At 70.2% G+C, this 57,170-nt stretch carries 49 protein-coding genes and 3 pseudogenes (2 of these 52 only partly in view); 17 read left to right on the plus strand and 35 right to left on the minus strand.

Going from position 1 to position 57,170, the window contains the following annotated elements:
* Window positions 1-621 carry the 3' portion of an MGH1-like glycoside hydrolase domain-containing protein gene (locus tag ACM26Y_RS13610; protein WP_416061169.1) on the plus strand. The gene continues 2,124 nt to the left of window position 1, outside the view, so 621 of the gene's 2,745 nt are visible here — the last part of the coding sequence; its start codon lies off the left edge, out of view; it ends in the stop codon at window positions 619-621.
* 195 nt (window positions 622-816) lie between these two features.
* Here ACM26Y_RS13610 and ACM26Y_RS13615 read toward each other — a convergent pair.
* The 5 genes and pseudogenes from ACM26Y_RS13615 to ACM26Y_RS13635 form a co-directional block, all read right to left on the minus strand.
* Window positions 817-1,578 (minus strand): annotated as a pseudogene (locus ACM26Y_RS13615) (SulP family inorganic anion transporter); the annotation flags it as partial.
* 95 nt (window positions 1,579-1,673) lie between these two features.
* On the minus strand, window positions 1,674-2,282 hold the full coding sequence (locus ACM26Y_RS13620) for a hypothetical protein (RefSeq protein ID WP_416061170.1): 609 nt from the start codon (window positions 2,280-2,282) through the stop codon (window positions 1,674-1,676).
* 100 nt (window positions 2,283-2,382) lie between these two features.
* On the minus strand, window positions 2,383-2,799 hold the full coding sequence (locus ACM26Y_RS13625) for a PLDc N-terminal domain-containing protein (RefSeq protein WP_416061171.1): 417 nt from the start codon (window positions 2,797-2,799) through the stop codon (window positions 2,383-2,385).
* Window positions 2,800-4,320: 1,521 nt separating this feature from the next.
* Window positions 4,321-4,599, minus strand: coding sequence for an SHOCT domain-containing protein (locus ACM26Y_RS13630; protein ID WP_416061172.1), 279 nt, complete (start codon window positions 4,597-4,599; stop codon window positions 4,321-4,323).
* Between the two features lie 55 nt (window positions 4,600-4,654).
* Window positions 4,655-5,105 (minus strand): annotated as a pseudogene (locus ACM26Y_RS13635) (DUF6325 family protein).
* Between the two features lie 344 nt (window positions 5,106-5,449).
* Between ACM26Y_RS13635 and ACM26Y_RS13640 the strand changes: the two are divergent.
* The 3 genes from ACM26Y_RS13640 to ACM26Y_RS13650 all read left to right on the plus strand — a co-directional run bounded on the left by ACM26Y_RS13640 (window position 5,450) and on the right by ACM26Y_RS13650 (window position 7,671).
* A complete protein-coding gene (locus ACM26Y_RS13640) occupies window positions 5,450-5,842 on the plus strand; it encodes a hypothetical protein (protein WP_416063671.1) in 393 nt (130 codons plus the stop codon).
* 87 nt (window positions 5,843-5,929) lie between these two features.
* Window positions 5,930-7,402: a hypothetical protein gene (locus ACM26Y_RS13645; RefSeq protein WP_416061173.1), complete on the plus strand. Its 1,473-nt coding sequence runs from the start codon at window positions 5,930-5,932 to the stop codon at window positions 7,400-7,402.
* Window positions 7,403-7,407: 5 nt separating this feature from the next.
* Window positions 7,408-7,671 carry a three-helix bundle dimerization domain-containing protein gene (locus ACM26Y_RS13650; protein WP_416061174.1) on the plus strand — a complete coding sequence of 88 codons (264 nt, stop codon included), beginning with the start codon at window positions 7,408-7,410 and terminating at the stop codon, window positions 7,669-7,671.
* A 120-nt stretch (window positions 7,672-7,791) separates the two neighbouring features.
* Here ACM26Y_RS13650 and ACM26Y_RS13655 read toward each other — a convergent pair.
* Window positions 7,792-7,854, minus strand: a pseudogene (locus ACM26Y_RS13655) (ATP-binding protein); the annotation flags it as partial.
* 678 nt (window positions 7,855-8,532) lie between these two features.
* Between ACM26Y_RS13655 and ACM26Y_RS13660 the strand changes: the two are divergent.
* Window positions 8,533-9,441 carry a hypothetical protein gene (locus ACM26Y_RS13660; RefSeq protein ID WP_416061175.1) on the plus strand — a complete coding sequence of 303 codons (909 nt, stop codon included), beginning with the start codon at window positions 8,533-8,535 and terminating at the stop codon, window positions 9,439-9,441.
* A 706-nt stretch (window positions 9,442-10,147) separates the two neighbouring features.
* Here the strand turns inward: ACM26Y_RS13660 and nuoN are convergent.
* The 18 genes from nuoN to ACM26Y_RS13750 all read right to left on the minus strand — a co-directional run bounded on the left by nuoN (window position 10,148) and on the right by ACM26Y_RS13750 (window position 30,149).
* Window positions 10,148-11,719 (minus strand): NADH-quinone oxidoreductase subunit NuoN, encoded by a 1,572-nt coding sequence (gene nuoN / locus ACM26Y_RS13665; RefSeq protein ID WP_416063672.1) that lies wholly within the window; start codon window positions 11,717-11,719, stop codon window positions 10,148-10,150.
* A 74-nt stretch (window positions 11,720-11,793) separates the two neighbouring features.
* The gene (locus tag ACM26Y_RS13670; protein WP_416061176.1) at window positions 11,794-13,425 is read right to left on the minus strand and encodes an NADH-quinone oxidoreductase subunit M; all 1,632 of its coding nucleotides are present in this window, start codon (window positions 13,423-13,425) and stop codon (window positions 11,794-11,796) included.
* Complete coding sequence (gene nuoL / locus ACM26Y_RS13675) at window positions 13,425-15,446, minus strand: NADH-quinone oxidoreductase subunit L (RefSeq protein WP_416061177.1); 2,022 nt, start codon at window positions 15,444-15,446, stop codon at window positions 13,425-13,427. Before nuoL ends, ACM26Y_RS13670 begins: the two co-directional genes overlap by 1 nt.
* A 115-nt stretch (window positions 15,447-15,561) precedes the next feature.
* A complete protein-coding gene (gene nuoK / locus ACM26Y_RS13680; RefSeq protein ID WP_003937937.1) occupies window positions 15,562-15,861 on the minus strand; it encodes an NADH-quinone oxidoreductase subunit NuoK in 300 nt (99 codons plus the stop codon).
* Window positions 15,858-16,664 carry an NADH-quinone oxidoreductase subunit J gene (locus ACM26Y_RS13685; RefSeq protein ID WP_152975438.1) on the minus strand — a complete coding sequence of 269 codons (807 nt, stop codon included), beginning with the start codon at window positions 16,662-16,664 and terminating at the stop codon, window positions 15,858-15,860. Before ACM26Y_RS13685 ends, nuoK begins: the two co-directional genes overlap by 4 nt.
* Window positions 16,665-16,712: 48 nt before the next feature.
* Complete coding sequence (gene nuoI / locus ACM26Y_RS13690) at window positions 16,713-17,318, minus strand: NADH-quinone oxidoreductase subunit NuoI (RefSeq protein WP_003937935.1); 606 nt, start codon at window positions 17,316-17,318, stop codon at window positions 16,713-16,715.
* A complete protein-coding gene (gene nuoH / locus ACM26Y_RS13695) occupies window positions 17,311-18,714 on the minus strand; it encodes an NADH-quinone oxidoreductase subunit NuoH (RefSeq protein WP_416061178.1) in 1,404 nt (467 codons plus the stop codon). Before nuoH ends, nuoI begins: the two co-directional genes overlap by 8 nt.
* Window positions 18,707-21,178, minus strand: coding sequence for an NADH-quinone oxidoreductase subunit G (locus tag ACM26Y_RS13700; protein ID WP_416061179.1), 2,472 nt, complete (start codon window positions 21,176-21,178; stop codon window positions 18,707-18,709). The genes nuoH and ACM26Y_RS13700 overlap by 8 nt, the downstream gene beginning before the upstream one ends.
* Entirely contained in the window at window positions 21,175-22,500 is a 1,326-nt protein-coding gene (nuoF, locus tag ACM26Y_RS13705; protein WP_003937932.1) for an NADH-quinone oxidoreductase subunit NuoF, read from the minus strand. The genes ACM26Y_RS13700 and nuoF overlap by 4 nt, the downstream gene beginning before the upstream one ends.
* Window position 22,501: 1 nt before the next feature.
* Window positions 22,502-23,374 carry an NADH-quinone oxidoreductase subunit NuoE gene (nuoE, locus tag ACM26Y_RS13710; RefSeq protein ID WP_416061180.1) on the minus strand — a complete coding sequence of 291 codons (873 nt, stop codon included), beginning with the start codon at window positions 23,372-23,374 and terminating at the stop codon, window positions 22,502-22,504.
* Window positions 23,371-24,684, minus strand: coding sequence for an NADH dehydrogenase (quinone) subunit D (gene nuoD / locus ACM26Y_RS13715; protein ID WP_003937930.1), 1,314 nt, complete (start codon window positions 24,682-24,684; stop codon window positions 23,371-23,373). The genes nuoE and nuoD overlap by 4 nt, the downstream gene beginning before the upstream one ends.
* Window positions 24,684-25,442: an NADH-quinone oxidoreductase subunit C gene (locus ACM26Y_RS13720; RefSeq protein WP_371382593.1), complete on the minus strand. Its 759-nt coding sequence runs from the start codon at window positions 25,440-25,442 to the stop codon at window positions 24,684-24,686. Before ACM26Y_RS13720 ends, nuoD begins: the two co-directional genes overlap by 1 nt.
* The gene (locus ACM26Y_RS13725) at window positions 25,439-25,999 is read right to left on the minus strand and encodes a NuoB/complex I 20 kDa subunit family protein (RefSeq protein WP_054374544.1); all 561 of its coding nucleotides are present in this window, start codon (window positions 25,997-25,999) and stop codon (window positions 25,439-25,441) included. Before ACM26Y_RS13725 ends, ACM26Y_RS13720 begins: the two co-directional genes overlap by 4 nt.
* Before the next feature lie 67 nt (window positions 26,000-26,066).
* Window positions 26,067-26,426, minus strand: coding sequence for an NADH-quinone oxidoreductase subunit A (locus tag ACM26Y_RS13730; RefSeq protein WP_003937927.1), 360 nt, complete (start codon window positions 26,424-26,426; stop codon window positions 26,067-26,069).
* A gap of 283 nt (window positions 26,427-26,709) precedes the next feature.
* Window positions 26,710-27,132 carry a hypothetical protein gene (locus ACM26Y_RS13735; protein ID WP_416061181.1) on the minus strand — a complete coding sequence of 141 codons (423 nt, stop codon included), beginning with the start codon at window positions 27,130-27,132 and terminating at the stop codon, window positions 26,710-26,712.
* A 177-nt stretch (window positions 27,133-27,309) separates the two neighbouring features.
* Window positions 27,310-29,109: a SulP family inorganic anion transporter gene (locus tag ACM26Y_RS13740; protein WP_416061182.1), complete on the minus strand. Its 1,800-nt coding sequence runs from the start codon at window positions 29,107-29,109 to the stop codon at window positions 27,310-27,312.
* A gap of 85 nt (window positions 29,110-29,194) precedes the next feature.
* Window positions 29,195-29,557 (minus strand): ArsR/SmtB family transcription factor, encoded by a 363-nt coding sequence (locus tag ACM26Y_RS13745; RefSeq protein WP_003937924.1) that lies wholly within the window; start codon window positions 29,555-29,557, stop codon window positions 29,195-29,197.
* A 148-nt stretch (window positions 29,558-29,705) separates the two neighbouring features.
* Window positions 29,706-30,149, minus strand: a complete 444-nt coding sequence (locus ACM26Y_RS13750) for a hypothetical protein (protein ID WP_416061183.1) — start codon at window positions 30,147-30,149, stop codon at window positions 29,706-29,708.
* Window positions 30,150-30,378: 229 nt separating this feature from the next.
* On the opposite strand from ACM26Y_RS13750, the gene ACM26Y_RS13755 reads away from it, so the two are divergent.
* The 3 genes from ACM26Y_RS13755 to ACM26Y_RS13765 all read left to right on the plus strand — a co-directional run bounded on the left by ACM26Y_RS13755 (window position 30,379) and on the right by ACM26Y_RS13765 (window position 34,358).
* Window positions 30,379-31,425, plus strand: coding sequence for a DoxX family membrane protein (locus ACM26Y_RS13755; protein ID WP_416061184.1), 1,047 nt, complete (start codon window positions 30,379-30,381; stop codon window positions 31,423-31,425).
* Window positions 31,426-31,597: 172 nt separating this feature from the next.
* The gene (locus tag ACM26Y_RS13760; protein ID WP_416063673.1) at window positions 31,598-33,835 is read left to right on the plus strand and encodes a HelD family protein; all 2,238 of its coding nucleotides are present in this window, start codon (window positions 31,598-31,600) and stop codon (window positions 33,833-33,835) included.
* A gap of 229 nt (window positions 33,836-34,064) precedes the next feature.
* Window positions 34,065-34,358, plus strand: a complete 294-nt coding sequence (locus ACM26Y_RS13765) for a DUF732 domain-containing protein (RefSeq protein ID WP_289378895.1) — start codon at window positions 34,065-34,067, stop codon at window positions 34,356-34,358.
* 8 nt (window positions 34,359-34,366) lie between these two features.
* On the opposite strand, the gene ACM26Y_RS13770 is transcribed toward ACM26Y_RS13765, so the two are convergent.
* From ACM26Y_RS13770 to uvrB, 3 genes are all read right to left on the minus strand, one after another.
* Window positions 34,367-34,819, minus strand: a complete 453-nt coding sequence (locus ACM26Y_RS13770) for a universal stress protein (RefSeq protein WP_003937919.1) — start codon at window positions 34,817-34,819, stop codon at window positions 34,367-34,369.
* Window positions 34,820-34,987: 168 nt separating this feature from the next.
* Entirely contained in the window at window positions 34,988-35,860 is an 873-nt protein-coding gene (locus tag ACM26Y_RS13775) for an SCO6745 family protein (RefSeq protein WP_416061185.1), read from the minus strand.
* Window positions 35,861-35,870: 10 nt separating this feature from the next.
* Window positions 35,871-38,024 (minus strand): excinuclease ABC subunit UvrB, encoded by a 2,154-nt coding sequence (gene uvrB, locus ACM26Y_RS13780; protein WP_003937917.1) that lies wholly within the window; start codon window positions 38,022-38,024, stop codon window positions 35,871-35,873.
* Between the two features lie 131 nt (window positions 38,025-38,155).
* Between uvrB and ACM26Y_RS13785 the strand changes: the two genes are divergently transcribed.
* Window positions 38,156-38,668, plus strand: a complete 513-nt coding sequence (locus ACM26Y_RS13785; RefSeq protein WP_040783295.1) for a DUF402 domain-containing protein — start codon at window positions 38,156-38,158, stop codon at window positions 38,666-38,668.
* Window positions 38,669-38,698: 30 nt separating this feature from the next.
* On the opposite strand, the gene coaE is transcribed toward ACM26Y_RS13785, so the two are convergent.
* Complete coding sequence (coaE, locus tag ACM26Y_RS13790) at window positions 38,699-39,916, minus strand: dephospho-CoA kinase (RefSeq protein ID WP_416061186.1); 1,218 nt, start codon at window positions 39,914-39,916, stop codon at window positions 38,699-38,701.
* A 216-nt stretch (window positions 39,917-40,132) separates the two neighbouring features.
* Between coaE and ACM26Y_RS13795 the strand changes: the two genes are divergently transcribed.
* Window positions 40,133-40,348 carry a hypothetical protein gene (locus ACM26Y_RS13795; protein WP_003937914.1) on the plus strand — a complete coding sequence of 72 codons (216 nt, stop codon included), beginning with the start codon at window positions 40,133-40,135 and terminating at the stop codon, window positions 40,346-40,348.
* 166 nt (window positions 40,349-40,514) lie between these two features.
* Here the strand turns inward: ACM26Y_RS13795 and rpsA are convergent, their stop codons facing one another.
* Complete coding sequence (rpsA, locus tag ACM26Y_RS13800) at window positions 40,515-41,978, minus strand: 30S ribosomal protein S1 (RefSeq protein WP_003937913.1); 1,464 nt, start codon at window positions 41,976-41,978, stop codon at window positions 40,515-40,517.
* Between the two features lie 221 nt (window positions 41,979-42,199).
* Here rpsA and ACM26Y_RS13805 point away from each other — a divergent pair, with 221 nt between their 5' ends.
* From ACM26Y_RS13805 to ACM26Y_RS13815, 3 genes are all read left to right on the plus strand, one after another.
* A complete protein-coding gene (locus ACM26Y_RS13805; RefSeq protein ID WP_003937912.1) occupies window positions 42,200-43,048 on the plus strand; it encodes a class I SAM-dependent methyltransferase in 849 nt (282 codons plus the stop codon).
* A 67-nt stretch (window positions 43,049-43,115) separates the two neighbouring features.
* Window positions 43,116-43,799, plus strand: a complete 684-nt coding sequence (locus ACM26Y_RS13810; protein WP_416061187.1) for a TMEM175 family protein — start codon at window positions 43,116-43,118, stop codon at window positions 43,797-43,799.
* Window positions 43,800-43,898: 99 nt separating this feature from the next.
* Window positions 43,899-46,694 (plus strand): AMP-binding protein, encoded by a 2,796-nt coding sequence (locus ACM26Y_RS13815; protein WP_416061188.1) that lies wholly within the window; start codon window positions 43,899-43,901, stop codon window positions 46,692-46,694.
* 14 nt (window positions 46,695-46,708) lie between these two features.
* Here the strand turns inward: ACM26Y_RS13815 and ACM26Y_RS13820 are convergent, their stop codons facing one another.
* The 4 genes from ACM26Y_RS13820 to ACM26Y_RS13835 all read right to left on the minus strand — a co-directional run bounded on the left by ACM26Y_RS13820 (window position 46,709) and on the right by ACM26Y_RS13835 (window position 50,614).
* Window positions 46,709-47,470, minus strand: a complete 762-nt coding sequence (locus ACM26Y_RS13820; protein ID WP_003937909.1) for an amino acid ABC transporter ATP-binding protein — start codon at window positions 47,468-47,470, stop codon at window positions 46,709-46,711.
* Window positions 47,467-48,453 carry an amino acid ABC transporter permease gene (locus tag ACM26Y_RS13825; protein ID WP_003937908.1) on the minus strand — a complete coding sequence of 329 codons (987 nt, stop codon included), beginning with the start codon at window positions 48,451-48,453 and terminating at the stop codon, window positions 47,467-47,469. The genes ACM26Y_RS13820 and ACM26Y_RS13825 overlap by 4 nt, the downstream gene beginning before the upstream one ends.
* 14 nt (window positions 48,454-48,467) lie before the next feature.
* Window positions 48,468-49,331 carry an ABC transporter substrate-binding protein gene (locus tag ACM26Y_RS13830; protein WP_040783291.1) on the minus strand — a complete coding sequence of 288 codons (864 nt, stop codon included), beginning with the start codon at window positions 49,329-49,331 and terminating at the stop codon, window positions 48,468-48,470.
* A 188-nt stretch (window positions 49,332-49,519) separates the two neighbouring features.
* The gene (locus tag ACM26Y_RS13835; protein ID WP_416061189.1) at window positions 49,520-50,614 is read right to left on the minus strand and encodes an isocitrate/isopropylmalate dehydrogenase family protein; all 1,095 of its coding nucleotides are present in this window, start codon (window positions 50,612-50,614) and stop codon (window positions 49,520-49,522) included.
* Between the two features lie 19 nt (window positions 50,615-50,633).
* Between ACM26Y_RS13835 and ACM26Y_RS13840 the strand changes: the two genes are divergently transcribed.
* Window positions 50,634-51,152 (plus strand): 2'-5' RNA ligase family protein, encoded by a 519-nt coding sequence (locus ACM26Y_RS13840; RefSeq protein WP_003937905.1) that lies wholly within the window; start codon window positions 50,634-50,636, stop codon window positions 51,150-51,152.
* Window positions 51,153-51,180: 28 nt separating this feature from the next.
* On the opposite strand, the gene ACM26Y_RS13845 is transcribed toward ACM26Y_RS13840, so the two are convergent.
* Window positions 51,181-51,348 (minus strand): hypothetical protein, encoded by a 168-nt coding sequence (locus ACM26Y_RS13845; RefSeq protein ID WP_416061190.1) that lies wholly within the window; start codon window positions 51,346-51,348, stop codon window positions 51,181-51,183.
* A gap of 42 nt (window positions 51,349-51,390) precedes the next feature.
* Here ACM26Y_RS13845 and ACM26Y_RS13850 point away from each other — a divergent pair, with 42 nt between their 5' ends.
* Both ACM26Y_RS13850 and trxA read left to right on the plus strand, forming a co-directional pair.
* On the plus strand, window positions 51,391-52,398 hold the full coding sequence (locus tag ACM26Y_RS13850) for a GlxA family transcriptional regulator (RefSeq protein ID WP_289379682.1): 1,008 nt from the start codon (window positions 51,391-51,393) through the stop codon (window positions 52,396-52,398).
* 111 nt (window positions 52,399-52,509) lie between these two features.
* A complete protein-coding gene (trxA, locus tag ACM26Y_RS13855; protein WP_054374837.1) occupies window positions 52,510-52,887 on the plus strand; it encodes a thioredoxin in 378 nt (125 codons plus the stop codon).
* A 64-nt stretch (window positions 52,888-52,951) separates the two neighbouring features.
* On the opposite strand, the gene polA is transcribed toward trxA, so the two are convergent.
* A complete protein-coding gene (polA, locus tag ACM26Y_RS13860; RefSeq protein ID WP_416061191.1) occupies window positions 52,952-55,675 on the minus strand; it encodes a DNA polymerase I in 2,724 nt (907 codons plus the stop codon).
* 271 nt (window positions 55,676-55,946) lie between these two features.
* Here polA and ACM26Y_RS13865 point away from each other — a divergent pair, with 271 nt between their 5' ends.
* On the plus strand, window positions 55,947-57,170 hold the 5' portion of the coding sequence (locus tag ACM26Y_RS13865) for a branched-chain amino acid ABC transporter permease (RefSeq protein WP_289379720.1). The gene runs 114 nt beyond the window's last position; only the first 1,224 of its 1,338 coding nucleotides appear in the window; the start codon lies at window positions 55,947-55,949; its stop codon lies off the right edge, out of view.

Genomic DNA, 57,170 nt, shown 5'->3' on the forward strand with positions numbered 1-57,170 from the left:
ACCAAGAATCAGCTCCGGACCGTGCTCTCCACCCTCTTCGACGAGAACGCCTTCCTCTCACCGCACGGACTGCGCTCGCTGTCCAAACGGTTCACCTCCCCGTACACCCTGCCGGGCATACCCGGCGCCGTGATCGACTACGCACCGGCCGAGTCCCGCACCGCAATGTACGGTGGCAACTCGAACTGGCGGGGGCCCGTCTGGTTTCCGGTGAATTACCTCGTGATCCGAGCGTTGCTGCAGTACGCCCAGTTCTTCGGTGACGACTTCACCATCGACTATCCCACCGACTCCGGTCGGCAGCGCACCCTCCGGGACATCGCCGATGACCTCGCCGACCGCCTCGTCGGCATCTGGCTACCGAACGACGAGGGAAACCGGCCGGTCAACGGCGGCGCAAAACTGCTCCAGACCGATCCGGCCTGGAAGGACAACCTGTTGTTCTACGAGCACTTCCACGGCGACAACGGAGCCGGCCTCGGCGCCTCCCACCAAACCGGTTGGACGGCGCTGGTGGCTGATCTCATCCTCGACCCCCCAGCTGTAGCGCAGGAACCTTCGGCTACCAGCCCCCCTTCCGCTAGCGACATGCCTGCGAGTGATCGGTTCCGCTCCGAATAAGGTCGCTGTCAACGGCTCCGCCGGACCCGCACCCCGGTGCTCCCCGGCAACTCGCCGAGACCTTCCTTCCCTTCGACACGCCTTTCGGTCGAGTGGACAGCTCGGGGTGTCACAGGCCCGCACCCTCTTCCTGCGATCGGGTCCGGTCGCACGGCCGGTCGCGGCGCTCGAATGCGTCCACTGCGGCCTCGAGCGTGGGAGGGAAAGGGACGCGTCGAAGCGGTCTCTCACCCCGAACCGCTCCAACCGGTCCTTGATCGGCCCCTTCATCTCCGCGAACACCAGCCGGACGCCGCAGCTCTCCAAATAGCGGTCGAGATCGACCAGTTCGTCGACCGCGGTGGTGTCCAATCCGATGATGGGCTCGGGCTCGAGCACGACCCATTCGATCGGACGATGACCAATCCCGGGATGCGCCGGCCCCCGGGCGAGGTCGTGGAAGCCCTCCCGATCGGGCACGGCCACCAATTCGGCCCGGTAGGGCTGTCACCCCCGTACGACCACCGCAAGGAACGACAGTCCGATCGCGACCAGGATGCCCTGCAGGACTCCCACCAGCGCGACGCCGACGAATGCCGCGGCCGCCAGCAACGCCTCCGTCCGGCTCATACGCCACATCTGCACCAGCCCCCGCACGTCGACCAGCGCGGTCGCCGCCACGGTCGGTCACAGCCACCGGCACCACCGTCGCCGCGATCAACGGCGCCAGCGACGAATCGGGGCCCCAGGACGACGATCTTGGACGGCCCCACGATCGCGTAGGCCAGCAGCGGAACGATCGTCGCGTACAGACCGGCGTACGCGGGCAGCCCCGCCGCTTCGGCGTAGCCCATGCCGGCAGGGATCAACAGCTGTCAGGACAAGACCGGCAACGACATCCGAACGCAGCCACTCCCGACGGTAGCCGCGTACCGTCTCGACTCCGGGCAGTCGAGCCAGAGCTCGCTTCCGGGACACCTCGCGATTATGGCACTGCGCACAGCTGTCGCAGCGCGCGCTGCCGGCCGGGAGGCCGGGACCCGAGCCACATCTGCTGACCTCCGGCCCTGCGCTCAGTCCACGGACCAACCCGGCGTGGTGCCGACGGTGCGCCACTCGTCTTCCCACTGCGTGAGTCGGCGATGCTCGTTCCGTCGATGGAATCCGTACAGCCCGACGCACGCCACCGCGGTTGGCGCCGTCCACACCGCCACGGCCGCGAGAACGGCAGTCACGGCGATATCCGATCCGCTGTGAGGCGCCGCGACCGGGGTACCGTTTTCGTCGACCCACAGTTCGAGCATCTCACCCGGGCGCATGTCGATTGCCGGTGCCCATCTTCCGATCTGCAGCCCGCCGTCCGTGCTCCACTGCACCCAATCCGGCTCGTCCCCGGCACGGCTCGACCCTTCGGCTCCCGGCCGGAGCACCTGCAGCGGTGCCAGCCCGAGTACCGTCGCCTCGACGTGGCGGTTGGTCTGCCGCTGCTGCTGCGCCTGGGCCGCCAGCGTGCCGTAGGTGACCGACCCGTATGCCGCAGCGAAGGGCACTATCGTCAGCACGAACGCCACCACCAGCATGGTCAGACCGGCCTCGATCCGGTCGCACCCGCGCAGCAACCGGTTGCGTCCCCACGGGGCTCGGCGCCACAGACGAACCAACAACGGCGGTTCCGGTCTCATCACCGTCTCCCGGTCACGTACGCCCTACCCACGCCCCGGCCCGCCCCGGAATCGAGCCAGCGGCCGGGGCGTGGCACTAGGCACTAGCCTGGGCGTCGGCTCAGCCGACGGGCACACCGTCACGCCCAGCGGTAGCCGGCCCGAGCGCCTGGGCTTTGAGGTGTCCGAATTCTGCGGCAGTGATCGCTCCCGAGTCGAGCAACGCCTTCGCGTCGGCGATCTGTTCGGCCGGGGACTTTCCGACCGCCACCGTCCGGATGTACTCGTCGGTGGCCTGCTTGGCTTCCGTCTGCGCCTGCTGCGCCCGCAACGCCATACCGCGACCGCGGACGATCAGATACACCAGCGCGCTGATATACGGGAAGAGCACCAGCACGACCACCCACACCGCCTTGATCCAGCCCGAGACGGTGTGATCCCGAAACAGATCGACCAGGATCTGGAACAGCACGATCAGATACGCCACGAAGGCGAACACGACGATCGTGTACCACACGTAATCCCAGAAGGAATCCATCAGTTGTACCTCCTCGACTGGACCGGCGGCGACGAAGACGATCGTCGGGGAACCGGTCGGCTATGGAAAACTCGAATCCTGCTACGGCGATGCCGCCGCGCTGCGGCGCCGCTCCTTGCCCGCGACTCGACCGAGGCCAGGACACTTCGACGGGCGAGTCGTTCTCCGAGTCCCGGCAGATCCGACCCGGAACCCACTCGAATGACCGACGTTCACCTCCAGCGCGGCCTCGACGACCGCGTGAAGTACATCCATCCCACCGAAATCGGTGGTAAGCCGATCGACCATGACGGCGTCGGCACCAGCATCCGGCATGTTCATCTCGCATCCATGTGGCCCCATGCCAGCAGAACCGTGCATATCGTATGCCGCTCATCTGCGCGGAGTCCCCGAAACCGTCAACGTGGTGTAGGCGCTCGATCGGTGGACCGGGAAGAAGCAGTACCGCACCAACCCACTACCTTTTCGATCTTGTCGTGCGGTTCCATCCTTGCCAGGCTTGTCCTGCGCCGGAAACTCAAATTCAGGGCCGACCGTTCCGGTGCTCAGCGCGACCGAAAACCTGTCCGTCCCCGTTGTTGTCACGGCGCTCGCCGTCTACCGGCTTGCTGCAGGAAATGTTGATGCCTACGTCGCTGACCGAAAACCAGTGGCTCGCATGCCTGGCTTCCCGTCCCCCAACACTCGACCGGAATGCCATCGGTGGGCTGCGATCGTCGACGCTCTGGTCGGGAACCTGCGCGAAGTCCGTCACCATCTGGCTCCCTCGAGCAGGCCACCGACCGGGACGAACAGATCCTGGCGCTGATCGAATCGCTCGCCTGGCTCAACCGACTACTCGACATACCGGCATCCCACGGACTCGAGACCGCAACCGGATAAACCTCACCCGAGTTTCCACTGTCACCGCTACTCGCTGCGGCGTCGAGGTTCCTGCTGCGGCAGGACCGGTGTGTCTGGGCGGAGGCCCCCGTCCAAGAGGAGGGTGATTCGCGTCCTGGATGTTTGTCCGATCCATGGAGAAACCGCCGGGGCTTCCGCCCCTCCATGAGGCCCCCGATCTCGCGTGCGTGGCTCGCGCTCCGCGTTGCACAGGTCGAAGAAAGGATTTCTCGTCGCATGCGAACACCCCGGCGGTGCGGGGATCGACCCTCGACTGGTGTGCAGGAGCGTTCCTCCCGCTCGATGGGTGCGGTCGCATGGTCGCGTCCCAGCCTCTGGTGTGTGCGCTGGTCCACTCCGGACGCAGCGTAGGTCGGAAGAACCTCGGGACAGGGGTCGGGCCCCACAAGTCCACGGGTGGATCCTCCCCGCGGGCGAGTCAAATCCTGAAGTCTCACCCGGCTCGTCGAAACCCCCTTGACGACAAGCCATCGCGCAAGGATTGTCGAAAATGGGCGCGGCAGTCCAGCGGTTCCCTCGCCCCGATCTCCGGAAAGTGAAGGGGGGCGGCATTGGCGAGAACCCATCTCCCTCTCCACGGCCTCCCACAGTCGAATCGACGTACACCTAGGGTTGATCTCAGGATGAGAGGATCCGTGCCTTCTCGGCCTCGAATTCGGCCTCGGTGAGTACGCCCTGCGCCTTCAACGCGGCGAGGTCTTTCAGAGCGGCGATCCGGTCCGTTCCACCCGGCGTCGCCTGGGCCGGTTGTGGTGGATGCTGCGCGTATTGGTCGTACTGTGCCTGTTCCTGTGCCATCCAGCGTTGGCCCTGTCGCCGGGAGACACGGTTGGACACGGCGGTGGCGGTACCGGCCACCACGGCGGTGCGGGCAACGCCGCGAAGCAGTCCGGGCATGGCAGACTCCTCGTGTACTCGACCTGTGTGTCGATTCCGATTTTGCTGTGTTATTTCAGTTTTCCGTTTCGGCGGCGTCCAGGGACGCCAGGATGCTCTGCACCGGGATGCGGCCCGAGGCGACGAGCTGGGCGCCGGTCACGGCGCAACGCCCGCGCAAACGGGGCGACCCAGGTGTTCTCGTATACGAGCACGGCCGCTGAGCAGCCCGGTTCCAGCGCAGCCCCGGCTTCAACGAAGTCCGTCTCGTCGAGCAGACCCGAGGCGGCCTCCGCGAAGAGAGTCACGTCGATCTCACCTTCGAGTCCGACGTCGGCGATGTCGATGCCGGCGACGGAGCCGCCCGGGGCCTTGCGGACGAACGCCAGGTCCAGTACACGGATGAGGCCGCGCTCGACGAGGTCACGCAGCAGCGGGAGCGCCGACCCGTCGGGCGGACGGTCGGCAGGGGATTCGATGACGAGATAGTCGACCGGACCCATCTCGTCGATGTCGGAATCGGTCACCAGTGGCCTCGTTTCAGTGACAGGAACTGTTTTCGGTGGCAGTGCGAGCAGATCGCACGGCGCTGCGTCCCAAGTGGTAGTGACGCCGACTGCGAAAACGACGCAGCCGTCCACCGCAGGCCGACGATAACTCCCCCACCCCTGCGCGCATCCCTTTTTCGGGCAGCCGGATTGCTGCCACCTCGTTGTCGGACGAGGACAACGGAGGCGTGATCGCTCCGATACCGAGAACGAGCCGAAAGTCCCTGCGATAAGGACGCGACCGAGCGCACACTTGCCCCAGTCAGGTCCGTTGACAAAGGGAGACGACCGTGTCACAGAATGTACGTACCGACCACGAAGACATGTCCGTCAAACAGGGCATCGCCGCGGGAACCTCGATCGGGGCCGCAATCATCATGGCCACCATCGGGATTCTCCAGTTCTTCCAGGGTATTGCGGCCGTCGCCGAGGACGAGCTGTTCGTGCAAGGCCAGGAGTACACGTTCAAGTTCGACTTCACCACATGGGGATGGATCCACATCGTCTTCGGGGTGGTGATGGTTGTGGTGGGCATCGCCTTGATCACCGGCGCGACGTGGGCGCGGGTGGCGGCGATCGTCATCGCGGCGCTGTCGATCCTGGCGAACTTCATGTGGCTGCCGTACTACCCGTGGTGGTCGATCCTGATCATCGCGCTCGACGTGGTGGTCATCTGGGCGGTCTCGACCTGGAATCCCAAGGCCGAGTACTACTGACCCGCGCGACGCCGCCGGACCGCCCACCGCGGTGGTCCGGCGACAGTCCCTGTTGTATTCATCAGTTGCGGAAGGGACGACGCCGAGATGACGGCAGAGACCAGCCCGGGCGGCGCAGACACGAACGGCCGGCTCGACAGCGACGAGCGCGCCGAGCTGGAACGACTGCGTGCCGAGGTCGCCGCGCTGCGGGAACGGACGACGGCCGAGGCGACGGCACCTGCACCGACTCCGCCGCGCCCACCACGTCCACCGCGGCACGGGTGGCGGTGGGCCGCGGTCGCGCTGCTGACCTTCCTGGTCGCCGTGCTGGCGATCACCTCGGTGGTCTCGCGATTCGTGCGCAGCGAGATCCTCGACACCGACCGCTACGTGACCACGGTCGCGCCGCTGGCCTCCGACGCGGCGCTGCAAACCCAGATCGCGAACTCCATCACCGACGAGATCTTCGCTCGCGTCGACGTCGAAGGGCTGACCACCGACGCCCTGACCGCCCTGACCGACGCGGTCCCGGCCACCGCGAACGCTCCTCGCGTCGACCGCGCGGTCGAAGGTCTGGCTCCGGTCATCACCGGTCAGGCCCGCAGCTTCGTCAACCAGACGGTGCTCTCCCTCGTGCGCAGCGACCAGTTCGAGGACCTGTGGATTCAGGCCAACCGCGCCGCACACACCGCGCTGGTGGCGGTGGTGACCGGCAACGTCGGCCCGTCCTCGGTCACCGTCGACGAGTCCGGCACGGTCAGTATCTCGCTCGGCACCGTGATCGACAACGTCAAGGCCCGGTTGCTCGACCGCGGCTTCACCTTCGCCGAGAAAATCCCCTCCGTCGACAAGCAGTTCGTGCTGTTCCGGTCCCCGGATCTGGTCCGGGCCCAACGCGCGGTGAACACCCTCGACAACGCCGCGGACGTGCTGCCGTGGCTCACCATCGCCGCCGCGGCCGCCGCGGTCGCCGTCGCGCCCCCGGGCCGGCGCCGCCGCGCGCTGGCCTTCGTCGGCGTTGCGCTGGCGGTGGGCATGCTGGTGCTGGCGATCGCGCTCCTTGTCGCTCGGGCACAGTATCTCAATCAGGTGCCCCCGGAGGTGTTGTCCCCGGATGCGGCCACCGCGATCGTCGACACGGTGCTGGTGCCGCTGCGGGCCGCGCTGCGCGCGGTGGCTGTGCTCGGGGTGGTCGTCGCGCTCGGGGCCTATCTGACCGGCGGTTCGGCCTCGGCCGTGGCGGTGCGCCGCGGCTTCGGCCGGGGCCTCGACGCGGTACAACGTGCACGCCACCCCCGGGCGCCGAATCAGCTTGAGGAGTGGGCCTTCCACGCCCGCACCGTGCTGCGGGCGACGATCATCGGGATCGCCGCGCTGCTGTTGATGTTCTGGCGCTACCCCACCGGCCTGGTCGTGGTGTGGATCGTGCTCGGCGCGCTGTTGGCCCTGCTCGTCCTGGAACTGGTGATCCGGCCCGCCCGCACCCACCCCGAGTCACCGCCCCCGCCAGAGCCGGAAGCGAGCCTGCCCGAGAACACGACAACCGGTCCCCCGGCACCCCGTTCGGAGGGGAGGTAAACGCCGTGACCGACCGCACCCACCCCGTAGCCCGAGACCCTCGTCCCCTGCCGGGCGAGGACGAGATGCTGCAGATCGAATCGGTCGTCGCCCGACTCGTCGCCCGCTTCCCCACTGTGCCACCCCTCGACATCGATCTCGCCGTGCGGACCGCCGAAAAACGGTTCGCCGACGCGACGATCCGCGCCTTCGTTCCCCTGCTGATCGAAAAAGCGGTCCGCCGCACCCTCGGTGACAGCTCCCGCGAACCCGGAACCGAACCAGGGTAGCTGGGCAGTACGGCGCACACCGTCGGTCCGCAGCGTAGGTGGCACTACAGGCCGCTTTCGGTGGATATCCAGGACATGCGGCCGGGGGTCGTAGGTCGCGTCCACGACCACCACCCCGGAGGTGCGGTCGTTGCAGGCATGCTCGACCGCGTTGGCCAGAGCCTCGTACACCGCCACGAGCACATCGGCGCGACCGTCCTCGTCGAGCCGACCCCAGCGCAGCCAACTACTCGAGGCGTGCCGCAGCTACCGTCAGCTCCGAGGCCAGAGCCGGCAGCTGCTGATGCCAGCACACGGTGGAGTTCAGGGACGGATCGAGTGGAGGTCGGTGCATGAGCCGTTTCCGAGCCAGGCCTTCGCGACCTTCGTGCGCTCGGTGCACACCGGACCCGACGAGGGGGAACAACGATCCGCCAGGCTACTGGCAGGAGACCCGGGCCCGCGCCCCGGTGCCGACGAGCGCCACGGTACCGGGGCGGGACGCTCCGACTGGCCCGCCCCCTTCCCGCCCCCGGGGACGGACCGAACCGACGGGCACCGGCGTCCCTTTCTCGTCCCCGTTCCCGTCCTTGTCTCGGGGATAGTTCTGCGACGAATTCCGGAACAGGTGTTCGAATAACTCAAAATTTCCGTCTGGTGCGGATTTTGAAGGCCTACGCAGCGAACCCCCACCAGCCGCCCGTCGCCGCCCGGCGGCATACCCACGCGGAACCGTCGAAGGGCACGACCGAAACGTCGACACCGGTCACCCGCCGAGTCGGCGATCCCCTGCGCCTGAACCGAGGGTAGGGGCATCCCTCTGGTCAGCGTGGCTCGGCCGGGCCCGACGCTGGGGACGCGGCGCGAAGTTCGCGTTGTTCGGTGCGCAGTTCGTCGGCGCGTTCGCGGGGGGGGGGGGGCGTCGACCTGGGCGCGGGCCGCGGCGGTCTCGGCGTAGGCGGCCGCGAGGTCGGCGCGCACGGCCTCGGTGCGCTCGCGCTCGGCGGCGGTGTCGGCGCGGGCGGCGGCCAGGTCGGCGTCGAGCCGGCCCACGGTGGCGGTGGCCTGGTCGGCGGTGGCGCGGAGCCGGGCGAGCTCATCTCGCTGCTCCCCGACGAGGTCCTCGAGGTCGGCGGTCCGCCGACGGTGCGCCGCCTCCGACTCCTCGAACCGGGTCGTCCACGCGTCAAGCGCGGCTGCGTGGTCGGCGCGCACGCGGTCGAGCTCCTCCTGGTGCTCGCGGCGGGCCGCGACGAGTTGTGCGGTGGCGCCGTCGGCCTGCGCGAGCGCGGCAGCCGCGGCCGCGTCGGCGTCCGCGCGCTCGTCCAGTGCGGCGTCGTGTTGCTCACGCAGCCGGGCGATCTCGGCTCCGGCGTCGGCGCGGACCTTGTCGGCGTCGGGCCGCACCCGACGGAGGTGCGCATCGAGCGCGGCGGGTCGGACAGCAGCGCGGTGGCCGCGGTGATCGACGCGGCCACCGCGCTCAGCCGCTCGAGGGCGGCCTGGGTTTCTGCCGCAGCAGCGGGACCTCCTCGGCCAGGGTGGATACGGCCGCCGCCGGATCGGTGGGGTTGCCGCCTCGAGCCGCTCGGCGCGGGCCGCCTCCTTCTGTCGTTGCCGCCACGCCCGGACCAAGTCCGCGTCCGAGGCGTACTCCGGCGCCGCCCTCCCCTGGTGCCCTCGGTCATCGCTCCGCCCTCCCGATCGCCTCCTGAGCCGTCGCCGGTCTTCGAGCACCTGGTGCAGATCGATATCGTGCGCGGTGGTCATCGCGTGGTCTTCCTCGAGTGACTTTGGACGGTCTCTCCGAGAATCACGCGATGGCCGCTTCCGTTCGCTTTACGACACGCCGGCCGTATCGTCCAGGTCCGGTTCGTACATATAGATGATGGATACAACCACCGAAGGACGGGGAGGCACCCGACCAGGTCGCGATCGAGCAGAACGCCCGGATACACAGGTGACCGGCCGCGAACACCGAAAGTCGAGGTAAGCAAGGTGCCGGCTCCGCTGGTGACCCTCGGTATCGGCGCTGTGGTGGCGTACGCCAAGGCCCGGCGGCATCTCACCCTGGTCGTGGATCCCGATCGTGCGGATCCCTCGCGTCACTTCTGGGTGTTCAAGGTCGCCATACTACTGGTGCTCGTAGCGATCACGTGGTGGTCGATCACGGCTGCTGCGCCGCAGCTCGGCTCCCTGCTACCGGGCCTTGTCATAGTGCCCCACCATGGCCCCTCCCCGGGGGAGCTGCTCGCCGGACGGGCGGTGGCGGGTGAGGTGGCCCGTAAGCGAGTTCGACAGGTACACCGACCATTCGCGTCAGGATTCGGCTTTCTTGAAATTCCGTCCGGTTCGTATTCAGTCGGGTAGGGCCACTTCCCTGCCGTATGTCAGCGGCGATCGCCCAAGAACTCGGCCCGGCCGGCGAGAAAGCCGCGCTTGTTTTCCGCGGCTGCGTCCTCGTCCGCCCGGGTCCCCGCGCTCGTCGGCGGAACCGTCAGCCGAGGAACACCGCGACCTGGTCCACCAGATCGAGCAACGGCTGCGGGAAGACGCCGAGCGCGACGGTCACCACCGCTCCGCCGGCAATCGTGACGGTCGTCAACACGCTGGGCGCCACGACCGTGGGGGCGTCGCGGTCCGGCTCGTCGAAGAACATCAGCACGATGACGCGCACGTAGAAGTACGCCGCGACGGCGCTGCTGACCACGCCGACGATCACGAGCGGAACGGCGCCGCCACCCGCCGCCGCCCCGAACACGGCGAACTTGCTGACGAACCCGCTGGTGAGCGGGATGCCGGCGAACGCGAGCAGGAACAGGGCGAACACCGCGCCGACGAGCGGAGAGCGCCGGCCGAGACCCGCCCAGCGGGACAGATGGGTCGCCTCCCCGAGGTCGTCGCGGACCAGGGTCACGACGGCGAATGCACCGAGGGTGCTGAACCCGTAAGCGAACAGGTAGAACATCGTCGACGCCAGCCCGGCCCGGTCGGCGGCGATCAGCCCGGTGAGGATGAAGCCGGCGTGGGCGACCGACGAGTAGGCCAGCATCCGTTTGACGTCGTTCTGCGTCACCGCCAGCACCGAACCCACCACCATCGTCAGGATCGCCACACCCCACAGCAGGGGACGCCAGTCGTCGCGCAGTCCGGGTAGCGCCACGTAGAACACGCGCAGCATCGCGCCGAACGCCGCGATCTTGGTGGCCGCCGCCATGAAGGCGGTGATCGGTGTGGGCGCTCCCTGATAGACGTCAGGGACCCAGGAATGGAACGGCACCGCTCCGATCTTGAACAGCAGACCCACCGCGAGCATCGCCGCACCGATCACCACCAGCGCGTCGCCGTCCGCGCGGACGGCGACGGCGTCGGCGATACCCGCCAGGCCCACGGTCCCTGCGTAGCCGTACAGCAGCGCCACCCCGAACAGGAAGAAGGCCGAGGAGAAGGCGCCGAGCAGGAAGTACTTCAGGGCCGCCTCCTGGGAGAGCAGGCGCTGCCGACGGGCCAGGCCGCACAGCAAGTACAGGGGCAGCGACAGGACCTCGAGCGCGATGAACATGGTGAGCAGGTCGTTCGCGGCCGGGAACAGCAGCATCCCCCCGACCGCGAACAGCACCAGCGGGAACACCTCGGTCTGGGAGATCCCCTGCGCGGCGGCCTCGCGCTCGGCGACGCTGCCCGGCACCACGGAGGCCTGCGGGGCGAACGCGTCGGCACCGCCGCGCCCGGTGGCCACCGCCGCGCCGGGTCCCTCCGGCACGGCACCCCGAGGGTTCGGCTCGATGCCGCGCTCGGCGACGAGCAGCACCGCGAGGATCGAGACGAGCAGGATGGTGCCCTGCAGGAACAAGGTGGGTCCGTCGACCGCGACGGCGTCGACCGCGGCGGTGTACCCGGGCGCGGCGCCGGCGGCGAAGTCCAGGCCCGCGGCGAGGACGACGACCGCCACGAACGCGGCACCGAGTCCACCGAGCGCGAGCAGCAGCTGGCTCGCGTACCGGCCGCGGCGGGGAACGAACGCCTCGACGAGCACCGCGGCCACGGCCACCCCGAACACGATCAGCATGGGAGAGAGCGGGCCGTATTCCAGGTCGGGAGCCGGAATCGCCTGCGCGAGAACGAGGGTGCCGTCCAAGGAAGTCACCTGTGCGTCCCTCCGTGTGTGTCGGTGCCTAGCCCGCCCGCGACGGGTTCGGGCGGGACGGGCGGCACCGGATCGGGCCGGTCGACCGTGACCAGGACCTGGTCGACCGCTGGGGTGATCACGTCGAGGGCGGGCTTCGGGTAGACGCCCAGGACGAGGAGCAACGCGATGAGCGGCACCACGACGGCGAGTTCGCGGGGCACCAGGTCGCGTACGTGCTCGTTGCCGTCGGTGACCGGTCCGGTCATCATGCGCTGGTAGAGCCACAGCACGTAGATCGCCGACAGGACGAGCGCGAGCACCGCGAAGACGGCGGCGACCTGGTAGCGCGGATAGGTGCCGACCAGCACCAGGAATTCGCTGACGAACGGTGCCAGGCCGGGCAGGGACAGGGTCGCCAGTCCGGCGACGAGGAACGTGCCGGCCAGGACGGGGGCGACCTTGCGGACGCCTCCGTACGCGGCGATGGCACGGGATCCGCGTCGGGAGACGAGGAACCCGGCGATCAGGAACAGCGCCGCGGTGGAGATGCCGTGGTTGACCATGTACAGCGTCGAGCCGGCCTGGCCCTGGCTGGTCATCGCGAAGATGCCGAGGATGATGAACCCGAAGTGCGAGATCGAGGTGTAGGCGATCAGCCGCATCACGTCCGTCTGACCGATCGCGACCGCCGCACCGTAGACGATGCCGATCACCGCGAGCGTGACGATCACGGGCGCGAAGTACACCGACGACTCGGGGAAGAGCTGCAGGCAGTAGCGCAGCATGCCGAACGTGCCGACCTTGTCGACCACGGCCATCATCAGCACCGCTCCGGCGGGCGTGGCCTGCACCGCGGCGCCGGGCAGCCAGGTGTGGAACGGCCACAGGGGCGCCTTCACGGCGAAGGCGAACATGAAGCCGAGGAACAGCGCGTGGAGCACCACAGCGTCGGCACCGAGACCAGCGTCGGTGACGACGGCGACGATCTCCCGGAAGTCGAAGGTGCCGGCGCCCTGCCGGGCGGTGACCACGTACAGTCCGATCACCGCGGCCAGCATGATCAGCCCACCGAACAGGTTGTAGAGCAGGAACTTCACCGCCGCGCGGGAGCGACGGCGCCGGTCTCCGAGCCGGTCCCCGAAACCCCCGATGAGGAAGTACATCGGGATGAGCATCGCCTCGAAGAAGATGTAGAACAGCAGCACGTCGAGCGCGGTGAACGAGACCATCACCATCGCCTCGACCGAGAGCATCAACGCCATGTACAGGTGTGTGGTTCGCCGCGGCATGGACGGGCGAGCGGTGTCGGCGGGCTCGGGCGGTGTCGTATCGTTCCAACCGGCCAGCATGAGCAGCGGAAGCAGCACCGCGGTGAGCAGCACCAGCACGAGCGCGATGCCGTCCACGCCCAGCGTGTAGCGGGTGCCCAGGGCCGGGATCCACGGGTGCGATTCGACGAACTGGTACTGCTCGCCCGCCGGGTCGAACCCGACCGCCAGCACGCACGCCAGCACGAGCACCAGGGCCGCGACCGCCAGCGCGGTGCCCTTGGCGAGGCTCCGCATGCGGGCAGGAATCGCCAGTACGACGACGGCACCGACGAGCGGCACCACCCACAGGGTCGTCAACCAGGGAAAGTTGCCCACTACAGCCTCCCCAGCATCATCGCGGCGACCACGACGGCCGCGCCTACCAACATGGACAAGCCGTAGGACCGCACGAACCCGGTCTGCAGGTGCCGCATCCGGGCGGAGAGGGCACCGACCGTCGCGGAGATCCCGTCGACCGCCCCGTCGACGGCCTTGTCGTCGACGGTCACCAGGGTCGTGGTCAGGGACCGTCCGGGCCGCATGAACACCGCCTCGTTGACGGCGTCGCCGTAGAGATCCCGGCGCGCGGCGACGGTGAACGCCGACACGTCGGCGGGGGCGGCGTCGGGGATGTCGCGCCGGGCGTACTGCCGGTAGGCCACCGCGACACCCGCGAGCACGACGGCGAGGGTGAGGGCGGTGATCACCCACACCGGGAGCAGATGTTCGATCTCCGCGGTCCCCACCACCGGTTCGAGCCAGTCCTGCAGCGCCCCACCGAGGGTGAGTGCGGCACCGGCGCCGACCGAGCCGAGGGCGAGCAGGATCATGGGCACCGTCATCACGGTGGGCGACTCGTGGGGATGGACGTCGGCCGCCCAGCGACGCCTGCCGAAGAAGGTCATCAGCATTACCCGCGTCATGTAGAACGCGGTGATGCCGGCCCCGAGCAGGGCGGCCGTGCCGAGGACGATCCCTTCCGCACCACCGGCGCCGAACGCCGCTTCGATGATCTTGTCCTTGGAGAAGAATCCGGCGAACGGTGGGATGCCGATGATCGCGAGGTAGCCGAGACCGAAGGTGACGAACGTGATCGGCATGACGGTGCGCAGGCCGCCGTAGTGCCGCATGTTCACCTCGTCGTTCATCCCGTGCATCACCGATCCGGCCCCGAGGAACAGTCCGGCCTTGAAGAAGCCGTGGGTGAGCAGGTGCATGATCGCGAAGGCGTATCCGGCGGGACCGAGGCCGGCGGCAAGGACCATGTAGCCGATCTGGCTCATGGTCGAGGCGGCGAGTGCCTTCTTGATGTCGTCCTTGGCGCACCCGATGACGGCTCCGAACAGCAGGGTCACCGCGCCGACGATCACCACGGCGAGTTGGGCGGTGGGGGCGAGGTCGAAGAGCACGTCGGACCGCACGATGAGGTAGACGCCCGCGGTGACCATGGTGGCGGCGTGGATCAGGGCCGACACCGGTGTCGGGCCCTCCATCGCGTCACCGAGCCAGGACTGCAGGGGCACCTGGGCGGACTTGCCGCATGCGGCGAGCAGCAGCACGAGGCCGAGTGCGGTGAGCACGCCGTCGCTCGCCGCGTCGGCGCCGGCGAAGACATCGTCGAACGTCACGGACCCGAACGTCGCGAACATGATCATCATGGCGACGGCCAGGCCCATGTCGCCGACACGGTTGACGACGAAAGCCTTCTTCGCGGCCGTCGCAGCGGACGGCTTGTACTGCCAGAACCCGATGAGCAGGTACGAGGCGAGACCGACGCCTTCCCAGCCCACGTACAGGCCGAAATAGTTGTCGGCGAGGACGAGGAGCAACATCGCCGCGAGAAAGAGGTTGAGGTAGGCGAAGAACAACCGGCGGCCGGGAGCGGAGCCTGCGGAGCGACCCGACGTACCCGCAGCGGAACCCGCGGAGCGACCCGACGCACCCGCAGCGGAACCCGCGGAGCGACCCGACGTACCCGCATCGGAACCCGCGGAGCGACCGGAGGGGTCCGGGCCGTGCGCCATGTACCCGACGGAGTAGATGTGGATGAGCGATCCGACGCCGGTGATCAGCAGCACAAAGCACATCGACAGCTGGTCGAGCTGGAGACCGAAGTCGATCTGGAGGTTCGCAACCGGCACCCACTGGAAGAGGTCCTGGTTCACGGCTCGGTCGGCGGTGTCGCGGCCGAGCATGTCGACGAAGAGGGCGAGACCGAGCGCGAACGAGGCCAGCGCCGTCGCGCAGCCGAGCAGGTGTCCCCACGTGTCGCTGCGCCGGCCGGTCAGCAGCAGTACGACCGCGCCGAACAGCGGCAGCGCGGGCAGCAGCCAGACCGTCGACGAGATCCCGTTCATGCCGGTCCGCCCGTCGGGGCGCCGGCTGTCGTCTCGGACACGGTCGTCTCGGGCACGGTCGTCTCGGGCACAGTCTCCTCCTCGTGCGTGGGCGGACGGGTGTCGTCCGGGGGCGTCAGTACTTCAGGAGGTTGGCGTCGTCGACGGAAACCGAACGCCGGGAACGAAAGATGGTCATGATGATCGCGAGGCCGACGACGACCTCGGCGGCGGCCACGACCATGGTGAAGAACGCGATGACCTGGCCGTCGAGATTGCCGTGCATGCGCGCGAAGGTGACGAACGCCAGGTTCGCGGCGTTGAGCATCAACTCGATGCACATGAACACGACGATCGCGTTGCGGCGCAGCAGGACTCCGGCCGCGCCGATGGTGAACAACAGGGCGGACAGGTACAGGTAGTTCTCGGGGTTCACCGCGATCCCTCCTCACCGGACGAGCCACCGCGCGGTGCGTCGCTCTCACGCGGTCGGGCGTCGTCGTCGACGGTCACGGCCCGCTGCCGGAGCACCTCGCTGACCGACAGGTCCGAGTACGATCCGTCGGGCAGCCGGGCCGGCACGTCGACCGCGTTGTGACGGGCGTAGACGCCGGGACTCGGCAGCGGGGTGGCGCGGCCACCGGCGCGGAAGCGTTCCTGCGACAGTTCCCGCTGGGTCTTGCGCAGCCCGAACCGTTCCCGATGAGCCAGGACCATGGCGCCGATCGTGGCGGTGATCAGCAGGGCGCCGGTGAGTTCGAACGCCCAGACATACCGCACGAAGATCAGCTCGGCCAGGCCGGTGATGTTGCCTGCGGCGTTCGCGGCGTCGAGGCCGGCGAACTCGGAGACGGCGGCGTTACCGAGACCACCGACGAGCAGCAGGCCGAATCCGAGTCCGGCCGCGATCGCGGCGACCCGCTGGCCGCGCAGCGTCTCGACGAGCGAGTCGGAGGAGTCGACGCCGACGAGCATGACCACGAACAGGAACAGCATCATCACCGCCCCCGTGTAGACCACGATCTGCACGACCCCGAGGAACAACGCATCCTGGGCGATGTAGAACACCGCGAGGATGATCATGGTGACTGCGAGGAACATCGCCGAGTACACGGCCTTGGACGCGGCGACGACGCCGAGTGCGCCGAGCACCGCGAACGTTCCGAGTATCCAGAACAGCACGGCCTCGCCGGTGGATGTGCGGGTGACGGCCTCGGCCGCCAGCAGGGCCGGCGTCATCGGGTCCATCGAGACCACTCCCCTCGCCGCCGGTCAGGCCACAGCCGCTCACGCCACATCGCGACCGCCTCGCGGCTGCGTCGGTTCCCGGTCGGGCGCGACGGTTTCGTCCCCCGGCCCGGTAGCGGCCGTGGTGGTGCCGGGCGCGGCCTCGGTCACCGCGCCGCGGTAGTAGTCCTCGTCCGTCGTGCCCGGGTACATGTCGTGGGGTGGAGCCACCATGCCGGGCCCGAGCGGGGCGAGCAGCCTGGTCTTGTCGTAGATCAGGTCGGTCCGGTTGTCGTCGGCCATCTCGTATTCGTTGGTCATGGTCAACGCCCGCGTCGGGCAGGCCTCGATGCACAGACCGCACCCGATGCAGCGCAGGTAGTTGATCTGGTAGACGCGTCCGTAGCGCTCGCCCGGCGAGTATCGCCCGGCGTCGGTGTTGTCCGCGCCCTCGACGTAGATCGCGTCGGCCGGGCACGCCCAGGCACACAGCTCGCACCCGATGCACTTCTCGAGCCCGTCGGGGTGGCGGTTGAGCTGGTGGCGGCCGTGGTAGCGCGGCGCGGTCGGTTCCTTCTGTTCGGGGTAGCGCTCGGTCTGGGCCTTGTCGAACATCGCCCGGAAGGTAACTCCGAATCCCGCTACGGGATCGAGGAAGTCAGGCATCGCGATTCTCCTCGGTGGTCGGATCGACACGGCGACCGCCCTCGGCGGCTGCGGCGACGGGGGTGCGCCGACGACGCGGCGGCAACGTCTGGCCGGGCATCGGCGGGACGGGGAAGCCGCCGGCCATCGGGTCGAACGGCAGCTCGGTTGCCGCAGCGGCCGACGCGCCGCCGGGGGTGCCGGTGGGACGGAGACGACCGGCGTTCATGCGGTTCCACAGCAGCGAGGGCACTGCCAGGGCGACGACCACGCCGGCCGCGGCGAGGACGATCTGCCACCGGTCCAGGCCCTCCGTGCGCAGGACGCGGATCACGGCGACGACCATGATCCAGCCGAGCGCGACCGGGATCAGCACCTTCCAGCCCAGGTTCATGAACTGGTCGTAGCGCAGCCGCGGCAACGTGCCGCGCAGCCATATGAACAGGAACAGGAATCCCCACACCTTGAGGACGAACCACAGCAGCGGCACCCAGCCGGAGTTCGCGCCCTCCCACATGTTCAGCGGCCACGGTGCGCGCCAGCCGCCGAGGAACAGGGTGGTGGCCAGCGCCGAGACCGTCACCATGTTGACGTATTCGGCGAGCATGAACATCGCGAACTTCAGCGACGAGTACTCGGTGTGGAAGCCGCCGACGAGTTCGCCCTCGGCCTCGGGCAGGTCGAACGGCGCCCGGTTCGTCTCGCCGACCATGGACGTGACGTAGATGAGGAACGAGGGCAGGAGCAGGAAGACGTACCAGGTGCCGTCCTGGGCGGCGACGATGCCGGAGGTGGACAGCGTGCCCGACAGCAGGAAGACGGCGGCGAACGAGAGCGCCATGGCGATCTCGTACGAGATCACCTGGGCCGTCGAGCGCAGACCGCCCAGCAGCGGGTACGTGGACCCGGATGCCCACCCGGCGAGCACGATGCCGTAGACGCCGATGGATGTCGCCGCGAGGATGTACAGCACGGCCACCGGCAGGTCGGTCAACTGCAGCGGGGTGTCGTGGCCGAACACCGAGACCACGGGCCCGAGCGGGATGACGGCGAACGCCATCAGCGCGGGCACCGTCGCGATGATCGGCGCGAGGACGTAGATGGGTTTGTCCACCCCCGCGGGAACGATGCCTTCCTTCAGCGCGAGTTTGACGCCGTCGGCGAGGCTCTGCAGCAGCCCCCGGGGTCCCACCCGGTTCGGTCCGACGCGCATCTGCATGCGCGCCAGGATCTTTCGTTCCACCAGGATGGCGACCAGCACCGTCAACACCAGGAAGGCGAAGACGGCCACCGCCTTGCCGACGACCAGCCACCACGGATCCTGACCGAACGCGGCCGGATCGGGGTATCCGGACTGCGCCGACAGGACGCCCGGTCCCGGTACCGCCGCAGCGCCGAACAGCGCGACCTCACTCATCGGCCACCCCCTGCGACGAGTGCTCCGCCCGGCCGATCCGGACGATGTCGCCCGCGGACGCGGCCAGCTGCCGGTGCACCGCGGACCCCGGCGAGTTGAGGGGCAGCCACACGACCCGGTCCGGCATGTCGGTGACCGCCAGGGGCAACGTGATCGAGCCGCGGTCCGTCGCGACGGTCACCGGGTCGCCGTCGCCTGCCGAGATCTCGGCGGCGGTGGCGGCGGACAGGCGGGCGACCGGCTGCCGGGCGGTCCCGGCGAGATGCGGTTCGCCGTCCTGCATCCGTCCGCGGTCGAGGAGCATCCGCCATCCCGCGAGTACCGCCTCACCGGTGCCGGGTGCCGGCGTGCCCTGCGGCGCGACGTCCGGTGGACCGGCGGCTTCGCCGTCCCAGGGCCCCAGCGCGACGAGCTCGTCGACGGCGGCCGCGGCGTCGGCGAGCCCGAGACGGACTCCCATCTCGTCGGCGATCGCGCCGAGGACCCGCTGGTCGGGCAGGGCGCCGGTATTGCGCAATGCGGCGGCGAAGGGGCGCTCCCGGCCCTCCCAATCGAGGAACGTGCCGGGTTTTTCCACCGCAGGCGCGACGGGGAAGACGACGTCGGCTCGGTCGGTGATCGCGCTGCGCCGCAGTTCGAGGCTGACGACGAAGCCGGCGGCGGCGACCGCGGCGACGGCGGCATGCGGATCCGGCAGATCGTCGACGTCGACCCCGCCGATCACCAGGGCCCCGAGGGTGCCCGAGGCCGCGTCGGCGAGGATCTGTCCGGTGTCCCGGCCGACGGACGGTGGCAGGTCCGGCACGCCCCACACGGCGGCGACCTGTCGTCGGGCGTCGGCGTCGGTGACGGGGCGGGCACCGGGCAGAAGTCCCGGCAGGGCCCCGGCCTCGAGCGCACCGCGTTCCCCGGCCCGGCGCGGGATCCACGCCAGCCGCGCGCCGGTGTCGTCGGCGAGCCGGCTGGCGGCCGTCAATGCGCCCGGGATTGCCGCCGCCCGCTCCCCCACCAGGATGACCGCCCCGGGCCGGCTCAGGAGTTCGGCAGTCTCCGCGACCTCGCGGTCGCCCGGCCGGGCGCCGAGGCGGAGCATGTCGAGCAGGTCCGGCTCGGTGCCGGGAACGGCCCGCAGGAGCCGTCCGCGCAGCTTCGTCAGGCCGCGGCTCGCGAACGGTGCGATCGCGGACACCACCAGTCCTTGCTTGCGGACCGCTCTGCGCAGTCTCAGGAACACGATCGGCGACTCGTCCTCGGGTTCGAATCCGACGAGCAGGACCGCGGGGGCGTGGTCGAGGTCGTCGTAGGTCACGGCTCCGGCGCCGGGCCAGCGCCCGGCGACCCGGGCGGCGAGGAACTGTGCTTCCTCCGCGGAATGCGGACGCGACCGGAAGTCGATGTCGTTGGTGTCGAGGACGAGCCGGGTGAACTTGCTGTAGGCGTACGCATCCTCGACGGTGACGCGGCCGCCGACGAGCACCCCGGTACGGCCGCGCACGGCGGTCAGGCCACGGGCGGCGACGCGCAGGGCGTCACGCCAGGAGGCGGGGGTGAGCGTGCCGTCGTCGCCCCGCACCAGCGGGGTGGTGAGGCGGTCGGGCTGGGTGGCGTAGGTGAAGGCCCAGCGGCCCTTGTCGCAGTTCCATTCCTCGTTGACCTGCGGGTCGTCGCCGGCCAGCCGGCGCAGCACCGTGCCGCGCCGGTGGTCGGTGCGTTGGGCGCAGCCGCTGGCGCAGTGTTCGCACACGCTCGGGCTCGACACCAGGTCGAAGGGCCGGGCGCGGAACCGGTAGGCCGCTCCGGTGAGTGCGCCGACCGGGCAGATCTGCACGGTGTTGCCGGAGAAGTACGACTCGAACGGTTCCTTCTCGTAGATGCCGACCTGCTGCAGGGCACCCCGTTCCATCAGTTCGATGAAGGGGTCGCCGGCGATCTGCTGGGAGAACCGCGTGCACCGGGCGCAGAGCACGCATCGTTCGCGGTCCAGGAGTATCTGCGCGGAGAGCGAGATCGGTTTGGGGAACGTGCGTTTGGTCTCGGTGAACCGGGACTCGGCACGGCCGTTCGACATGGCCTGGTTCTGCAGGGGGCATTCGCCGCCCTTGTCGCAGACCGGGCAGTCCAGCGGATGGTTGATCAGCAGCAGCTCCATCACGCCCTTCTGCGCCTTGTCCGCCACCGGCGAGGTCAGCTGCGTGTGCACGACCATTCCGTCCGTGACCGGGGTCGTGCAGGAGGCGACGGGTTTGCGTTGGCCTTCCACGTCGACGAGGCACTGGCGGCAGGCGCCGACGGGTTCGAGCAGCGGGTGGTCGCAGAAGCGGGGAATCTGGACGCCGAGCAGTTCCGCGGCGCGGATGACGAGGGTGCCTTTCGGGACGCCGATCTCGACGCCGTCGACGACGACGCTGACCAGGTCCGGTGCGGGCGGCAAGCCTGTGGTGTCGTGGTTGGTGTGGACGCTCATCGGGCACCTCCGTCGTCGGGTCGGTTCGCGCCGGCCCCGGCCATGACGGTGGACAGGTGCGGGTCGAACGGGCAGCCGCCTTGCTCGAAGTGCGCCAGGTACTCGTCGCGGAAGTATCGGATCGAGGACGTGACGGGGCTGGTCGCCCCGTCGCCGAGTGCGCAGAACGACCTGCCGAGGATGTTGTCGGAGAGGTCGAGCAGGGTGTCCAGGTCCGTTCCGGTTCCCTCGCCGCGCTCGAGCCGTCGCAGGATCTGCACGAGCCAGTAGGTGCCTTCGCGGCAGGGGGTGCACTTGCCGCAGGACTCGTGCGCGTAGAACTCGCTCCAGCGCAGCACCGCGCGCACCACGCAGGTGGTGTCGTCGAAGATCTGCAGCGCCTTGGTGCCCAGCATGGATCCGGCGGCGGCGACCCCCTCGTAGTCGAGGGGGACGTCGAGGTGCTCGTCGGTGAACAGCGGCGTCGACGACCCGCCGGGAGTCCAGAACTTGAGCCGGTGCCCGGCCCGGACACCGCCCGCGTAGTCGAGCAACTCCCGCAGGGTGACGCCCAGGGGCGCCTCGTACTGGCCGGGGGTCGTCACGTGACCGGACAGGGAGTACAGCGTGAAGCCCGGGGACTTCTCGGTGCCCATGGAGCGGAACCATTCGATCCCGTTGTGGAGGATCGACGGCACGCTCGCGATCGACTCGACGTTGTTGACGACGGTCGGGCGTGCGTACAGCCCTGCGACAGCGGGGAACGGCGGCCGTAGCCGGGGCTGGCCGCGCCGGCCCTCGAGGGAGTCCAGGAGCGCGGTCTCCTCCCCGCAGATGTAGGCCCCGGCCCCGGCGTGGACGACGAGGTCGAGATCGTAGCCGCTGCCGAGGATGTCGCGGCCGAGGAAGCCGGCGGCGTAGGCCTCGGCAACGGCGGCCTGCAGTCGGCGCAGCACCGGCACCACCTCGCCGCGGACGTAGACGAAGGCGTGCGCGGCGCGGATGGCGTACGCGGCGATGACTGCGCCCTCCACGAGGGTGTGCGGGGTGGCCAGCAGCAGGGGCATGTCCTTGCAGGTGCCCGGCTCGGATTCGTCGGCGTTGACGACCAGGTAGTGCGGGTTGTCGTCGCCCTGAGGGATGAAACTCCACTTGACGCCGGTGGCGAAGCCGGCGCCGCCGCGGCCGCGCAGACCCGCCTCCTTGACGGTGCCGATCACCTCGTCGGGGTGCATGCGCAGCGCCTTGCGCAGGCCTTCGTATCCGTCGTGGCGGAGGTAGGTGTCGAGGGTCCAGGATTCGGGTTCGTCCCAGTACCGGCTCAGGACAGGGGTCAACGCCACGTCAGCCTCCCTCGGGTCGGGGCCCGGCGGCCGGGTCGGGGCCGGAGGGGTGGTCCGGCTCCGGGGCCCGCATGCCCCGTTCCCGGGCGATGCGCAGGCCGGCGAGCGATGCTGCTCCTGCGCTGCCGCCCGCCGCGACGGCGCCGGGCCGCTCGTCCGGGAACCCGGCGAGGATGCGGGCGGTCTGCCGGAAGGTGCACAGCGGCGCGCCCCGGGTGGGGGTGACGGGCCGGCCGGCGCGCAGGTCGTCGACGAGCGCACGCGCCGAGTCCGGGGTCTGGTGGTCGAAGAACTCCCAGTTGACCATCACGACGGGCGCGAAGTCGCAGGCCGCGTTGCACTCGAGGCGCTCGAGGGTGACGGAGCCGGCACTCTCGTCGCCCGCGTCCGGTGGGGTGTCCGAGCCCGGGTCCGAGTCGGTGCCGGCCGCGGGGCGCTGCCCGAGGTGCTGTTGCAGGGCTTCGAGTATTTCGTCGCCGCCCATGATCGCGCACAAGGTGTTGGTGCAGACACCGACGAGGTAGTCGCCGGTGGGCTCACGCCGGTACATGGAGTAGAACGTGGCGACCGCGCCGACCTCGGCACCGGTCAGTTCGAGCCGGTCGGCGCAGAACTCGACGCCCGCGGGGGTGAGGTAGCCGTCCTCGGACTGCACCAGGTGCAGCAGCGGCAGCAGGGCCGAGCGCGGCTGGGGGTAGCGACCGACGATCTCGTCGGCGTCGGCCTCGAGGCGGGCGCGGACGTCCGGGGGGTAGTGCTCGCGGGCGCCGGGCCGCGCCAGGCGGGACGGTTCGTCGGGGCGGACGCCGAACGGGATGAGCACCGGCCCCGAGGCCGGGTCCGGGTCGATCGCTACTTGCGGCTGCTGCGTCAACGGTCCACTCCCCCCATCACGGGATCGATGCTGGCGACCGCGGCGATGACGTCGGCGACCATGCCGCCCTCGCACATCGCGGACACCGCTTGCAGGTTCGTGAAGGACGGATCCCGGAAGTGCACCCGGTAGGGCCGGGTGCCGCCGTCGCTGACCATGTGCACGCCCAGTTCCCCGCGGGGGGATTCGACGGCGGTGTACACCTGGCCGGGTGGGACGCGGAAGCCCTCGGTGACGAGCTTGAAGTGGTGGATCAGGCCCTCCATCGAGTTGCCCATGATCTTGCGGATGTGCTCCGGGGAGTTGCCGAGACCGTCCGCGGCGAGCGACAGGTCGGCCGGCCAGGCGATCTTCTTGTCCTCCACCATCACCGGGCCGGGACGCAGCCGGTCGAGGCACTGTTCGACGATCTTGATCGACTCCTTCATCTCGTCGATCCGGATCAGGTAGCGGCCGTAGGCGTCGCAACCGGTGTCGGTGCACACCTCGAACTCGTAGGTGTCGTAGCCGCAGTACGGTTGTGCCTTGCGCAGGTCGTGCGGCAGGCCGGTCGAGCGCAGCACGGGTCCGGTGATGCCGAGGGCCATGCACCCGGTCAGGTCGAGGTAGCCGATCCCCTGGGTGCGGGCTTTCCAGATGTGGTTCTCGTTGAGCAGGTTCTCCATGTCCCGCAGTCGCCGTGGCAACAGCCCGAGCAGGTCGCGGATCTTCTCGACCGCCCCGTCCGGCAGGTCCTGGGCGAGTCCGCCGGGACGGATGTAGGCGTGATTCATGCGCAGACCGGTGATCGTCTCGAACACGTCGAGGATCAGTTCGCGCTCGCGGAAGCCGAGGAACATGGCGGTCATCGCACCGAGTTCCATGCCGCCGGTGGCGAGGGCGACCAGGTGCGAGGAGATCCGGTTGAGTTCCATGAGCAGCACGCGCACGACGGTGGCTCGCTCGGGGATCGCCTCGGTGATGTCGAGCAGCTGCTCGACGCCGAGACAGTAGGCGGTCTCGTTGAAGAACGGCGACAGGTAGTCCATCCTGGTGACGAACGTGACGCCCTGGGTCCAGGTGCGGTATTCGAGGTTCTTCTCGATGCCGGTGTGCAGGTAGCCGATTCCGCAGCGCGCCTCGGTGACGGTCTCGCCTTCGATCTCGAGCACGAGCCGCAACACCCCGTGGGTCGACGGGTGCTGCGGTCCCATGTTGACGACGATGCGTTCGTCGCCGCGGTCCGCGGCCGCGGCGCGGGCGGCCTCGACGACGCTGTCCCAGTCCTCGCCGACGACGGTGTGGACCGGTCCTTCGGTGATGTCGGTCATCAGGTGTACGCCCTCCGCTCGTCGGGCGGTGGGATCTCCGCTCCGTGGTATTCGACGGGGATGCCGCCGAGCGGATAGTCCTTGCGCTGCGGATGCCCCGACCAGTCGTCGGGCATCTCGATTCGGGTCAGGGAGGGGTGCCCGTCGAACACGATCCCGAAGAAGTCGTAGGTCTCGCGCTCGTGCCAGTCGTTGGTCGGATACACCCCGTACAGCGACGGGATGTGGGGATCGGCATCCGGGGCCGACACCTCGAGCCGGATGCGGCGGTTGTGGGTGATCGACATGAGCGGGTACACCGCGTGCAGTTCGCGGCCGGTGTCCTGCGGGTAGTGCACCCCGTCGACGCCGAGGCACAGTTCGAAGCGCAGGTCCGGGTCGTCGCGCAGGCGGCGGGCCACCTCGGGGAGGTGCTCGCGCCGGACGTGGAAGGTCAGCTCACCGCGGTGGACGACGACCTTCTCGATCGCGTCCTCGAATTCGGTCCCGGATTCGGCGACGGCGGCGCGCAGGGCGTCGGCGACGTCGTCGAAGTAGCCGCCGTACGGGCGTGGGGTGCCGCCGGGCAGGGTCACCGGGCGTACGAGCCGCCCGTAGCCGGAGGTGTCGCCGCTGCCGCGCACGCCGAACATGCCCTGGCGGACGCCGATCACCTCGGCGTCACCGGCGGGCTGCGCGGGCAGTGTTCCCTCGGGACCGGTGGTGGCGGCCCGGTCCACCGGCAGCGAGGATCGTTCGTTGTCCGAGGGCGAGGTCATCGGGCCGACCCCCCGGGGATGGGCAGCACGGGCCGGCCGGCGGCCAGGGCCGCTTCCTCGGCGGCCTGTACGGCCTTCTCCCGGTCCACGCCGAGCGGCATCTGCTGAATCTTCTCGTGCAGCATCAGGACGGCGTGCAGCAGCATCTCCGGCCGGGGCGGGCATCCGGGGAGGTAGATGTCGACCGGGACGACGTGGTCGACGCCCTGCACGATGGCGTAGTTGTTGAACATCCCGCCCGAGGAGGCGCACACCCCCATGGCCAGCACCCATTTCGGTTCGACCATCTGGTCGTAGACCTGCCGCAGCACCGGGGCCATCTTCTGGCTGACCCGGCCGGCGACGATCATGAGATCGGCTTGCCGCGGGGACGCCCGGAACGCCTCCATTCCGAACCGGGCGATGTCGAAGCGCGGCGACACGGTGGTCATCATCTCGATCGCGCAGCACGCGAGCCCGAAGGTCGCGGGCCACAGCGAACCCTTGCGCGCAAAACCGGCGAAGCTCTCCACCGTGCTCAGCAGAAAGCCGCTCGGCAACTTCTCCTCGAGACCCATGTCCGACTCTTATCACTTTCGGTCGGTGTTCGAATTCATTACGGCACAATCTCATTCCCTGTCCCGGTCATTCCCAGCCGAGACCGCCCCGCCGCCACTCGTAGACGTACGCCACCGCGACGTTGAACACGAACAGCGCCATCGCGGCCAGCCCGAAGACTCCCAGGGCGTCGAGGTGGACGGCCCACGGATACAGGAACACGATCTCGATGTCGAAGATGATGAACAGCATGGCCGTCAGGTAGTACTTCACCGGGAACCTGCCGCCGCCGGGGGGCTGCGGGGTCGGGTCGATCCCGCATTCGTAGGCTTCGAGTTTGGCCCGGTTGTAGCGGCTCGGGCCGATCACCGAGGACACGACGACGGAGAACACGGCGAACGCGACCGCGATCCCGCCGAGCACGAGGATGGGGATGTAGACGTTCACGGCGCCTGGCTCCTCTCCGTGCGAGCCGGCCACCCGCGCCGACTCCGTTGCCCTTGCCGACCTCTCGGCCGCTCGGGCCGAACGATCACGAGGCGGTGTCTGTGCCACGAGGCGGCGTCTGTGCCGTGGGTCACTTCAACCGCATCATTGTGATGTACGGCTCAGCCTACCGGCGGGGTGTCTCCCCGAGGCGGATACCACGCGGTGCGATTTCTCCGTTTCGCCCGACCGCTCGCGGACCGGCACTCGTGCCGCCGCTCGGAGAGGGCCGGCCGCGGCGCCGTCAGGTGATGCTGCGGCCGCGCAGCAGCGCGACGACCGTCTCGGCGAGGCGGAACGGGTCGAGTGGCCGCGGCACCGCGGCCTCGGCCCGGGACCAGTCGGCGAGCCATGCGTCGTCCGCGCGACCGGTCAGCACGACGACGGGCGGGCACTGTTCGAGCTCGTCCTTGAGCTGCTTGGCGATCCCCATCCCGCCGGCGGGGGCCGCCTCGCCGTCCAGAATCGCGAGGTCGATACCGCCGGCGTCCATGTGCCGGATCACCATCGGCGCGGTCGCCACCTCGACGAAGTCGAGTTCGGGGAGCTCGGGATCGGGTCGCCGGCCCAGCGCCCGGATGACCTGCTCGCGCGTGTCGGCGTCGTCGCTGTAGACGAGGACGCGCAGGGCGGCAGGGCGGCTGGCACTCGTGGTCGGGTCGGTCACGGGGGAAGATGCTACTGGCCGGACCCGGTCGGCGCCGGGAGGCGAGCCGCGGCGCACCCGGCCCGGGCCGGTCGCACGCCTGGCGCCACCGTCGGCGGGCGACCGGTCCCCGTACCGACCTGGTGTTACCGGGTGAGGAGAACCAGGTGGCAACGAGGGCCGGTCACGACGCCGATTCTACCCGCGCGGCGGGGCTTCGAAGGCTTCCGGCCTCGTCTCTTCGGCACCGGCGACGGCCGGGGCGTGCCGGTGTTCCGGCAGCACGAGCCTGCGGGCGTACGCGATCGCCCGGGGTGTGGTCGCGAAGCCGTGCCGCTCCTCGCTGTCCTTGGTCGTGAACACACCCAGGGCGGACAGCGGCCGCAGGTGCTCCGGCCTGGCCCCGGAGATCAGCACCGTGATGTGGCGGTGCTCGAGTTTGGTGATGGCGTCCTTGAGGACGATCGCACCGGTGGCGTCGATGGCCGTCACCCGGGACATGCGCAGGATCACGACCTGGACGTCCGTGACGTCGGCGAGCTCGAGAAGGAACCGGTGGGCCGCGGCGAAGAACAGGGCGCCGTCGATCCGGTACGCGACGATGTGCTCGCGCAACAACTCCTGCTCCTCGGCAGCGTGATCGCCCTCCTCGTCGAGGGGAACCTGTTCGATCCGAGCGGACTTCGCGACCGCCCGCAGCGCGAGGACGGCCGCGAATCCGACACCGATCGCGACCGCCGTCACGAGGTCGAGGGCGACGGTGACCAGGAACGTCACCGTCATGACGACGGCATCCGCGCGGCTGGCGCGCGTGATCGCGACGATCGAGGCGGTTTCGACCATCCGCACCGTGGTGGCGAGCAGAACGCCGGCGAGCGCGGCGAGCGGGATCTGCGCGACGAGCGGCGAGGCGAGATAGACGATTCCGGCCAGAACGACGGCGTGGGTGAGGGCGGACAGCCGGGACCGCGCACCCGAGCGGACGTTGACGGCCGTGCGGGCGATCGCGCCCGTCGCCGGGACACCGCCGAACAGGGGGGCCGCGATGTTGGCCAGGCCCTGCCCGAGCAGCTCCCGGTCGGGGTCGTGCCGGGTGCCGACACTCATCGAATCGGCGGCGGTCGCGGACAGCAGCGATTCGAGTGCCGCGAGCGCGGCCACCGCGAGCGCCGGCGCGAGCAGCGAGGTCAGCTCCCCCGGGTCGAGGAATCCGAGGCTGGGGGCGCCGAAGCCGGACGGGATGGACCCGATCCGCGTCACATCCAGATGGAACAGTCGAGCGACCACGGTGGCCACCACCACCGCGACGAGCGAGAACGGCAGTTTCGGCAGGTACCGGCCGCCGATCAGGATGGCCACGGCGACGAGCACCGCGACGGCCGCGGGCAGGAGGCTCGGCCGGTCGGCGAATTGCCGGACTGCGTCGAATGCGCTCTGCCACACCTTCTCCCCTTCGGCGTGGGCGATGCCGAGCGCAGCGGGAACCTGCTGCAGGGCGATGACCACGGCGATGCCCGCCGTGAAGCCCTCGATGACCGGGGCGGGCATGAACCGCACCGCGCGGCCGATGCCGGCGAAGGCGAGGAGCAGCAGCACGACGCCGGCGACGAGCCCCACCGCGAGGACGCCGGAGGCGCCGTGCTCGTGGAAGATCGGCACCAGGACGACGGTCATCGCGCCGGTCGGGCCCGACACCTGGAAGCGGGAGCCGCCGAACACGGCGGCGACCGCTCCGGCGACGACTGCGGTGGCGAGGCCCGCCGCGGCGCCGAGGCCGGAGCTGATGCCGAATCCGAGCGCGAGGGGCAGTGCGACGAGGGCGACGACGAGCCCGGCGGTCAGATCGGCGCGGGGCGAGCGCAGGGTGGGCTTCCACTCGCTCCAGCGGGGCATCAGCGCGGCGACCGACCGGGCGGCACGCACCACGACGGTGCCGGCCTCCGCTGCCTCCGCGCCCGGATCGGTCGCTGCATCCCGCTGGTCTGTCGACATCGACATCGTGCCTCCACCACAAACAACAACTAAGAAATTGATAAAGTCTGCAATCAGTGCCGTGGGCGGCGCCCCCGGCTGAGCGGTCGGCTCAGCCGCGGGCTCGGGCCCCCGCCGATTCGGCGACATCGTCCTCGAGCAGTTCCGCCTGTCCGGCGACCACACCGGTGAGGATGGCGCGGGCGACGGCCAGCAGTTCCGCGACCCGCGGTGACGTCAGGGCGTAGGTCACCGACAGCCCTTCCCGGCGCGCGGTGACCAGACCCGCACGCCGGAGGATCGCCAGCTGCTGGGACAGGTTCGCGGGTTCGATCCCCACCTCGGGCAACATCTCGGAGACCGCGTGTTCACGCTCGCTGAGCAACTCGAGGACCCGGATGCGTGCCGGATGCCCGAGCGTCTTGAAGAAATCCGCCTTCATCCGATAGAGGGGCTGACGTGCCTGCGCGACCATCACCGTTCCCGTCGTCCGAGCCACCGCGAAGCGAGCGGTGCGTATAGTTGCGCAGTTTAGCAATCAGTGATCCGAGTGCGCGCGTGACATGCGCCACGCGGGGCGGCCGCCGGGCCGGGGCGCGCGGGCACCTGGGGTGCGGAGCCGGTCAGGATCGGGCGGCGCGCTCGAGGCGGACGAAGCTCGCGGACATCTGCTCGACCGAGACCCGCGGGAGCCGCACCCGGCTCAGGTACGCAGTGTCGGTCACCGCAGACCAGTCGCAGGCCTGACTCACCGCGGTACCCCCGGCCGCCTCGGCGAAGGTCCATTCCCCCCGGATGCCGAGCGGCGGGGCGTCCGGGTTGGCCGGCAGCCAGGCGAGCAGCCTGTCGAGTTCGAACGCCACCACATGATCGACCACCGGATACGCCGCACCGCTGGGAAAGCGCACCTGCGCGACGAAGCGTTGCCCGAGGGCGGTGATCGGGAGCTGTCCCGCGGGTACGGACAACGTCCCCGACCCGTCGATCTCACTGTGCCGCAACGGGTCCCGAATCACCTCGAACAGCGCCGCGGCCGGAACCGGAATCGTGGTCGCGACCCGGAGCACGGTCGGGTGTCCGCTCCACCCGCACCTCGCCCGCCCCGACGTCACCGGTCCCCGCGTCCTCGCCCCCACCGTGCACGGTGCACACGGTACACACCGCGCACACGGACATCGTGCCACCCGTGGCGCACCCCCGGCCGGCGGCCGCGATCCCGGCCGGACACGCATATCCCACCGGGCGGCGGGGTATGCGTGCGAAGGTGGAACCGCCACCGATCACGGGAGGAAGCACATGATTGTCCGCAGAATCGCCCGCCCCATGCTTGCGTCGGTCTTCGTCGCCGGAGGCATCGACGCGCTGAGAGACTCGTCCACCAAGGCGGCCGCAGCGCAGCCGGGACTCGACCGGGCGGTGGGCATGCTGCCCGACACGGTGACGGCGAAGCTCCCGGACACGGTGAGCGAGAAGATCACGAACGATCCCGAGACGCTCGTGCGGATCAACGCCGCCGTGCAGATCGGGGCGGGTGCGCTGCTCGCGGTGGGCAAGGCCCCGCGGCTGGCGGCGCTCGCACTGGCCACCACGCTCGTACCGACGACGGTGGCGGGCCACGACTTCTGGAACGTCCAGGATGCGGAGGCCCGCGCTATCCAGCGCACCCAGTTCCTCAAGAACGTGAGCCTGCTCGGCGGACTGATCATCACCGCGGTGGACACCGAGGGCAAGCCGTCGTTGGGGTGGCGCGGACGGCGGGCCGCACGACGCGCCCAGGAAGCCGTCGCCGGCGTCCTGCCCCGTCAGGACGACGCCGCGGGCGAGGCGGTGACCGAGGGTCTGCACAAGGTGGCCGAACGGGTGCGGACTCTGTCGGAGGAGGCATCGGAGGTAGCCGGCACCGCCCGCGAACGCGGAAGCCACCTGCTCGACGTCGCCAAGGAACGCGGTCCCGAACTCGCCGAGGTCGCCCGCGAACGTGGAAGCCATCTGCTCGACGTCGCCAAGGAACGCGGTCCCGAACTCGCCGAGGTCGCCCGCGAACGCGGCACCGGCCTGCTCGACGTCGCCAAGGAACGCGGTCCCGAACTCGCCGAGGTCGCCCGCGAACGCGGCACCGGCCTGCTCGACGTCGCCAAGGAACGCGGTCCCGAACTCGCCGAGGCCGCCCGCGAACGCAGTGCACTGCTGTGGGGCACTGCTCGGGAGCGCGGCCCGGAGCTGGCCAAGGTTGCCCGGGAACGGGCACTGACGGCGGAGGAACGTTCCCTCCTGCGGGCCCAGCAGGCCCGTCATCGCGCCGAAGAGGCCCTCACCCGCGCCCGCCTGCAGTTGCAGCGCTGACCGTGCGGTTCGGTCCCGCACCCGGTGATTCTGCGCGGGTGCGGGACCGGCACTAGACTTCTTGGGCACTTCGTGGCGGCGCACCCGTCGCCCCGTCCGACCCCGAGGAGACCCCTTGCCGGCCGATGGCCTGTCCCACCCCGACCATGAGCGTGAGCAGGTCTACCTGTCGATGCTGTACGGCCACCTCGACTCCATGCGGGCCTACGCGCAGACCCGCCTGAGCCGCGTCCTGCTCGACACCGGCGGCACCCCGCAGGCCCGCAGTGAGCGGGAGTCGTTCACGCAGCTGTACACCGAGGACATCGCGAAGTACGACGCGGCCGAGCACGGACTGTGTTTCGGCCGGATCGACGTCCGCGACGAGGACGGCGACGCGACGGAGGTGCGGTACGTAGGCCGCCTCGGCATCCTCGACGAAGCGAACGACTACGAGCCGCTGCTGCTGGACTGGCGGGCGCCCTTGGCGCGGCCGTTCTACCTGGCGACGCCGGCCGCGCCGGAGGGAGTGACGCGGCGCCGGCACATCCGGTCACGCCGCCGCGCGATCACCGCCATCAACGACGAGTACCTCGACCTCGACGCGGCCCAGGCGCACGACGCGGCCGTCTCGGCGGGCGGTGTCGCCGGCGAGTCGGCACTGCTGGCCGCGCTGAACGCCGCGCGCACCGGTCAGATGCAGGACATCGTTGCGACGATCCAGGCCGAGCAGGATGCGATCATCCGGTCCGAGCACAAGAGCGTGCTCGTCGTTCAGGGTGGTCCCGGCACCGGGAAGACCGCCGTCGCCCTGCACCGGGCGGCGTTTCTGCTGTACACATACCGTCGGCAGCTCGCGAAGAGCGGTGTGCTCATCGTCGGTCCGAACTCGACGTTCCTGGACTACATCGGGCAGGTGCTGCCCTCCCTCGGTGAGACCGGGGTGCTGCTGTCGACGATCGGTGACCTGTACCCCGGGGTGCGTGCGACCGTGGACGATTCGCTCGAGGCGGGCACCGTCAAGGGCTCGCTCGACATGATCGAGGTGCTGAAGAAGGCGGTCCGGGATCGTCAGGAGGTTCCGGCGACGCCGATCCCCCTCGTCTTCGACACCTACCGGCTGACGCTCGACCGCAAGACGGTCACCCGGGCCCGCGGCCGGGCCCGGTCGTCGCGGCGGCCGCACAACCTGGCCCGTCCGATCTTCGTGGCCGCGGTGGTGGACGCCCTCGCCGACCAGCTCGCGTCGATCATCGGTGCCGATCCGGTCGGCGGCGCGAATCTGTTGAGCCGCGAGGACATCGACGACATCCGTACGGAGATGCGCTCCGACCGGGACATCGTGGGGGCGATCGATTCGTTGTGGCCGCAGCTGAGCCCGCAACAGGTGCTCGCGGAGCTGTTCGCCTCCCGGGACCGGCTCGCGTCGGCAGCACCGGAACTCGACGAGGACCAGCGTGAGTTGCTGCTGCGCCCGACGGCGACGCGCGCGTTCAGCGCCGCGGACGCCCCCCTGCTCGACGAACTCGCCGAACTGCTCGGGGTCGACGACGCTGCCGAACGCGAGCGGGCGGCGCGGCAGTGGCGCAGGCAGATCGCCGATGCGCAGGGCGCCCTGGACATCCTGACCGGGTCGGCGCCGCAGGATCTCGAGGACGACCTGGACCCGGAGATCCTGATGGCGTACGACTTGATCGACGCCGACCAGCTCGCGCAGCGGCAGGGCCGGTCGAGCCACGAGACCACCGCCGAGCGCGCCGCCGGGGACCGCACCTGGACGTACGGGCACGTGATCGTCGACGAGGCACAGGAGTTGTCCGCGATGGCCTGGCGAATGCTGATGCGGCGCATCCCGAACCGCTGGATGACCCTGGTCGGGGACACCGCCCAGACCGGGGATCCGGCCGGTTGCTCGTCCTGGCAGCGGATCCTCGAGCCGTACGTGGCCAATCGGTGGAAGAAGGCCGAGCTGACCGTCAACTACCGCACGCCCGCGGAGATCATGGAGATCGCCCACGCGGTTCTCGCCGAGATCGATCCGCATCAGGTGCCGCCCCGCTCGGTGCGCGAGTCGGGATTCGCGCCGTGGGCCCGGCACGTCGTCGAGGACGATCTGCTCGAGGCCGTACACAGTGCCCTCGCGGACGACCGCGGGCCGGGTCTGACCGCGGTGATCGCGCCGCACGAGCTGGTGGCGCAATGGGATCACCTGCGGTCGGATTCGGTGCGGGTGTCCACGGTGAAGGACGTCAAGGGCCTGGAGTTCGACTCGGTGCTGCTGGTGGAGCCGGCCGCCATCGTGGCGGAGTCACCACGCGGGCTCAACGACCTGTACGTGGCGCTCACCCGCGCCACCCAGCGGCTCGGAGTCCTGCACACCGGGGAACTGCCCGAGTCGCTGACGGCACTCGCGGCGCCCGCCCGGTTGTGACGGGTCCTCGATGTGCCGTATCGCCGTCCGCCCGGTTCCGGCGGGCGGTATGTTGCGGGCGGACGTGCGGCCGGTCGGAGCGGGAGGCGGGGCGGTGAGGAAGGCGTGGCCTCGACGGGATCGGACCCGGAGGCGCTGGACACGGACCCTGGCCGGGGTCGCGGTGCTCGCCGCGGCGGCAGGCTGTGCGGGGCCCTCGGCCTCGGAGGACTCCGGGCCCTCCGTCCCGGTGCCGGTCCCCAGGGCCGCCACTCCGGTCGAGGCAACGGAGCTGGACGGGCCGGCCCTGCGGTTCAAACAGGCCTTGGCCGAGGTCGGGCTGGCCGCCGGCGTGCCCGACGAGACGCTCGTGGCGCTGGTGCGCGGGACGTGTGCACAGCTGGCCGCCGGGCTGCCGGAAGACCAGGTCCTCGGTTCGGTCCGGCCGGTCGCGGCCTTCGCGGCGTCCGTCTCGCGGGCGTCGTTGCAGGGCGACGATGCCGCCCGGTTCTATGTGGGTGCCGCCCGCGAGACGTACTGCTGACCGGTGTGTCAGCGCACGGTGTGCACGATGAGCACGTCCGAGGTCGACTTGCGGGCGAGGTCGGACGGGACGGACCCGAGCAACCGGCCGGTGAGGGTGTTCAGGCCCCGGTTACCCACCACGAGCAGGTCCGCGTCCACTTCCTCGACCAGTTCGAGGAGCGAGTCGACGGGGGCCCCGACGACGGCCCGTTCCAGGACGTTCTGGGCGCCGGCCGCGTGTGCCTTCTCGCGGGCGGTGCGCAGGATGTCGTACGTGGGCGCCGATCCGGTCACCTGGTAGGCGTCTTCACCGAGCACGTCGGCGGCGCGGGCGCTGTCCTTCGGATCCACCGGGTAGTAGGCGCACGCGATGACGAGGCGGGCGTCGGCGTCACCGGCGAGAGCTGCTGCCTTCTCCACGGCCCGGTACGACGACTCGGAACCGTCGGTGCCGACGACTACGGTCCGGTAGGCGGTCATGCAATCCTCCATGGAATCGGTAGGGTTCGGCCGGCGAGTGACCGTCGATGCGTGCCCCCGCCGACCGCTGCGTAGACAGTAACGGCCGATCGGACGGGTCCGGCAGCCTTTGGGGTGGATCCCACAGACCTGCCGGCGTGCGTTCGACGCCACTGACCGCCGTTGACGTTACCTTGCGTCACCGTAACGCGGGCCGAACATCTGCGCGGGGAACACGCCGGACTCCACGATGGTGTCCCGCCACGGCAGTGCGAGCTCGGTCAACCGGTCGGCCTTGCTCTCGCCCAGCGCCGCCCACGGCGCCACCGCGAGGTCGTCGGTCAGGTCCTCGACGAGTTCGCGGACCTCGAACCCCTCGTCGGTGAGCTCACCCGCGCGGTCCAGCAGTCCGCGGGTACGCAGCGCCGTCGCCGCGGCGGTCCACTCCTCCGCGCTCCAACCGCGGCGCGCGCGGGCGAAGTCCTCACTGAATCCGATCCCCGCGGCGGTGTGGGTGAGGAGGGCTTCGATGCCGTTGAGGCCGGCGGTCTGCAGTGCCGCGACGTGCCCGTCGCCCCGGTACTCGCGCAGCAGGGTCAGCGCGTGCCACAGGACCAGGTGCGGGGCGTCCGGCCACGGCAGGTCGGCATGCCCGGCGTACAGCGGGCGGCCCTCCGGCCCGGGGACGGCCCGGGCGGCGCCCGCCGCGAGTTCCGCCGCCTCCCGCATCTCCGGCGAGTCGAGCACCTCGGGACCGAGGATCCGGGTCAGCGCCTCGTCGATGCCACGCAACCGGGCGGCGACGACGGCCTCGGGATTGGCGAGCTGCCAGGCCCGCGGGATCGCGGACGCGACGAGGCGGGGGCTGAAGTTGTAGAAGGTGGCGGTCACGACGCCGGCGCCGACGGCACCGAGCGCAGCGGAACGCGCCGCGAAGTACCGCATCCGGCCGCCTTCGAGGCCGGTGCCGCCGAGGGCGGCGTCGACTTCGGGGGCGAAGTACCCGACGGAGTGGATCAGTTCGAGGGCACGGGCCGTGCGGCCGGCAGACTGTGGGTCCATGCCGCAGACGCTACGCGAGGCCCGCGGCGTCCATCCCGCGCAGTTCCTTCTTCAGGTCGGCGATCTCGTCGCGCAACCGCCCGGCCAACTCGAACTGCAGCTCGCGGGCGGCATTCATCATCTGGTCGGTCAGTTCCTGCACCAGGTCCGCCAGTTCGGCGCGGGGCATGGACTTCACGTCGCGGCCCTCGTAGACGCCGGCGCTCACGGCCCGACCGGATTCCCCCGGTGCGCGGCGGCCGCGGGAGGCGTTGCGGCCCGAGCCGCCGACCTCCACGGTGTCGTCGGCCTCCTCGTAGACCTGGTCGAGGATGTCGGCGATCTTCTTGCGCAGCGGCTGCGGGTCGATGCCGTGCTCGAGGTTGTAGGCGATCTGCTTCTCGCGGCGACGCTCGGTCTCTTCGATGGCGCGCGCCATCGAGTCGGTGATTTTGTCGGCGTACATGTGCACCTCGCCGGAGACGTTGCGCGCCGCGCGGCCGATGGTCTGGATGAGGCTGGTCGTCGAGCGCAGGAACCCCTCCTTGTCGGCGTCGAGGATCGCCACCAGCGAGACCTCCGGCAGGTCGAGGCCCTCGCGGAGCAGGTTGATGCCGACGAGGACGTCGTACTCGCCGAGCCGCAGCTGCCGGAGCAGCTCGACCCGCCGGAGGGTGTCGATGTCCGAGTGCAGGTAGCGCACCCGGATGCCGAGCTCGAGCAGGTAGTCGGTGAGGTCCTCGGACATCTTCTTGGTCAGGGTGGTCACGAGGACCCGCTCGTCCCGCTCGGCGCGTTCGCGGATCTCGTGCACCAGGTCGTCGATCTGGCCCTTGGTGGGCTTGACCACGACCTTCGGGTCCACCAGACCGGTCGGCCGGATGACCTGTTCGACGAACTCGCCGCCGGCCTGCCCGAGCTCGTAGGCGCCGGGGGTGGCCGAGAGGTACACCGTCTGACCGATGCGCGCGGCGAACTCCTCCCAGGTCAGCGGGCGGTTGTCGACGGCCGAGGGCAACCGGAATCCGAACTCGACCAGGTTGCGCTTGCGCGACATGTCCCCTTCGTACATCGCGCCGATCTGCGGGACGGTGACGTGGGACTCGTCGATGACGAGCAGGAAGTCCTCCGGGAAGTAGTCGATCAGGGTCGCCGGCGCGGAACCGGCGGGCCGGCCGTCGATGTGCCTGGAGTAGTTCTCGATGCCGGAGCAGAACCCGACCTGCCGGATCATCTCGAGGTCGTACTGGGTGCGCATGCGCAGGCGCTGCGCCTCGAGCAGCTTGCCGCGGTTCTCGAGGTCGGCGAGACGCTCCTCGAGTTCGGCCTCGATGGCCGTCACGGCCCGTTCCATCCGTTCCGGTCCCGCGACGTAGTGGGTGGCCGGGAAGATCCGCAGCGAGTCCACCTTGCGCACCACGTCCCCTGTCAGGGGGTGCAGGTAGTAGAGCGCGTCGATCTCGTCGCCGAAGAACTCGATGCGCACGGCGAGTTCCTCGTAGGCCGGGATGATGTCGACGGTGTCGCCCTTGACCCGGAACGAGCCGCGCGTGAACGCCATGTCGTTGCGGGTGTACTGCACGTCCACCAGCAGGCGCAGCAGGGCGTCCCGGGGCACCTCCACCCCGACCTCGAGCGCGATCGAGCGGTCCAGGTACGACTGCGGCGTGCCCAGGCCGTAGATGCACGACACCGACGCGACCACCACGACGTCACGGCGGGAGAGCAGCGCGGAGGTCGCCGAGTGCCGCAGCCGTTCCACGTCGTCGTTGATCGAGGAGTCCTTCTCGATGTAGGTGTCGGTCTGCGCGATGTACGCCTCGGGCTGGTAGTAGTCGTAGTACGAGACGAAGTACTCGACGGCGTTGTGCGGCAACATCTCCCGCAGTTCGTTGGCGAGCTGCGCGGCGAGGGTCTTGTTCGGCGCCATCACCAGGGTGGGGCGCTGCACCCGCTCGATCAACCACGCGGTCGTGGCCGACTTGCCGGTGCCGGTGGCGCCGAGCAGCACCACGTCCTTCTCCCCCGCCTGCAGGCGGCGCGTGAGCTCGTCGATCGCGGCCGGCTGGTCCCCGGCGGGCCGGTGGTCGCTGACCACCTCGAACCGCCCCTCGGTTCGTTCGATCTCCCCCACCGGGCGGAACTCGGAGTGGGCGACAACGGGATGCTCGCTTGCGAACGCCATGGGAACCAGGGTAGGTGGCGGCACCGACAATGCCGATCGACGGCCGCGACCCGGCGCGCGGACGCCGGGTTCCACAGGGTGCCCGCGGACAGCGCAGGATCACCGGCGCGGCCGGCAGTAACGTTCAGGTCATGTCCGAGGCGAAGCTGCACCACGTCAAGGTCGAGACCTTCGACGTGGCCGCGCACACCAACGTCGACCCGAAGGGCTTCGTCCGGAAGGTCGAGGTGTATCGGGTCGAGCGGTGGGGGCTGTACATGGCGCGGCCCGCCGACCACCCCCAGTTCGGGTATCTCGAGTCGTGGCTGCTGCCGGAGCTGGGCCTGCGCGCCTCGATCTTCCACTTCCGGCCCGGCTTCGAGCGCGACCAGGACCGGTACGTCGACATCGGCGAGTTCTGGCGCGAGGGGGACGTGTGGCATTCGCGCGATCACTACCTCGACCTCGTGGTGCGCACCGGACGCGACACCGCCGTCGAGGACGTCGACGAGCTGCTCGCTGCCGCGGCGGCGGGTCTGCTCGATCCCGGGACCGCCGAGCGCGCGGTGCAACGCGCGTTGCGGGCGGTCGACGGCATCGCCACGCACGGCCACGACCTCGACGCGTGGCTGGCCGCACTGGCCATGCCGATCAGCTGGCGCTGAGCCGCCGGCCGGCCGGCCCCGGCCCGCGCGTCAGGCCGACCATCCGGTCTGCTCGGCCCATTGCCGGGCGCGCGTGTAGGCGCCGTCGAACCAGGGCGCCTTCTCCTCGGCGTAGACGGCGGTAGCCTGGGCGGGGTCGTGCCGGGCCGCCGCGTCGCGGGCCGCGGCCCGCTTGATCTCGGCGTACTCGGTGGCCGCGTCGGAGTCGGCGCGCAGCCAGTCCCGCAGCAGCAGCGCGAACTGCTGGCCCGGCCAGCCCTGCACCCGCAGGTGCACGTACGCGGGCCGCCCCGGGTCGGCACTGCCGTGCAGGCGCATGCCCCACACGGCCGGATCGGTCTCGCCGCCGGCCCCGTACGAAGGCTGCGGTTCGTCGTGGTCGACGTGGGCGATGCGGGGAAAGCCGGCCCCGGCCAGCGCGTCGTCGAGCGCCTCGGCCGCGGCGAGGTCCGGCACGGTGATCTGCAGGTCGAGGACGTCGACGGCGGCCAGGCCGGGCACGGCGGTCGAGCCGATGTGGTCGATCCGCAGGGCGTGTCCCCCGGCGGCGAGGGCGAGCCGGCCGATCAGCCGTTGCGCCTGCCGGTGCCAGTCCGGGTTCGGATCGACGAGCACCGGCGCCGGCCGCACGGGGATGCGGCCGCGCAGGTTGGCCTCGAACGGCACGAGCCGCTCGGTCCACAGCGTGCGCACGGCCGCCGCGAGGGCGTCGCGCTCGCCGTTGTTGTCCAACCAGATATCCGCTGCGGCACGGCGCTGTTCGTCGGTGGCCTGGGCGGCGATGCGGGCCCGCGCATCGTCCTCGGGCATCGCGCGGAGTTCGACCAGGCGGCGCAGCCGCTCGTCGGCGTCGGTGTGCACCACGGCGACGAGGTGGAACGCGGGCGCCATCCCGCCCTCGACGAGCAGCGGGATGTCCTGCACGACGACGGCGTCGGCGGGTGCGGCGGCGACCAGTTCGGCGGTGCGTGCGCCCACCCGAGGGTGGGTTATCGCGTTGAGCACCGCTCGGGCCTCGTCGCTGGCAAAAGCCTTGGCGGCCAAAGCGGGCCGGTTCAGGGAGCCGTCCGGCAGCAGGATGTCCTCGCCGAACGCGGCGGCGAGTTCGGCCAGGCCCTCGGTGCCCGGCGCGACGACCTCGCGGGCGATGGTGTCCGCGTCGACGAGCACCGCCCCCAGCGCGACGAGTTCGTGGGAAACGGTGGATTTGCCCGCCCCGATGCCTCCGGTCAGTCCGAGTCTCAGCACGTCGACCAGTGTCGCATCACCGCTCCGGTGGCCGGACACCGGCCGGTCGTCACACTGCAGTCACAGCACGGTCACGGACAGGTCGCGACCAGCGGTTTCGCCGGCAACACGCCCATCTCACCGGTCTCACCTGCCCCAGTATCATCGGCGCGTCGGATATCGTCGGACCGAGCGTCCGACCACCGTCGTTACCCGCCCCACTCGAGAAGGCACCGCATGCGATCCTCCCCTCAGCTGCCCGGTCGGCATCGCCTCGGCATGGAGAACGGTGTTCACTGCATCCTCATCCCCGAGGTGGCCGCCGCGCTCGCCGAACACCGGCGAAACTGGTTCACCATGCTGCTCAGCAACGCCCGCCACAGCCAGGCGGCGATGCGCAAACGCGCCGCCGAGCTGCCGGCCCAGTGGGCCACCACCCCGGCGGTGAGCTGAACAGCTCCACCCCGGTCGGCGCGACATACAGCACTGTGGCCCCGCTCCTCGTGGAGCGGGGCCACAGTGCTGTACGGCACCGGTGTCGGGTCCCGTCTGTCCATTCCGGGCAGCGAACGCGAGGGGCCCCGCACAGAACCGGTGCGGGGCCCCTCGATCGAACGTGTCAGGCGTTGCCGGACAGCTTCTCGCGCAGGGCGGCAAGCTGCGCGTCGCTGGCGAGCGAACCGCCGGTCGACTCGGCGGCGCCGGTCTCTGCACCCGTCTCGGACGAGTAGTTGGTGCCGGAGACACCCGCGGCAGCCTCGGCGGCCTCGTCGGCAGCCATCTTCTCGATCTGAGCGGTGTGCATCTTGTGGCGACGCTCGGCCTCCGCGTAGCGGGACTCCCACTCCTCGCGCTGCTTCTCGAAGCCCTCGAGCCACTCGTTGGTCTCGGGGTCGAAGCCCTCGGGGAAGATGTAGTTGCCCTGCTCGTCGTAGCTGTCGGCCATGCCGTACTTCGACGGGTCGAACTCGGCGTTGTAGTCCTCGTTCGCCTGCTTCAGCGACAGCGAGATGCGGCGACGCTCGAGGTCGATGTCGATGACCTTGACCATCGCGTCGTCGCCGACGGCCACGACCTGGTCCGGAACCTCCACGTGGCGCTCGGCCAGCTCGGAGATGTGCACCAGGCCCTCGATGCCCTCCTCGACGCGCACGAACGCGCCGAACGGAACCAGCTTGGTGACCTTGCCGGGGACGATCTGGCCGATCGCGTGGGTCCGGGCGAACTGACGCCACGGGTCTTCCTGGGTGGCCTTGAGCGAGAGCGACACGCGCTCGCGGTCCAGATCGACGTCGAGAACCTCGACGGTGACCTCGTTGCCGACCTCGACGACCTCGGACGGGTGGTCGATGTGCTTCCAGGACAGCTCGGAGACGTGCACCAGACCGTCCACCCCGCCCAGATCGACGAACGCGCCGAAGTTGACGATGGAGGACACGACGCCCTTGCGGACCTGGCCCTTCTGGAGCTGGTGCAGGAACTCGCTGCGGACCTCGGACTGGGTCTGCTCGAGCCAGGCGCGACGCGACAGGACCACATTGTTGCGGTTCTTGTCGAGCTCGATGATCTTGGCCTCGATCTCCTTGCCGACGTACGGCTGCAGATCGCGGACGCGACGCATCTCGACGAGCGACGCGGGCAGGAAGCCACGCAGGCCGATGTCGAGGATCAGGCCGCCCTTGACGACCTCGATGACGGTGCCCTTGACGGCCTCGTCCTTCTCCTTGAGCTCCTCGATCGTGCCCCACGCGCGCTCGTACTGCGCACGCTTCTTCGACAGGATCAGGCGGCCTTCCTTGTCCTCCTTGGTGAGAACCAGGGCCTCGACCTCGTCGCCGACGGAGACGACCTCGTTGGGGTCGACGTCGTGCTTGATGGAGAGCTCACGGGACGGAATGACGCCTTCGGTCTTGTAACCGATGTCGAGCAGCACCTCGTCGCGATCAACCTTGACGATGGTGCCTTCCACGATGTCGCCATCGTTGAAGTACTTGATCGTGGCGTCGATGGCGGCGAGAAAATCCTCGGCGGAGCCGATGTCGTTGACGGCTACCTGCGGCGAGGTGACGGTGGTGGAGGGCATGTGTTGAGTTGCTCCGGACGGGTTGGTAGTCGGTTGATGAAGTTCGGTCGGACGAGCGGACCGCGCGCCGCGCGAACGCCGCGCACACCCCGCCGCGGGCGACCGCGCCGGATCCTGTCGGGCCACGGGCGGACACTCGCGACCCTCAGGCTACGCGTCCCGGTGCTAGCTGGGCAAACCCGGGCCGGTCCCGCTCGTCCGGCGGCTCTACCCTGAACGACATGTCCGACGACCGTCACGCCCACGCCCAGTCCGTCCTGGGAACGACCCGCGCAGGTCGGGCCCGCCTCGGCACCAGGGACAGCGAACGTGCGAGCCGCACCTGGTGGGACGCCGACGCCGCGGACTACCACCGCACCCACGGCGAGTTCCTCGGCGTGGACTCGGCGGAGGGCGAGTTCGTGTGGTGCCCGGAGGGGCTGCACGAGGGCGATGTCCACCTGCTCGGCGACGTGTCCGGCAGGGACGTCCTCGAGGTCGGCTGCGGTTCGGCGCCGTGCGCCCGCTGGCTCGCCGGGCGGGGTGCCCGGGCGGTGGGTCTGGACATCTCCATGGGGATGCTCTCCCGCGGGCAGGTCGCGATGGACCGCGGCGGGCCGCGGGTGCCGCTCGTCCAGGCCGGCGCGGAGGATCTGCCCTTCGCGGACGAGAGCTTCGACATCGTGTGCTCGGCATTCGGTGCCGTACCGTTCGTCGCCGACTCGGCACGGGTCATGCGGGAGGTCGCGCGGGTGCTGCGCCCGGGCGGGGTCTGGGTGTTCGCGGTCAACCATCCGATCCGCTGGATCTTCCCGGACGACCCGGGCGAACGCGGACTGACCGCGATGCTGCCCTACTTCGATCGCACCCCGTACGTGGAGGTCGACGAGGACGGGGTTCCCACCTACGTCGAGCATCACCGCACCATCGGCGACCGGGTTCGCGAACTCGTCGCGGCCGGCCTCGAGATCCGCGACATCGTCGAACCGGAATGGCCGGAGGGGCTCGACCGGGAGTGGGGCCAGTGGAGCCCGCTGCGGGGGGAGCTGTTCCCCGGCACCGCGATCTTCTGCAGCCGCAAACCGGACTGACCGGCTGCGAACGCCGCTCCCTTCCGATCGTCCGTTGCGCCGGAGCCGCCTGTGTCAAGGTCGGGGAGTGACGCCCGAGGACGATTCCGGCGCATCGCGCGCACACCACGGCACGCGACACGGCGGTCGGCTGCTGCCCACCACGCGGCTCGACGCGTTCTCCGACGGAGTCTTCGCAATCGTCATCACGCTTCTCGTCCTCGAACTCGACGTCCCCGAATCGGCATCCCGGCTGTTCGAGGACCTGCGGGCCGAATGGCCGTCTTTCCTGGGATATCTGGTCAGCTTCGCCTTCATCGGTGGGGTGTGGGTCGAGCACATCAACCTCACCCGCGTGCTGCGGGCGGCCGACGCGGTCTTCCTGCGCCTGAATCTGTTGCTGCTGCTGTTCGTGTCCTTCCTGCCGTTCACCACCAGCCTGATGGCGACCCATCTGGCCGACGCGGCACGCCGACCGGCGACGGTGGCGTTCGGTCTGAACCTGACCCTGGCGATCCTGATGAGCAACGTGCTGATCGTCTACGCCGTGCGTGCCGCCGATCTCACCGACGAGGCGGGCCGCGCCGAACTGCCGACGCTGGCCCGCGAGCGGTGGTCGGCGGCGGTGCTCATGGCCGCCTCGACCGTGCTGGCGGCGTTTCTGCCGCAGCTCGCGGTGGCGTTCTATCTCGCGGCCGCCGTGGTCCTGCTCGCCGAGCCGTTCCGGGTTCTCCGGGTCCGCCGGCACCGAGCGGGCACCGGGCGGGGCTGAACCGACCGGCCGGGGGCCTTCGGCCCTTCTCGTCGCCCGCACCGGCGCCTATGTTGGGCAGCAGGACGATCGGTCCCTCCCACAGGCGGCGAGACGACAGTGAGCGAGCCTACGATCTCGGGGCAGGACGATGCCCTGCTGCTGTCGGTGGTCCGCGACCTGGTGGCCGAGCGGTACACGATCGATCGCGCCGCCGGCACGCGGCTCGACAGCGTCTTCGATCGGGATCTCGGGCTCGACAGCCTCGCCGTCACCGAACTGTTCTCCCGTGTCGAGGAGGTCTTCGCGGTGCGCCTGCCCCGCGAGGCGCTCGGCACCGTGAGCACCCCGCGTCAGCTGCTGGGCGCGGTGCACCGCGCACCCGCGCGAGAGCGCCGCGGCCCGGTGCCCGCACGGCGGGCCGCGCCGGGACCCGCCGAACGGACCCCGGACGCGACCGCAACCCTGACCGAGGCGCTCTCCTGGCACGCCCGCACCCATCCGGATCGTGTCCATCTGCGCATCCTCACCGAGGGACACCGGAGCGAGATCGGCTACGGCGAGCTCTACTCGGCGGCCGCTACCGTGTCCGCCGCGCTGCTCGCCCGCGATCTGCGCCCCGGTGACGCGGTCGGTCTGATGCTGCCCACGGGCCGGGAGTACTTCACGACGTTCACCGGCGTGCTCCTGGCCGGCGGTGTCCCCGTCCCGGTCTACCCGCCGGCACGTCCGTCCCAGCTCGCCGAACACCTGCGCCGCCAGGTACGCATCCTCGACAATGCCCGGGTCCGTGTGCTGGTCACCGATCCGGAGGCCGCCGGCCTGGCCCGGTTGACGGCCGGCCAGGTGCCGACGGTGCGCCACGTCGTGACCCCGGGGGAACTGACCGGGTACGGCGAGGCGGCCGGCGCCGCACGCGCCGCCGGCGACATCGCCCTGCTGCAGTACACCTCCGGCAGCACGGGTGATCCCAAGGGCGTGACCCTCACCCATGCGAACTTGCTGGCCGACATCCGGGCGATGGGCACGGCCGCCGAGGTCTCCACCTCCGACGTCTTCGTCAGCTGGCTGCCCCTCTACCACGACATGGGGCTGATCGGCGTGTGGTTGTCCGGCCTGTACTTCGCGGTGCCGGTGGCGGTGATGTCGCCGCTGGAGTTCCTCGCCCGCCCGGAGCGGTGGTTGTGGGCGATCCACACCCAGCACGGGACCCTGTCGGCGGCGCCGAACTTCGCCTACGAGTTGTGCCTGCGCCGAATCGGCGACGCCGACGTCGACGGGCTCGATCTCGGCTCGCTGCGCATGCTGTTCAACGGTGCCGAAGCCGTGAATGCGGACACCGTGCTCCGGTTCTGCGACCGGTTCGCCGCCTACGGGCTCCGCCGCGAGGCCATGGCCCCGGTGTACGGGCTGGCGGAAGCGTGCGTCGGACTCACCTTCCCGCCCGTCGGGCGGGGCCCGGTGATCGACCGGGTCGACCGCGAGCGTTTCCTGCGGACGGGCCGCGCGGTGCCTGCCGGTGACGAGGATCCGAATCCGTTGCGTTTCGTCGCGTGCGGCCGGCCACTCCCGGGGCACCGGATCCGGGTGGTCGACTCGGCTTCGAACGTGCTGGGCGACCGGCGCGAGGGCCGGATCGAGTTCCGCGGCCCCTCCGCCACCGCCGGGTACTACCGCAATCCGCCGGCGAGCCGGGCGCTGTCGCGGCACGGATGGCTCGACACCGGCGACCTCGGCTACCTCGACGGCGGCGAACTGTACGTCACCGGTCGCATCAAGGACCTCGTCATCCGGGCGGGCCGCAACCTGCACCCGGAGGAACTGGAGCGGGTGGTGGGCGAGATCCCCGGCATCCGGAAGGGCTGCGTGGCGGTGTTCGCGACCACCGCGCAGTCCGGCGGCACCGAGCGCCTGGTCGTCCTGGCTGAGACGCGCGAGACCGGGGCGGCCGTCCTCGACCGGCTCCGCGAACGCATCGCCGGGGCCGCGGTGGACCTGCTCGGAACCCCGCCGGACGACATCGTGCTCGCCCCGCCCGGAACGGTGCGCAAGACCTCGAGCGGCAAGATCCGCCGGTCGGCCACCCGGGAACGCTACGAGCAGGGCGACATGCGGGCCCGGCCCCGGCCGGTGTGGTGGCAACTGACACGGTTCGCCGTCCGCGGTGCGGTCCCGAGCCTGCGGCGCGCGGTCCACCTCGTCCGGACCGGGGCGTTCGCCCTGTGGTGCTGGACGACGGTCGTCGTGGTCGGCCTGCCGACCCTGATCGCCGTGGCGGTGCTGCCTCGGCTTCCGGCGCGCCGCGCGGCCGCGGGCCGGGCCGCGCGCGCGCTCGCCCGCCTGACCCGCACCCCGGTGACCGCGCACGGCACCGAGTATCTCGCGCGGTTGCCGGACTGTGTGGTGGTCGCCAACCACGCCAGCTTCCTGGACGCCATCGCGATGTCGGCGGTCCTGCCGGGCAGCTACACGTTCGTCGCCGGTGAGGTCTTCGAGCGCAAACCGTTCATCGGGTTCCTCCTGCGGCGAGTCGGTACGCGGTTCGTCGAGCGCACCGAGCGCGAGCAGAGCGTCGCCGACGCGGACCGGTTGGTCGAGGCGGCCCGTGCCGGGGGTCGTCTGGTGGTGTTCCCCGAGGGTGCACTCTCACCGGTCCCGGGGCTGCGGTCCTTCCGTCTGGGCGCGTTCGTGATCGCTGCGCGGGCGGGTCTTCCGGTGGTCCCGGTCGCGATCACCGGTACCCGCGCGATGATGTGGCCCGACCACGGCAGGATCATCCACCGCGGAGCGGTCCACCTGGTCGTCGGCGCGCCGATCCTGCCGTCCGGTGACAGTTGGGACGCCGCCGTGGCGCTCGAGCGGGCGGCGCGGGCCGTGATCGCCGCACATTGTGGAGAGCCCGACGGGGGCCGCTGAGCGGGGCCCCGGCGCTAGAGCAGCTTGGACAGGAACGTCTTGGTCCGTTCGTGCTGGGGATTGCGCAGCAGCTCCTGCGGCGGGCCGGCCTCGACGACCACGCCGCCGTCCATGAACACCAATTGGTCGGCGACCTCTCGGGCGAAGCCCATCTCGTGGGTGACCACCATCATCGTCATCCCGCCGGCGGCGAGGTCCCGCATGACCGCCAGCACCTCGCCGACGAGTTCGGGGTCCAGGGCGGAGGTGGGTTCGTCGAAGAGCATGAGCTTGGGTTCCATGGCCAGGGCGCGGGCGATGGCGACGCGTTGCTGCTGGCCGCCGGAGAGCTGGGCCGGGTAGGCGTCGGCTTTGGCCGCGAGCCCGACCTTGTCGAGCAGGTCCCGCGCCAGTGCGACGGCGTCGGGGCGACGCATCTTCTTCACCAGCATGGGCGCCTCGATGACGTTCTCGAGGGCCGTGCGGTGCGGGAACAGGTTGAAGTGCTGGAAGACCATGCCGATCTCACGGCGCTGCCTGGCCGCCGCGCGCGGGCTCAGCTCGTAGAGCTTGCCGCCGCGTTCGGCGTAGCCGACGAAGTGGCCGTCGACGTGCAGGCGGCCGGCGTCGATGTTCTCGAGGTGGTTGATGCAGCGCAGGAAGGTGGACTTGCCGGATCCGGAGGGTCCGATCAGGCAGGCGACGGTGCCGTCGGGCACCTCGAGGGACATGCCGTTGAGCACCCGCAGGGCGCCGTAGCTCTTGTAGACCCGGTCGGCCTGGACCATGGGCGTCATCGACGTTCTCCTCCGGGGATGTCGGGTGCCTGCGCGGCGCCGGGCTCGACGGGCACGGGCTTGCCCTGCGCGTCGGCGAGGGCCTGCAACTGCCGCGTCGTGAGCTGGCGGCTCAGGCCCTTCGAGTAGTGCCGTTCGAGGAAGTACTGCCCCACCATGAGCAGGCTGGTGATGGCCAGGTACCAGGTGGCGGCGACGAGCAGCAGCGGGATGGGCTGGAAGTTGGCGCCGGAGATGTCGCGGGCGCGGCCGTAGAGCTCGAGGCTGTACGGCACCGCCGCGACCAGGGAGGTGGTCTTGAGCATGCTGATGAGCTCGTTGCCCGTCGGCGGGATGATCACCCGCATCGCCTGCGGCAGGACCGTGCGGCGGATGGTCTGCGACCACGACATGCCGAGCGCCACCGAGGCCTCCGTCTGGCCTTCGGGGACCGAGCCGATCCCGGCGCGCACGATCTCGGCCATGTAGGCGGCCTCGTTGAGCCCGAGTCCGATCACGGCGAACAGGAAGGCCGCGTTGATGCCCTGCAGGTCGATGTGCACGAACTGGTGCACGAACGGGATGCCGAGGTCGAGCTGCTTGTAGATCGAGGGGAACAGGCCCCAGAACACCAGCTGCACGTAGACGGGGGTGCCGCGGAAGATCCACAGGTACACCCAGGAGACGGTCTTGAGCACCGGGTTCGGGGACAGGCGCATGACCGCGAGGAGCACGCCGAGCAGGACGGCGAGCAGCATCGCCAGCACGGTCAGCTGCACGGTCTTCCAGGCCGCTGCGGTGATGCGCCGGTCGAACAGGTACTGCGCGTACACGTCCCACCGGTAGGCCTCGTTGGTGGCGGCGCCGTAGAGGAACAGCGCCAGCAGCACGGCGACGACGATGCCGGCGATCCAGCGGCCCGGCCGGCGCAGCGGCACGGCCTCGATGGTTTCCGGTTCGGTCTGCGGTTCCGGTCCGGTGACGGAGGTCGGGCGGTCGCTCATCGCACCCCTTTCGGTCAGCTCGTCGCCGCGTTGATCTGCGCGGTGTCGATGGTTCCTTCTTCCATGCCCCACCGCTGCGCGATCTGCGCGTAGACGCCGGAGTCGATGAGATGCTGCATCGCCTGTTGCAGCACCGGTCCGAGCGGCGAGCCCTTCGCGACGACGAAGCCGTAGGGGGCGGCGTCGAATACCGGTCCGGCGGTCTCGAGGCGGCCGTCGCTGCGGGCGATCGCGTACGCGGTGATCGGCGAGTCGGCCGAGAGGGCGTCGACGCGGCCGAGGATCAGGGCGTTGGTGGCCTCGTCCTGGCTGTCGTACTTGACCTTGTCGATCGGGGGTCTGCCCGCGGCGACGCAGGCTTCGCTCTTGGCGGGCACCTCGTCGATGTCCTCGTAGGTGGTGGTCTGCACCGCGACGCGCAGCCCGCACGCGTTGTCGGGGTCGACGTCGTCGCCGACGCGTTGGGCCCATTGCACGCCGGCGCTGTAGTAGGTGACGAAGTCGACGGACTGCTCGCGTTCCTTGGTGTCGGTGAACGACGACGAGCCCATGTCGAACGTGCCCGCCTGCACGGCCGGGATGATGCGGTCGAAGTCGGATTCGTTGAATACCGGGCGCACGCCGAGGACGTCGCCGAGGGCCTCGACGAGTTCGACCGCGAAACCGACGATGCGGCCGTCGTCGTCCTTGAACTCGTTCGGGGCGTAGGGAACGTTGACGCCCACCTTCAGCTCGCCGGTCGCGGCGACGGTCGCCGGGAGCTGGTCGGCGATCGCGTCGACCCGGTCGGTGCCGACCGGGTCACCGGGCGGCACGGTCGACTCGGTGTTGACGACGCAGCCGGACAGGACCGCGGCCGTCAGCAGCGCACCGAGCATCCCCGCGACGAGGCGCCGGCGGCCGGTCGGTCCGGTACGTGCTGGTTCGTTCACAACCGCACAGTATCCATCGACGGACCCCGATTGCGGAAACCATCGCGCACCGGAGCCGGTGTCGAGGGGCTCGGTGGTGCCGGTGGTGCGGCGCCCCGGCGGGTCGAGCCGGCCGGGCGGGGTGGGGCTCGGGCTCAGCGGCGCAGCGTACGGGCGACGACGGTCTCGGTGAATTCCGCGGTGGAGGCGAGTCCCCCGAGGTCGGCGGTAGCCACGCCGGCCTCGACGGTCGCGGCGACGGCGTGCTCGATCCGGCGGGCGGCGGCGGCGAACCCGGGTACGTCGTGGACGGTGCCGAGCCGGTCGAGGAGCATCGCGGCGGACAGGATGAGGGCCGTGGGATTGGCGCGGTTGCGTCCGGCGATGTCGGGGGCCGCCCCGTGGGCGGCCTGCGCCATGGCCTGGGTGTCGGAGGCGTTGATCGACGCCGCGGTGCCGAGCGAGCCGGACAGCTCGCCCGCGAGGTCGGAGAGGATGTCGCCGAACATGTTCTCGGTCACGACGACGTCGTAGTCGCCGCCGTGGCGGACGAGGTGGGCGGCCATGGCGTCGACGTGCTCGTCGTCCACTGCGACCGACGGATACTGGGCGCCGACCTCTCGGCACACGTCCCGGAACAGGCCGGTGGTCAGGGACAGCACGTTGGCTTTGTGCACGATCGTGAGGCGTTGGCGACGACGTGCGGCGAGCCGGAAGGCGGTGTGGGCGATGCGTTCGGTGGCGGCCCGGGTGACGACGCCGACGGCGAGCGCGACGTCGGGGGTGGGCATGAATTCCCCGCTGCCGACGGCCATGTTGCGGTCGGCGTAGAGCCCTTCGGTGTTCTCCCGCACGATGACGAGGTCCATGTGCGGTGACACGGCGCGGACGCCGGGCAGGGCGCGGGCGGGGCGGATGTTGGCGTAGAGGTCGAACCGCTTGCGGATCTGTCCGCCCGGGGTGAGCCGGCCGCGGAACGGGTCGGGATAGGCCGCGCTGTCGTGCGGTCCGAGGATCCACGCACTCAGACCGGCGAGGGCGTCGAGGGTGGATTCGGGGGTGGGGGTGCCGTGGGTGGCGATCGCATCGGCTCCGAGCGGGAGCGGGACCCAGTCGATCTGCGGGCCGTGGGCGGCGGCGACGGCGGCGTCGACCACGCGGCGGGTGGCCGGGACGATCTCGTGCCCGATGCCGTCGCCTTCGAGCAGTCCGATGCGGTGCGGGGCGGGGATTGCGACGGCGTCGGTCATAGGGCAATCATTACCCACCATGGTGCAGTCGGTGGAACTGCTCCTCGACGACCGCCTGGATCAGGCCGTCCGGGAGGAATGGGCGCGTTTGCTGGACGTGGGGCTGGCCAGCCAGGCCCGCAACCGGTCCGAATCGAACCGCCCGCACATCACGCTGGCGGTCGCCGCTTCGATTCCGCCGGGCGTGGAGGGGGCGATGCGGGAGCGGATCGCGGGGGTGCCGTTGCCGGTGCGGCTCGGGGGCATGGTGCTGTTCGGCTCGCGTACCGCGACGGTGGCACGGCTGGTGGTGCCGACCGCCGAGCTGCTCGAGCTGCAGCGGGCGGTGTTCGAGCTGGTCGACGGGTGTCCCGGTGTACCGCCGCACACCCGGCCCGGCGAGTGGACTCCGCACGTGACCCTGGCCCGCCGGGTGCCGCCGGGCCGGCTCGGCTCGGCGCTGGCGGCGACCCGCGCCGGCAGCCGCGAGTTGACGGGTGTGACGGCGGGCATCCGCCGATGGGACGGCGAGGCGCGACGCGAGTGGCGGGTGGTGTGAGGGCACGGCGTGGTGGGACGGCGCCGGGTCAGACGCGGTAGTCGCCGAACTGGGTGCACTCGCGGTGGGTGTCGGGAGTCCGGCCGGTCAGCGCCAGGGCGTCGAGCACCACGAAGACGACGAGGACGAGCAGGAGGACGGTCATGGCTTCAGCCTCGTCCACGGGCGCCCCGACCGACAGCGGCAGGAACGACATGTAGCGTCGTTTTCCGGCCAATCCGGTGGCAGACTGGCGGACATGCTGACGACGGTGGTCGTGCCGCTGCTCCCCCGCACCGAGGCCTTCGAACTCGGTGTCGCCTGTGAGGTGTTCGGGTTCGACCGATCCGACGACGGGTTGCCCGTGTACGACTTCGGCCTCGTCGCAGGCAGCCCCCGGCCGGTCACCACCCGATTCGGGTACACGATCGACGTCCCCTACGACCTCGATCGCCTCGACGACGCGGATCTGATCGTGGTTCCGGCCGGCGGCACCGGGAGCGCCGACCGCGACGAGTCGTTCGTGTGCGGCGCCGGCGGCGACGTCGCCGATCTCGAGCCCCTGTTCGCCAAACTGCGCGCCGCGGTGGAGCGCGGCGCGCGGGTCGCGAGCCTGTGCACGGGCGCCTTCGTGCTGGGCGCGGCCGGCCTGCTCGACGATCGCCGCTGCACCACCCACTGGCGTCACGCGGCGCAGCTGGCCGCACGCTTCCCGTCCGCGAAGGTCGATCCGGATGTGCTCTACGTCGACGACGATCCGGTGTTCACCAGCGCCGGTACCGCCGCCGGTATCGACCTGTGCCTGCACATCGTCCGCAAGGAGCACGGTTCCGCCGTGGCCAACGGGATCGCGCGCCGCATGGTGGTCCCGCCGCACCGCGACGGCGGGCAGGCCCAGTACGTGGCCGCGCCGCTGCCCACGGCACCGGCCGCGACGCTCGCCCCGCTGCTGGACTGGATGGCAGGTCATCTCGACGAGGATCTACCGGTGGCGGCGCTCGCCGCGCGGGCCCACATGTCGGCGCGCACGTTCGCGCGGCGGTTCCTGGCCGAGACCGGGACGACGCCTGCCCGCTGGTTGCGCGATCAACGGGTCCTCGCCGCCCAGCGATTGCTCGAGAGCACGGACCTGCCCGTCGACGCGGTCGCCGACCGCGTCGGGTTCGGGACAGCCGCGGTCCTGCGGCAGCACTTCCTGCGTCTGCGCCGCACCACGCCGCACACCTACCGTCGCACGTTCCGCGCCGGCCCCGGCCTCGTACGGTGACCTGCCCGGTGTCGGCGCGCGGCGGGTATCCCCGCCCGGAGCGGGTACCCGGGGGAAGAAACGGTCGCGACGTGACGTTGACGCGATCAGTACCCGACCGAAAGGATCCCTGTGGCCACCCAGACTCTCACCCAGCAGAACTTCGACGACATCATCACCGGTAACGACGTGGTCCTCGTCGACTTCTGGGCCTCGTGGTGCGGGCCGTGCCGCTCCTTCGCCCCCACGTTCGAGTCGTCCTCGGAGAAGCACCCGGACGTCGTGCACGCCAAGGTCGACACCGAAGCCGAACAGGGCATCGCGGCGGCGGCGAACATCCGGTCCATCCCCACGATCATGGCGTTCCGGGAAGGCATCCTCGTGTTCAACCAGGCCGGGGCCCTCCCGCCGGCCGCGCTCGAGGACCTCGTGACCCAGGTCAAGGCTCTCGACATGGACGAGGTACGCCGGCAGATCGCCGAGCAGAACCAGAACCAGAACCAGGGCTAGCGCCGTCCCGGGCGCACGTCCCGCCGCCACCGGGCGACGGGACGTGCGCCTGCCGGTGCCGGAGTCAGTGCGCGGCGGCGTCCCAGCTGCGTCCGAACCCGACCGAGACGTCCAGCGGGACGGACAGGTCGATGACCGAGGCCATCTTGTCCCGCACCAGCTGCTGCACCTGTTCGCGCTCGTCGGCGGTCACCTCGAGCACCAGCTCGTCGTGCACCTGCAGGAGCATGCGCGAACGCAGGCCGGCCTCGCGCAGGGCCGTCTGCACGTCGATCATCGCGACCTTGATGATGTCGGCGGCGGTGCCCTGGATCGGGGCGTTGAGTGCGGCGCGTTCGGCGACCTCGCGGCGCTGCCGGTTGTCGCTGTTCAGGTCCGGCAGGTAGCGGCGGCGCCCGTAGAGGGTGGAGGTGTAGCCGTCCTTGCGGGCCTGTTCGACGACGGCGTGCAGGTAGTCGCGCACGCCGCCGAAGCGGTTGAAGTACGCCTCCATCTGTTCGCGGGCCTCGTCGGTGGAGATCTTCAGTTGCTGCGCCAGCCCGTACGCGCTGAGCCCGTACGCCAGGCCGTACGACATCGCCTTGACCCGCCGCCGCAGTTCCGGGGTGACCTCCTCGATCGGCACCCCGAAGGCCCGGGAACCGACGAAACTGTGCAGGTCCTCACCGGTGTTGAACGCCTCGATCAGGCCCTCGTCCCCGGACAGGTGCGCCATGATCCGCATCTCGATCTGGCTGTAGTCCGCGGTGAGCAGCAGGTCGTAGCCGGGGCCGACGACGAACGCGTCGCGGATGTGCCGGCCCGCCTCCGTACGCACCGGGATGTTCTGCAGATTCGGCTCGGTCGAGGACAGCCGGCCGGTGGCCGCCACGGTCTGGTTGAAGGTGGTGTGGATGCGGCCGTCGTCGGCGATGGACTTGACCAGACCGTCGACCGTGGTCTTCATCTTCATCGCTTCCCGGTGGGCGAGCAGATGTTCGAGGAACGGGTGCCCGGTCTGTTCGAACAGGTTCTGCAGCGCCTCGGCGTCGGTGGTGTACCCGGTCTTGGTCTTCTTCGTCTTGGGCATGTCCAGCTCGTCGAACAGCACCACCTGCAGTTGCTTCGGTGATCCGAGGTTGATCTGCTTGCCGATCACGTCGTACGCGGCCGCCGCGGCGGCCGCGACGTCCGCGACGAAGCCGGACTGCAGGTCCTCCAACCGTTCGGCCTCGACCGCGATGCCGGTCGCCTCGAGGTCGGCGAGCACCCCCAGCAAAGGCAGTTCCATGTCGGTCAGCAGGGCGGTGGACTCGATCCCTTCGAGTTCGGTGTCCAGCGCCGCGGCGAGATCCACCACCGCCCGGGCCTGCAGAATCGCCGACTCGGCGACCTTCGCGTCCGCGGCGTCGGCGTCGTCGAGCAGCGAGAGCTGCTGCTCCCCCGACTCCTCGACCCGCAGTTCCCGCTTGAGGTAGCGCAGGGACAGGTCGTCGAGGTTGAAGCTGCGCTGCCCGGGACGCACCAGGTACGCCGCGAGGGCGGTGTCGCTGGTGACCCCGGCCAACGTCCAGCCGCGGCCCCGCAGTGCGTGCAGAGCGGCCTTCGCCTCGTGCAGCGCCTTCGGCACCGCCGCGTCGGCCAGCCAGCCGGTCAGTGCCGTCTCGTCCTCGGGGGTGAGGGTCGTGGTGTCCACGTACGCCCCCTCGCCGTCGGCCGCCGCGATCGCCACGGCCGTGGCGTCACCGCCGTACGGAACGCAGGAGCCGAGCACGGTGATCCCGTGCCGCGCACCCGGCCCGGCGTGCTCGGCCAGCCACCCGGGGAGCGTGCCCGGCTCGAGCACACCGCCGCGCACCTCGAAACCTTCCTCGGCCTCGGGTTCGACCGAGCTGAGCGTCGCGAACAGCCGATCGCGCAGCACCTTGAATTCGAGGTCGTCGAACAGCCGGTGGATGCGGTCGCGGTCCCAGGGGGCCAGAGCCAGCTGGTCGGGGGTGTAGGGCAGGGTCATGTCCCGCACCATCTCGGTGAGCTGACGGTTGAGCAGCACGCTCGACAGGTGCGCCCGCAGGGCGTCGCCGGTCTTTCCGCGGACCTCGTCGACGCGGTCGACGAGATCGGTGAGACTGCCGAACTCGCGGATCCACTTGGCGGCGGTCTTCTCCCCCACGCCCGGGATCGACGGCAGATTGTCGCTCGGATCCCCGCGCAGCGCCGCGAAGTCGGGGTACTGCTGCGGGGTCAACCCGTACTTCTCCTCCACCGCCGCCGGCGTGAACCGGGTCAGGTCCGACACTCCGCGCCGGGGATACAGGACGGTGACGTCGTCGGTGACCAGTTGCAGGGAGTCCCGGTCGCCGGTGACGACGAGCACCCGATACCCCTGGGCTGCGGCCTGCGTGGCCAGGGTCGCGATGATGTCGTCGGCCTCGAAACCGGCCTCGGCCATCACCGGGATGCCCAGGGCCTCGAGCACGTCCTTGGTGATGTCGATCTGACCGCGGAACTCGTCGGGCGCGGAGCTGCGGTTGGCCTTGTACTCGGGGTAGGCCGTCGCCCGGAACGTGTCGCGGTTGACGTCGAACGCGGCGGCGACGTGGGTGGGCTGCTCGTCGCGCAGCAGGTTGATGAGCATCGAGGTGAACCCGTACACCGCGTTGGTGGTCTGCCCGCTGTGGGTCTTGAAGTTCTCCGCCGGCAGGGCGTAGTACGCGCGGAACGCCAGGGAATGCCCGTCGAGCAGCAACAGGGTCGGTCGGTCGCCGCCGGCGGCGGCGGGTGCGGAGGAGGTCGATGCGCGAGTCACGGTTCCTCAGTCTAGGGACCGGCTCGGACAACCCGGACCCACCGCGCCCGGTGTCCCCGGCGCGGCGCGGCGAAACAGAACAGTGCGGCGCGGCGAAACAGAACAGTGCGGCGCGGCGAAACAGAACAGTGCGGCGCGGCGAAACAGAACAGATACGCGGCGGAAATCGCAGAGCGCCGTGGAATGCGGTTGCAGCCGCTAAAGTCCGGTTCCACGACGCCGGTGCCCCGGCGGCGCGCACGACGACCCCGACGTGATCCGGAGGACCTGCGTGGCCCCATTCGTGCCGCTCCGGGAGCGATTGCCGGTTCCTCGGCTCGCCCCGATACTCCTGCTGCTGCTCGCGCTCGCCGGTCTCGGAGCCGGGACCGCCCTGGCACAGGAGCCCACGCCACCCCCGGCACCGGCCACCACCGCTCCGCAGCCGAGCGAGGGGGTGCGGGTCAGCGGCAGTCTCAACAACGCCGGAGAACGCCTCGGCGGGGTCACGGTCCGGGCCCGCGACACCACGGGCGCCGAAGTCGCCGAAGCGACCTCGGCGGCCGACGGCCGCTGGGCGATGACCGTGCCCCCCGGCACCTACACGTTCGAAGTGGACGAGCAGTCCCTTCCCGACGAGGTCAGCGTGCAGGGCACCGTGCAGCGCGACGTCGTTGCCGGCCGGGCCAACACCGTCATCTTCTCGTTCGGCGAGTCGCGTTCCGGGTTCGGCACCTCCGGGTGGGAGACGTTGATCCGCACCGTCGTCGACGGACTCCGGTTCGGCCTGGTGATCGCGATCGCCGGGGTCGGGTTGAGTCTGATCTTCGGCACCACCGGCCTGACGAACTTCGCGCACGGGGAGCTCGTGACCCTCGGCGCGGTGGCCGCGTGGATCTTCAACGTGAGCCTGGGCATCCAGCTGATCCCCGCGACGCTGCTCGCGATCGGGGTGGGCATCGTCATCGGCCTGCTCAACAACGGGCTGATCTGGGCGCCCCTGCGGCGCCGGCGCACCGGCCTGATCGCCCAGCTCGTCGTGTCGATCGGCCTCGCGATCTCGTTGCGCTACCTGATCCTCGCGCTGTTCTCCGACCGGGCCGAGGCTTTCGCCGACTACCAGGGCCAGCGACAGCTGGAATGGGGTCCGATCGCGATCACCCCGGTGAACCTGGCGTGCATCGTGGTCAGCCTCGTCGTGCTCGTCGGGGTGGCCCTGCTCGTCCAGCGCACCCGCATCGGCAAGGCCATGCGGGCGGTGGCGGACAACCGGGATCTGGCGGCGGCCTCGGGCATCGACGTCGAACGCGTCGTCCGGTTCGTGTGGGGGCTCGGCGGTGGACTCGCGGCCCTCGGTGGGGTGTTGTTCGGCCTGTCCGAGCTCGGCGGTCGTGTGCAGTGGGAGATGGGCTTCAAGTTGTTGCTGCTGATGTTCGCCGGGATCACCCTCGGCGGGCTGGGCACCGCGTACGGGGCGTTGCTGGGTTGCGTGATCGTCGGTCTGCTCGTGCAGTTG

It is taken from the genome of Rhodococcus indonesiensis, assembly GCF_047782815.1.
GTDB classification, from domain to species: domain Bacteria; phylum Actinomycetota; class Actinomycetes; order Mycobacteriales; family Mycobacteriaceae; genus Rhodococcus; species Rhodococcus indonesiensis.

Bases quoted from the DNA above. Each gene is read 5' to 3' on its own strand.
- ACM26Y_RS13620 (WP_416061170.1), bottom strand. From the start codon at position 2,282: ATGAGACCGGAACCGCCGTTGTTGGTTCGTCTGTGGCGCCGAGCCCCG.
- ACM26Y_RS13625 (WP_416061171.1), bottom strand. From the start codon at position 2,799: ATGGATTCCTTCTGGGATTACGTGTGGTACACGATCGTCGTGTTCGCC.
- ACM26Y_RS13630 (WP_416061172.1), bottom strand. From the start codon at position 4,599: ATGCCCGGACTGCTTCGCGGCGTTGCCCGCACCGCCGTGGTGGCCGGT.
- ACM26Y_RS13640 (WP_416063671.1), top strand. From the start codon at position 5,450: ATGTCCGTCAAACAGGGCATCGCCGCGGGAACCTCGATCGGGGCCGCA.
- ACM26Y_RS13645 (WP_416061173.1), top strand. From the start codon at position 5,930: ATGACGGCAGAGACCAGCCCGGGCGGCGCAGACACGAACGGCCGGCTC.
- nuoN (WP_416063672.1), bottom strand. From the start codon at position 11,719: ATGCTGATCGTGTTCGGGGTGGCCGTGGCCGCGGTGCTCGTCGAGGCG.
- nuoL (WP_416061177.1), bottom strand. From the start codon at position 15,446: ATGAACGGGATCTCGTCGACGGTCTGGCTGCTGCCCGCGCTGCCGCTG.
- ACM26Y_RS13685 (WP_152975438.1), bottom strand. From the start codon at position 16,664: ATGACGCCGGCCCTGCTGGCGGCCGAGGCCGTCACCCGCACATCCACC.
- nuoI (WP_003937935.1), bottom strand. From the start codon at position 17,318: ATGCCTGACTTCCTCGATCCCGTAGCGGGATTCGGAGTTACCTTCCGG.
- nuoH (WP_416061178.1), bottom strand. From the start codon at position 18,714: ATGAGTGAGGTCGCGCTGTTCGGCGCTGCGGCGGTACCGGGACCGGGC.
- ACM26Y_RS13700 (WP_416061179.1), bottom strand. From the start codon at position 21,178: ATGAGCGTCCACACCAACCACGACACCACAGGCTTGCCGCCCGCACCG.
- nuoD (WP_003937930.1), bottom strand. From the start codon at position 24,684: ATGACCGACATCACCGAAGGACCGGTCCACACCGTCGTCGGCGAGGAC.
- ACM26Y_RS13720 (WP_371382593.1), bottom strand. From the start codon at position 25,442: ATGACCTCGCCCTCGGACAACGAACGATCCTCGCTGCCGGTGGACCGG.
- ACM26Y_RS13725 (WP_054374544.1), bottom strand. From the start codon at position 25,999: ATGGGTCTCGAGGAGAAGTTGCCGAGCGGCTTTCTGCTGAGCACGGTG.
- ACM26Y_RS13740 (WP_416061182.1), bottom strand. From the start codon at position 29,109: ATGTCGATGTCGACAGACCAGCGGGATGCAGCGACCGATCCGGGCGCG.
- ACM26Y_RS13745 (WP_003937924.1), bottom strand. From the start codon at position 29,557: ATGGTCGCGCAGGCACGTCAGCCCCTCTATCGGATGAAGGCGGATTTC.
- ACM26Y_RS13755 (WP_416061184.1), top strand. From the start codon at position 30,379: ATGATTGTCCGCAGAATCGCCCGCCCCATGCTTGCGTCGGTCTTCGTC.
- ACM26Y_RS13760 (WP_416063673.1), top strand. From the start codon at position 31,598: ATGCTGTACGGCCACCTCGACTCCATGCGGGCCTACGCGCAGACCCGC.
- ACM26Y_RS13770 (WP_003937919.1), bottom strand. From the start codon at position 34,819: ATGACCGCCTACCGGACCGTAGTCGTCGGCACCGACGGTTCCGAGTCG.
- ACM26Y_RS13775 (WP_416061185.1), bottom strand. From the start codon at position 35,860: ATGGACCCACAGTCTGCCGGCCGCACGGCCCGTGCCCTCGAACTGATC.
- uvrB (WP_003937917.1), bottom strand. From the start codon at position 38,024: ATGGCGTTCGCAAGCGAGCATCCCGTTGTCGCCCACTCCGAGTTCCGC.
- ACM26Y_RS13785 (WP_040783295.1), top strand. From the start codon at position 38,156: ATGTCCGAGGCGAAGCTGCACCACGTCAAGGTCGAGACCTTCGACGTG.
- ACM26Y_RS13795 (WP_003937914.1), top strand. From the start codon at position 40,133: ATGCGATCCTCCCCTCAGCTGCCCGGTCGGCATCGCCTCGGCATGGAG.
- rpsA (WP_003937913.1), bottom strand. From the start codon at position 41,978: ATGCCCTCCACCACCGTCACCTCGCCGCAGGTAGCCGTCAACGACATC.
- ACM26Y_RS13805 (WP_003937912.1), top strand. From the start codon at position 42,200: ATGTCCGACGACCGTCACGCCCACGCCCAGTCCGTCCTGGGAACGACC.
- ACM26Y_RS13820 (WP_003937909.1), bottom strand. From the start codon at position 47,470: ATGACGCCCATGGTCCAGGCCGACCGGGTCTACAAGAGCTACGGCGCC.
- ACM26Y_RS13825 (WP_003937908.1), bottom strand. From the start codon at position 48,453: ATGAGCGACCGCCCGACCTCCGTCACCGGACCGGAACCGCAGACCGAA.
- ACM26Y_RS13830 (WP_040783291.1), bottom strand. From the start codon at position 49,331: ATGCTCGGTGCGCTGCTGACGGCCGCGGTCCTGTCCGGCTGCGTCGTC.
- ACM26Y_RS13835 (WP_416061189.1), bottom strand. From the start codon at position 50,614: ATGACCGACGCCGTCGCAATCCCCGCCCCGCACCGCATCGGACTGCTC.
- ACM26Y_RS13840 (WP_003937905.1), top strand. From the start codon at position 50,634: ATGGTGCAGTCGGTGGAACTGCTCCTCGACGACCGCCTGGATCAGGCC.
- ACM26Y_RS13845 (WP_416061190.1), bottom strand. From the start codon at position 51,348: ATGTCGTTCCTGCCGCTGTCGGTCGGGGCGCCCGTGGACGAGGCTGAA.
- ACM26Y_RS13850 (WP_289379682.1), top strand. From the start codon at position 51,391: ATGCTGACGACGGTGGTCGTGCCGCTGCTCCCCCGCACCGAGGCCTTC.